This is a genomic window from Collinsella sp. TM10-22, assembly GCF_003466125.1.
In the GTDB taxonomy this organism is placed as follows: Bacteria; Actinomycetota; Coriobacteriia; order Coriobacteriales; family Coriobacteriaceae; genus Collinsella.
Genome location: NZ_QSOC01000001.1, coordinates 342034 through 399704 on the forward strand (window position 1 = coordinate 342034; position 57671 = coordinate 399704).

Sequence of the window (57671 nt, forward strand, 5' to 3'; positions counted from 1 at the left end):
ATCATCCTCGCCACCGGTGGCCCGGGCATGGTCAAGGCTGCCTACTCCTCGGGCAAGCCCGCCCTAGGCGTTGGCGCCGGTAACACCCCGGTCATCATCGACGACACCGCCGACGTGCTGCTCGCCGTCAACTCCATCATCCACTCCAAGACCTTCGACAACGGCATGATCTGCGCTTCCGAGCAGTCCGTGACCGTCATCGACAGCATCTATGACCAGGTTAAGGCCGAGTTCCAGAAGCGCGGCTGCTACTTCGTCAAGCAGGGTGCCGAGATGGAGGCCCTGCGTGGCGCCATGTTCAAGAACGGCGCTCTCGATCACCGCATCCCCGGCATGGCTGCCGCCAAGATCGCCGAGCTCGCCGGCATCGAGGTTCCCGCTAAGACCAAGATCCTGATCGCCGAGGTCACCTCCACCGATCCGGCCAAGGAGGAGTTCTCCCACGAGAAGCTCTCCCCGGTCCTGGCCATGTATCACGCCAAGGACTTCCAGGAGGCCGTCGACAAGGCCGAGCACCTGGTGCTCGCCGGTGGCCCGGGCCACACCGCCTCTCTGTACGTGCACCCCGCCCAGGCCGAGAAGATCAGCCTGTTCGAGCACGTCATGAAGGCCTGCCGTATCGTCATCAACACCCCGTCTTCGCATGGCGGCATCGGTGACCTGTACAACTTTGGCATGAAGCCGTCTCTGACCCTGGGCTGCGGCTCCTGGGGCGGCAACTCCGTCTCCGAGAACGTTGGGGTGAAGCACTTGATCAACGTTAAGACTGTGGCCGAGCGCCGTGAGAACATGCTGTGGTTCCGCGCTCCCGAGAAGGTCTACTTCAAGAAGGGTTCCACGCCCGTCGCTCTCGACGAGCTCGGCACCGTCATGGGCAAGAAGCGCGCCTTCATCGTCACCGACCAGTTCCTCTTCAAGAATGGCAACACCCGCGCCATCGAGGCCAAGCTCGACGAGATGGGCATCGCCCACGACTGCTTCTACGACGTCGAGCCCGATCCGTCGCTGCAGTGCGCACGTCGCGGCGCCAAGCAGATGGCTCTCTTTGAGCCGGACGTCATCATCGCCGTCGGCGGTGGCTCCGCTATGGACGCCGGCAAGATCATGTGGATGATGTACGAGCACCCCGAGTGCAAGTTTGAGGACATGGCCATGGACTTCATGGACATCCGCAAGCGTATCTTCACCTTCCCCGAGATGGGCAAGAAGGCCTACTTCGTCGCCGTCCCGACCTCTTCGGGTACCGGCTCCGAGTGCACGCCGTTCGCCATCATCACCGACAAGGAGACCGGCATCAAGTGGCCGCTTGCCGACTACGCGCTGCTCCCCAACATGGCTATCGTCGACGCCGACAACTGCATGACCGCCCCGCGCGGCCTGACCGCTGCCTCCGGCATCGACGTCATGACCCACGCCATCGAGTCCTATGTCTCCATCATGGCTTCCGACTACACCAAGGGCCTCTCCGAGCGCGCTGCCAAGCTCGTTTTCGAGAACCTGCCCTCCAGCTTCGAGAACGGCGCCAAGGACCCGCACGCCCGCGAGGAGATGCACAACGCCTCATGCATGGCCGGTATGGCCTTCGCCAACGCCTTCCTGGGCCTCAACCACTCCATGGCCCACAAGCTCGGCGCCTTCCATCACCTGCCCCACGGCATCGCCAACGCCATCATCCTGACGCGCGTCATGCGCTACAACGCCGCCGAGGCTCCCGTCAAGATGGGCACGTTCTCCCAGTATCCTTACCCCAACGCGCTGCACAACTACGCCGAGATGGCCAAGTACTGCGGCATCGAGGGCAAGGACGACAAGGAGGTCTTCGAGAACTTCATCACGAAGCTCGAGGAGCTCAAGGACTTCATCGGCGTCAAGAAGACCATCGCCGACTACGGTGTTGACGAGCAGTACTTCCTCGACACCCTCGACGAGATGACCGAGCAGGCATTCAACGACCAGTGCACCGGCGCTAACCCGCGCTACCCGCTCATGAGCGAGATCAAGGAGCTCTACCTGGACGCCTACTATGGCCGCGAGCCCCAGGACTACGCCGTCTGCTAGTCTTTAGCACGGTTATTTGCGGCGGGGGTGCACGGGTGTACGCACGCCCCCGCCGTTGCTTCTATCGCATCGTTGAAAGGATGCAATCATGCTGCTTCCCGATTCCAAGACCGAGCTCGTCCGTCGTGGCAACAAGGTCGTTTACGACCTGGGCGACAAGATTGTCAAGGTCTTTAACGAGACCAAGCCCGTCTCCGACGTGTTCAACGAGGCTTTGAATCTTGCCCGCATCAATGAGTGCGGCATCCGCAGCCCCAAGGCGCTCGAGGTTTCTCAGCTCGAGAACGCCAACGGCTGGGCGCTTGTGACCGAGAAGGTTACTGGCACCACCCTCGCCGACAAGATGGCTGCCGAGCCCCAGCGCTTTGGTGAGTACCTCGAGATGTTCGTCGACCTCCAGATCGAGATCCATGGCTACACCTCCCCGCTGCTCAACCGTCAGCGCGATAAGTTCGCCCGCATGATCGACAGCCTTGATCAGCTCAATGCCACCACGCGCTACAACCTTCAGGAGCGTCTGGACGGCATGACCAAGGAGTTCAAGGTCTGCCACGGCGACTTCAACCCCTCCAACGTCATCGTTGGCGACGACGGTCAGCTGTACGTCTGCGACTGGGCACATGCCACCCAGGGCTCCCCTGCTGCCGACGTTGCCACCACCTACCTGCTCTTTGCCCTCAGCAGCAAGGACCAGGCCGAGGCCTACCTGGAGCTCTACTGCGACCGCGCCGACATGCCTATGCAGGTCGTGCGTCAGTGGACGAGCATCGTCGCCGCTTCCGAGCTCGCTCGTAAGCGCAACGTGAACGATGAGTTCCTTAAGAACTGGATCGACGTCGTCGATTATCAGTAATATCTGAGCGATTTATTTCGCATCGGAGGCACAAAAGGGAAACCCCGCAGCTCGCATGGGCCGTGGGGTTTTCCTTTTAGATATCGAGGATGCCACAAGATAATAGGATGGCCCCACATCTCCCCAATCTGGAGAAATGCGGGGCCGCCCCGTATATCGAACTACAAGCGAATTCGCCGATTAACGGCGGGCAGCCTTAACAAGCTCGGCAACCTTGGCGACGATCTCGTCAATCGCCACGTCCTCGCGCTCGCCCGTGGCACGGTCCTTGAGCTCGACGGTGCCATTCTTAAGGCCGCGTTTACCAAGCACGACCTGATACGGGAAGCCCATGAGGTCGTTGTCGGCAAACTTAAAGCCGGGACGCTCATCGCGATCGTCGACGACGACCTCGATACCCTCGGCGCACAGACCGTCGACGATCTGCTCACAAACGGTAGCGCACTCCTCCTTCTTGGGATCGAGCGGAATCACCGCGACCTCGTACGGGGCAACGGAGACCGGCCAGACGATACCGTGCTCGTCGTTATGCTGTTCCACGACGGCAGCGAGCGAGCGGGACACACCAACGCCGTAGCAGCCCATGATGAGCGGCTTCTCCTTGCCATCCTCGTCCATAAAGGTGGCACCCATGGCCTCGGAATACTTGGTGCCCAGCTGAAACACCTGGGAGACCTCGATACCGCGAGCAGCAGAGAGCGGCTTGCCGCAGTGCGGGCAGGGATCGCCGGCAACGACGGTAACCAGGTCGGCCCACTCGTCAACGGTAAAGTCACGCTCGGGGCAAGCGCCGGTAAAGTGATAGTCAACCTCGTTGGCGCCGCAGGCCCACTGCTTAGACTCACGCAAGCTCTCGTCGCACACCAGACGGATGCCCTCGGGCAGGTTAACCGGTCCGATAAAGCCCTTATGCAGTCCGTAGGTCTGAAGCTCCTCGTCGGTCATCATGCAATAGCCCTTGCCAAAGACGTGCTCGGCCTTGCAGTCGTTGAGCTCATGATCGCCCGGGACAATGGCCACGACAGGCTTGCCCTCAGCGTCGATGAGTGCCAGCGACTTGCGCGTGCCGTTCTCGGGGAAGCCGAAGAACTTTGCAACGGCCTCGATGGTGCCCATGCCCGGGGTCTCGACCTTGGTGAGCGTACCGTCGCCGGGGCCCTCGGTCACGACGACCTTGGTGCTTGCCGCCTCGTCGTCGGCAGCAAAGCCACAATCGTCGCAGTAGACCAGCGAAGCCTCGCCGGCGTCAGCAAGAGCCATGTACTCGACGGAGGTGTCGCCACCGATCTCACCGGAATCGGCGACAACGGGCAGAGCCTTGATGTAGCAGCGCTCGCAGATATTGGCGTACGCCTGCTTCATCTTGTCGTACTCCTCCTGCAGGCTCTCCTGCGTAGCGGAGAAGCTGTAGGCGTCCTTCATGATGAACTCGCGACCGCGCATCAGGCCAAAGCGGGGACGGAACTCGTCGCGGAACTTATCCTGGATGTGATAGAGATTCACCGGCAGCTGCTTGTAGGAACGCAGTTCATTGCGTACCAGGGCGGTCACGGTCTCCTCGTGCGTGGGGCCCAGCACAAACTCACGACCGTGACGGTCATCAAAGCGCACGAGCTCCTTGCCATAGGCATCGATGCGGCCGGACTCACGCCATAGCTCAGCATCGACCATAATGGGCATCATGAGCTCCTGGGCACCGGCAGCGTCCATCTCGTCACGCACGATATTCTCGATCTTGCGGATCGAGCGCCATGCGAGCGGCAGATAGGAATAGAGACCGGCGGCCTCCTTGCGGATCATGCCGGCACGGAGCAGCAGGCGGTGGCTGGCGAGCTCAGCGTCCGCCGGATCTTCTTTAAGAGTCGGAGCATACAGCTTAGACATATACATTGCTCGAGTCATTTATTTCTCCTCAATTAGTTTGTCGACCTCGGCCATCAGAGCGTCGACAATTTGATCCTCAGCTACTTTACCAATGATCTGGCCGTGCGAAAAGAGCAGGCCCTGACCTCGTCCACAGGCAACCCCCAAGTCGGCATCAGAAGCCTCGCCGGGGCCATTGACCGCACAGCCCATCACAGCGATCGAAAGCGGCGCGGAGTAGTTCTTAAGCCGCTCGGTAACCTCCTCGGCGATTGCGATGAGATTGACCTGGCAGCGCGCGCATGTGGGGCACGAGACAATCTCGGGGCCACGACGACGCAGGCCCAGCGACTGCAGAATACCCCAAGCGACCGGCGGCTCCTCAACCGGATCGGCCGTAAGCGAGACGCGCATGGTGTCGCCAATGCCCTCGGAGAGCAGGATGCCCAGTCCCACCGAGCTCTTGATGGTGCCCTGCAGCTTGGTACCGGCCTCAGTCACACCCAGATGAAGTGGAACATGGGGAATCTCGCGCGACAGGGCACGATAGGTATCAAGCGTCGTCTGTACACTATGGGCCTTGGCGGAAAGCACGATGTTGGTAAAGCCGCGGTCCTCAAAGTGCCGCACAAAGCGCTCACTCGACATCACGAGCTTCTCGGGCTGCGTAAGCTCGCCGCGCTCGGCGATATCCTGCTCGAGCGAGCCGGCGTTGACACCGATGCGAATCGCACAGCCCGCAGCGCCGGCGGCGTCGATGACGGCATCGACCTTAGCCCAATCGCCGATATTACCGGGATTGATGCGCAGCTTGGCGGCACCAGCCTCGACGGCGCCGATGGCGAGCTTATGGTTAAAGTGAATATCGACAACGATTGGCACCGGAGACTCGGCACAGATGGTACGGAAGCCCTCGAGCGCGGCTTCGGTGGGTACACTCACGCGCACGATATCGCAGCCCGCCTGTGCCAAAGCGCGGACCTGCCCAAGCGTTGCCTGAGCATCGGCGGTATCGGTGCAGGTCATAGACTGGACCACGACCGGCGCGCCGCCGCCGATCTGCACCCCGCCCACATGCACGGGGCGCGTCAGCTCGCGCGGCAAAGAATGGGATAGAGACAATCCAAGCACTCCCCTACAGAATAAATCGAAGGATGTCGGAACGAAGCATATAGACAAACAGCAATGCGAAGAGCGCGACGCCCACATAGCTCACAATCGTCTGGACCTTGAGCGGCAGCTCGCGGCCAGCAATCTTTTGAATGATCTCAATTAGCAGCTTGCCGCCGTCGAGCGGCGGGATGGGCAGCAAGTTCATAAAGCCCAGTGAGAACGAAATGAGCGCGGCAAACGACAAGAACGTGATGGGACCGGCAGCAGCTGCCTGCGAGGACATGACGCTAATACCCACGATCGAAGAGGACTGATCGAGGATCTCCATCGTGTGCTGCGGCTGGAGTAGGCGAATAACGCCATCCGCGGTCTGCACAACATAGGAGAATGACAGACGTGCCGAGGTGATGGGGTCCAAACGGACTACCTGCGTAGAGGCATAAACGCCCAGACGTTCGCCCTCTTTGAGTGCGACCGAGGTCGAGCACTGCTTGCCATCGCGCTCATACTCAATAGCAATATCGTCCTTACCGGCGGCCTTACCGATGGCATCGTAGACGTCCATCCAAGTGGAACATGAGACACCGTCAACCGAAAGGATCGCATCACCGGACTCGATACCCGCCCTGGCGGCAATAGACCCCTCGTCAACCTGACCGATCACGTTGGTATCGATCGGCACGGTGACACCCGCAATGGAATAGATACTCATAAGGAGCAAAAAGCCCGTCAAAATATTGACAATAATGCCCGCGAGCAGCATAAAGGCACGCTTGAGAAAGCCTTGGCCAAGATAGGTGTGCGAACGTTCTTGCGCAAGGAACTCGGCCTCGCCGCACGGCAGCTCCCACACATCGCCCTCGGCAGTTGAATGTTCGCGATCGAAACGGCGACCGTCAAAGGTGGTATAGCCTGCCGTGTCTCGCGGCAGCGTCTGATACTTGGTGGGATAGTAGCTCGGCGAGGGCTTCTCCCCTTCCTCATACCAGGGTGCGATGGAGCCCCAGCCCAGCAATAGGGCGCATGCCTCGAGCACATCCTCCTCGGAAAGCTCGAGCTCGACAGCAAGATCGGCCACGGTCACGCGACCATGACGATAGATAGCCGCAAGCACGCGATCGGCGCACGAGACGTCGGTCGGGTCCATACCGCAGATGGCAGCGTAGCCACCCAGCAGCAGCGGGGTCACGCCAAACTTGGTTCCAATGCGACGCGACGTGTAATGGATGTCAAAGCGGCACGGCAGGCCCAAAAAGAACTCGGTCACACGGACGCCGCAGGCACGCGCCGCCAAAAAGTGGCCGCCCTCGTGCAAAAACACGAGGACGGAAAGCATCAGCAGGCCCCAAAAGACCGATGAGAGAACGCTCAGAACAGTATCCATAAAACGAAATAGCAATCCTTATGGGTTAGGAACGGGTTGCGACGAGCACCTGCACAGCCTTTTCACGCGCCCACGCATCGATGTCGCGAAGTTGCTCAAACGAATCGACCGCCTGCATATCGTGAGCATCCATGCAGGATTCCACAATGCGATCGATATCGGTAAAGCTGCAGCCATCGTGCAGGAAGGCATCGACGGCGACCTCGTTGGCGGCATTGAGCACGCACGGCATGGTGCCACCCGTCTTGCCGGCACGCTCGGCCAGCGCCAGACAGCGGAAGGTATCCATGTCGGCAGCATCAAACGTGAGCTGCCCCAACTCGCGAAAATCGATACGAGGCGCCGGGGTATCCCAACGCTCGGGATACGAGAACGCGAACTGGATGGGAATACGCATGTCGGAAGCACCGAGATGCGCCATCACGGAGCCGTCGGCGAACTCGACCATAGAGTGAATCTTGGACTGACGCTGCACGACCACGTTAATGAAATCGAGGTCGCAGTTAAACAGATGCATGGCCTCAATGCGCTCCAGGCCCTTGTTCATGAGGGTGGCGGAGTCGATGGTGATCTTGGCACCCATGGCCCACGTGGGATGTGCGAGGGCATCGACACGCGTCACGCAATCGAGCTCGTCGCGCGTGCGGCCAAAGAACGGACCGCCCGAGCAGGTGAGCCAAATACAATGAGCCTCGCGCGGGTTCTCCCCCAGATAGCACTGGTAAATGGCTGAGTGCTCAGAGTCGACCGGAATAAGCTGGCCCGGTTGCGCCAACGGCATAAGCAAGTCGCCACCGACGACGAGGGACTCCTTGTTGGCAAGAGCAAGGCGCTTATTCGAGGTCAAGGCCGCATGGCTCGCCTCGAGACCGGCAGCGCCCACAATAGCGACGAGCACGCAGTCGACATCGTCGCGACGCGCGAGCTCGCAAACCGCCTGCGCGCCAACGCCGAGCTTCGTTCCCTCGGGCAACTCCTGCAGCACGGCGTCATCGCCATGAGCGACATCGGCCACGGCAACCGCCGGAACCGAAAACTCGCGGGCAGCGGCAACGAGCTCCGAGGTGCTGGAATTAACGGACAGCGCCGTCACCTGTAGTCGATCGGCATGCTGACGGCACACATCGAGTGCCTGGGTGCCGATAGACCCCGTACAACCCAGGATGGCAACACGGAGGCGTCCATCGGGGCCATACGTCGTCTGGAATGACATTACAGCACGCCTCCGATCATCAAAAGCAGCTGCGCGGTAATGCAGCCGAAGATAAGCGAATCGCTACGATCGAGCATGCCGCCATGGCCCGGGATAAGATTGCCGGAATCCTTGACGCCCACGCCACGCTTGATGCGTGACTCGATGAGGTCGCCGATAACGCCCAGGACGGACACGACCACGCCGCACAGTAGCGCATAGGGCAGGCTGAGCTTGTAGAAGTGCGTCGCCCACAGGATGAGCCAAATCAAAACCGAGCCCAGGATGCCACCAACAAACCCCTCCCAGCTCTTTTTTGGAGAGATCTTGGGAACCATCTTGTGCTTGCCGATACGGCTGCCCACGATGTAGGCAAACGAATCGGAGACCCAAAGGGACGCGCAAACGCCCACCGAAAGCAGAGCGCCGGCAAAACCGGGCACGGAATCGCGCAGCAGCACGATAGCCGACAGCATAAAGCCAGTGTAGATGGGACCCATGAGCGTCACGGCCACATCAGAGATGCGGGTACGCGGCGACCAGACATACCAAATGCCCACCGCGAGCATCAGGGCAAAAAGCAGGGCATTCAACAACATCGAATCGCCCAACGCCGACAGCGGAAAGAGCACGGCGGCAGCGATACCCATACGCTCGTTCGCCATCTTGCCATCGAGCCTTGTCATACGGAAAAATTCATAGCAGCATAGACCGCTCATGACGGAAACAAAGATGGCCGTGGGCACGATACCCAAAACCAGGCACAGGATAAAGACGACGGCGTAGACGATACCGGCGGCGGCACGGGTAATAAAGCCCGCCAGCCACGAACCGGTGCCACTCTTCGCTGCAGGCGCTCCCGCAGTGCCAGCTTTGCGCGCAGGCGTCTTGGGAGCAGATCCCTTGGGACGATCGGACACGATTAAGCCTCCTCGGTCTTGCTCAGTCCACCAAACCTACGGTCACGGCCCTGATAGGCCAAAATGGCGTCGACGAGGCCCCAGCGATCAAAGTCGGGCCAATAGGTATCGGTGACGTAGAACTCGGAATAAGCCACCTGCCACAGCAGATAGTTCGAAAGGCGCAGCTCACCAGAAGTGCGAATCACAAGCTCAGGATCGGGAAGACCGGCGGTATAGAGGTGGGAAGCCACCATGTCGTCATCAATTGCGGCAGGATCGATCTTACCGGCGGCAGCGTCGAGCGCAATCTGACGGACAGCGCGGGTAATCTCGGCACGCGCGCCGTAGTTGACGGCAAGCGCCAGCGTCATACCGGTGCGATCGGCGCACTCGGCAAGACCGCGTTCAAAAACGTCGCGGGTCTTCTTGGGCAGCGCGGAAATGTCACCCAAAAAGACGACGCGCACGTTTTCGCGCTTCAGAAGCGGCAGCTCGTCGATAAACGTCTTGGCAAACAGATGCATCAAGACGTTGACCTCATGCTGCGGACGGTTCCAGTTTTCGGTAGAAAACGCATAGGCAGAAAGCACGTCGACGCCCAGACGCACACAGGCAGTAATGATCTCGCGAAGGGAGACGATACCCGCCTTGTGGCCCTCAGTGCGTGCAAGACCGCGCGACGTGGCCCAACGACCGTTGCCGTCCATGATGCACGAGATATGGTGCGGAATGTTATTGAGGTCAAGGTCGGAAAAACCGACGCCCGCAGGGGCGTCGGCAAAGTACTCGACCAGTTTATGCTCGTCGTATTGCACCTTAGATCTCCATGACCTCGGCTTCTTTTTCCTTCAGAAGCTCCTCGACCTTAGCGACATACTCATCGGTGTGCTTCTGGACCTTAGCCTGCTCGCGACGGACATCGTCCTCGGTGAGCTCCTCATCGCGCTCGAGCTTGTTGTTGAAGTCGCGACGGATGTTACGGATAGACACCTTGGCCTGCTCAGCGTACTCGCGGCACTCCTTGACGAGCTCGCGACGGCGCTCTTCGGTGGGAGCCGGGAACGGCAGACGAACGACGGTGCCATCGGAGTTGGGGGTAATACCCAGATCGGAAGCGCCGATGGCCTTGACGATAGCGTTGATGAGCGCCTTGTCCCACGGCTCGATGAGCAGCATGTGGGCCTCGGGGGTCTTTACGGCGGCAACCTGCGTGACCGGCGTGGGAACACCGTAATAATCGACGGTGATGTCGGACAGAATGTTAGCGTTGGCGCGGCCGGTACGGACCTTGGAGAAGTTATGCTTGAGGGACTCGAGCGACTTGTCCATGTGGGCGGTGATGTTCTCTGCCATGCTTAATCCTCCTGATAGACGAGCGTGCCGACGGGCTCACCCGAAAGCGCGCGCTTGACGGTGTCCTCGCCATCGATGTTGAGGACCAAAATCGGCATACGGTTATCCTGGCACAGTGCCGTAGCCGTGGAATCCATAACCTGCAGACCGCGGACGAGCACCTCATGGTAGGTGATCTTGTCAAACCGGACGGCGTCAGCACACTTGACGGGATCCTTGTCGTAGATGCCGTCAACCTTGGTGGCTTTAATCAGAATCTCGGCGCCGATCTCGCACGCACGAAGAGCCGCAGCGGTGTCGGTCGTAAAGTACGGATTGCCCGAACCGGCGGCAAAAATAACGACGTTGCCCTTGGAAAGGTGATTGATGGCGCGACGGCGAATATAGGGCTCGCAGATCTCGTTCATCTGGATAGCGCTCATCACGCGGCAGGGAACATCGTTATGCTCGAAGGCATCCTGCAGGGCAAGCGCGTTCATAACGGTTGCCAGCATGCCCATGTAGTCGGCCTGAGCACGCTCCATGCCACCGGCAGCGCCGGCCATGCCGCGGAAAATATTGCCACCGCCGACAACGACGCCGACCTCATGACCAACGGCGAGCAGCTCCTTGACCTGCTTGGCAAGATGGTCGGTAACCTTGGGGTCAATGCCATATTGGCCGTCGCCCATCAGTGCTTCGCCGGAAAGCTTCAGAAGCACGCGTTTATATCGGATGTCGGACAAAGCGATCCTCCTTTAATTAGACTTTTAATATGATAACAAAGGCTTAACGGGGAGCCATGAAAAAGCAGGCTGTGAGTAAAACCCACAGCCTGCTCATTACCAGCTACAAGAGCTTATTTACTCGCCACGGACCAGACGGTCAAAGGCAACGACGGTAATGGTGTCGCCGAGCTCCTTGGAGACCTGCTCAGCGTACTTCTTGATGGTGAGGGAGCTGTCCTTGATGAACTCCTGCTCGGTGAGCACGGACTGCTTGTAGAACTTCTCCAGACGGCCGACAGCCATCTTCTCCTGGATAGCCTCGGGCTTGCCGGACTCGGCAGCCTGAGCCATGTAGATCTGCTTCTCGTGCTCGACGGTCTCGGCCGGAACCTGATCGCGGGTGGCGCAGATCGGCGCGACGGCGGCAACCTGAAGGGCAACGTCGTGAGCGAAGGTCTTGAAGGACTCAGCCTGAGCGGTCTCGGCCTTCTCGAAAGCGAACTCGACGAGGACGCCAATCTTACCACCCATGTGGATGTAAGAAGCGAGCGCGCCGTTCTCGGCCTTGCGGGCGGCGAAACGGGAGATCTTCATGTTCTCGCCCATGATGTGAATCATCTCGGTGAGCTCGGAGGAAACGGTCTCCTCGCCCATCGGCTTCTCGAGCAGAGCGTCGACGTCAGCAGGCTCGGTGGTAGCGACAACCTCAGCGACCTTGGAAGCAAAGCCGGTGAACTTGGCGTTGGAGCCAACGAAGTCGGTCTCGCAGGAGAGCTCGAGCAGAGCGCCGGTCTTGCCATCCTCGGAGACGAACGCGGCGACAGCGCCCTCGTTGGTCTCACGGCCAGCCTTCTTGGCGGCCTTGGCAAGGCCGTTCTTACGCAGAACGTCGACAGCGGCGTCCATGTCGCCGTCAGCCTCGACGAGAGCCTTCTTGCACTCCATCATCGGGGAGTCGGTCATCTCGCGGAGCTGCTTGACCATAGCGGCGGTAATCTGGGCCATTGTGGTTCCTTTCAAAGAGATGAAAAAGAATTAACTAAGACTGATTTACTCGGCCTTGGGCTCAGCGGCCATCTCGGCCTCGGAGACCTGCTCCTTGCCGGAGCCAGCGAGGCAGGCGTCAGCCATGAGCTCGCACATAAGGGTGACAGCGGAGATAGCGTCATCGTTGCAGGGGATGCCGTACTCGACCTCGTCGGGATCGGAGTTGGTGTCGATCAGAGCGACGACGGGGATGTTCAGGCGCTGGGCCTCCTTGATGGCGTTCTCCTCGCGCTTGGTGTCGATGACGAAGAGAGCCTGGGGCAGACCCTTCATGTCGCGGGCGCCACCGAGGTTGGTCTGGAGCTTGGTGAGCTCCTTGCCGAGCACAGCCTGCTCCTTCTTGGGGAGCACTGCCATGCGGCCGTCATCGACCATGGCCTCGAGCTCCTCCATGCGGTTGATGCGGGAGCGGATGGTGACGAAGTTGGTCAGCATGCCGCCGAGCCAACGCTGGTTGATGTAGGGCATGTTGGCGCGCTCAGCAGCGTTCTTGACGGCCTCCTGAGCCTGCTTCTTGGTGCCGACGAACAGCACGTTGCCACCCTTGGCGACGTTCTTGACGAAGGTGTAGGCCTGGTCGGCGTCGAGGATGGTCTGCTTGAGGTCGAGGATGTAGATGCCGTTGCGCTCACCGAAGATGAACGGCTTCATCTTGGGGTTCCAGCGACGGGTCTGGTGACCGAAGTGGCAGCCGGCCTCGAGCAGGGTGCGGATATTAATCTTGGTAGCCATGTTAAACCTCCTGTGGTTTGCCTCCGCGCGGGGTCATCCTCCAAAACCAACCCGGACATGTGCTACCAAAGCCCGGGCACCACGGTATGAAGTAGCCGCGCGTGTGTGATAAAAACCTGTTGCCGTGAAGCAACCCGATGAATGATAGCAGGAATGCATCTTCCTGCCAACCCGCAATCAAAACCACACACCTGAGTGCGGCGCAGGACGTCCCAGCCACTATTCGCCGCGGGGATGGGCTTGAGCCACGGCCCGCTTAAGCCGATCGGGCGTGAGATGCGTGTAGATCTGCGTCGTGGACAGGCTCGCATGACCCAGCAGCTCTTGAACCGAGCGCAGGTCCGCACCGCCCTCGAGCAAGTCGGTCGCAAAGGTATGGCGCATCGCATGCGGGGCGATGTCGGCCGGAATTCCGGCGAGCGTCGCCAGCGTATGGAACCGCCGCCTGAGCATGGCGGCGCTCATGCGATTGCCGCGCGCCGATATAAGCAGCGGATGCACGCCGTTTGCGCCGTCGCTTCGCCTTGCCTGCGCAAGGAGCTCCGGCCTCCCCTCCTCTATATAGAGACGGGCCGCCTCGAGAGCACGCCGATAGAGCGGCACGATACGCTCCTTGCTCCCCTTACCCCAAAGTCGCAACGTTCGCTCGGACCAAGCGATGGACTCCACATTGAGCGCCGCGAGCTCAGAGATGCGGGCGCCGGAGGCATAGAGCAGCTCGAGCATCGCCGCATCGCGCAATCCCGCGGGAGTTGAGGTATCGGGGGCTTTGAGGAGCGCCTCCACCTGTTGGTTCGTCAGCACACCGGGCAGATCACGCGGGAGCTTGGGCGAGGATATCGCCGAGACCGCATCGCCCTCAACGATCCCCTCGGCAGCCATCCATCGATAAAGTGAGCGAATGGCAGACAAGTGCGCCGCAAGGGTCCGAGCCGCCACCTGGTCACGCGACAGCTCGGCCAAATAGGAGCGAACCGTCCGTACGTCGGCGGCACGCGCATCGACGCCTTCGCGCTCGCACCATGAAGCGAAACGCTCCAGCCGCGAAGCGTAGGCGGTCACCGTGTTGGGAGCGAGCCCTTCGACGCGAGCAATATAGGCGATGAACGAGTCGATGGTGTCGTACAGGTCAAAGGCTATGACCGGTCGCCTCCAAACAGATCGGGGCGAGTGGCCAGATAGGCATCAAGAGCTTCGAGCGCACGGTCCGCATAGGCCTGGTAGCGGTCGCGCTTACTGCGGCGCTTGCCGTCCTCGAGCGGTGGCACGAGGCCAAAGTTGACGTGCATGGGCTGATAGCCCACGGTGGCAGGATCGGTCGCATAGCCCACGAGCGCACCCAGGGCGCCCACGCGCGGCAGCTCAACAGGCTCCGCCTCGATTGCCTCGGCATAGGTGTTGAGCGCGGCGAGCAGACCGGTCGCCACGGCCTCCATATAGCCTTCGGTGCCGGTGATCTGGCCGGCAAGGCGCACGCTCGTACCGGGCACGGCAAAGGTGCCATCGAGCACGTGCGGGGCGTCGACAAAGGTATTGCGGTGCATGACACCGTAGCGGAAGAACTCGGCGTTCTCCAGGCCCGGCACCATATGGAAGACGCGCTTCTGCTCGCCAAAGGTCAGGTTGGTCTGGAAGCCCACCAGGTTATAGGCAGTCTTCTCCTTGTTCTCGGCACGCAGCTGAATCGCTGCCCAGGGGCGACGTCCGGTACGCGGGTCGGTGAGGCCGACGGGCTTCATGGCGCCAAAGCGAATGGCGTCCTTGCCGGTGCGCGCAACCTCCTCGGCAGGCTGGCATGCCTGGAACAGATCGCCGCCCTCAAAGTCCTTGAGCACCACGCGGTCGGCCGTGGTGAGCGCCTCGATAAAGGCCTCGTACTCTTCCTTGTTGAGCGGGGCATTGAGGTAGTCGCCACTCCCCTGTTCCTCGTAGCGCGACTGCGAGAACAGCACGTCCATATCAAGCGTGGAGGCATCGACGATCGGTGCCGCGGCATCGAAGAACGCAAGGGCGTCGCCACCGACGAGCTTCATGACCTCTTCGCTCAGCGCCGGCGAGCACAAGGGGCCGGCGGCAATGACCACGTGACCCTCGGGAATCCGCGTGACCTCGCCGTGAATGATCTCGATATTGGGACGGGCGGCAACCTCGGCCTCGACAAGCTCGGAAAACTTGACACGGTCGACCGCCAGGGCACCACCGGCGGGAACAGCCGCGCGACGGGCGCAATCGAGCAGGACCGAGCCCATGCGCTCAAGCTCGGCCTTCAGCAAACCAGCCGCAGAGTCCGGACGGGTCGACTTAAACGAATTGGAGCAGACGAGCTCTGCCAGGTGATCGGTATGGTGGGCCGGGGAGCTCACCTGGGGGCGCATCTCGCACAGCTTTACGGCGAATCCGCGGTCTGCCAGCTGGATCGCGCATTCCGAACCCGCCAAACCGCCACCGATAACCGTCACCTGATCAAACAGCATCTGCAAACACCTTTCTAATTGACACGTTTTCCATTGTGACCGAAGGGGGTCTGGGCGTGAAGGGCAAACTTGGAGGGCGCATACCTTCCATCCATCATGCGCTCGATAAGACCCTCGAGCTCAAGCGAACCTAGGAGTTTGAGTACGCCGACGGCATCGAGCGAGACGAGCGCCGCGATGTCATCGACCTTGAGCGGAGAGGCGATGAGCGCATGCATCACGGTCTGCCGTGTTGGATCCAAGTCGGCAATACCGGGAGCATCGGGGCGCGAGTAGCGCAGGGTGCCGTAGATGCGTGAAATAGCCATCTCAATAGATTCCTCGTCGATGATGCAGCAGGCACCGTTCGCAATGAGGTAATTCGTGCCACGCGACTCGGGCGATAGGATCGACCCCGGCACGGCAAGAAGTTCGCGCCCCAAATCCATAGCAGCCTCGGCTGTAGAAAACGTCCCGGAAGGCATACCCGCCTCGGATACAAAGAGGGCTTGCGACAGGGCCGCGATCACACGATTGCGGCGCGGAAAGGCAAACCTGCGCGGACCCATGCCCCACGGAGAGATCGACACGATCGCGCCACCCGTATCGAGCGTGCGAGTAATAAGCCCCGCGCTCGAACGCGGGTAAACCACGTCGGCGCCCGTCCCCAGCACCACGACGTGTTTGCCGCCGGCGTTGACCGCAGCCCAACCCGAGGCCTGGTCACAACCGACCGCGCCGCCCGAAACAACCGTCACTCCCGCCTCGACCGCCACCTTTGCCGCAAGCTCTGCCACGGCAAGACCATACGGAGAGGCCTTGCGCGCGCCGATGATGGAGAGCGCAGGCGTCGAAAGCACCTCGGGGTTGCCGCGCACAAAGAGCGTCTGGGGTACATCAGAAAGCTCCAAAACGGTCTCGGGATACAACGCGTCACCTGGATGCAGCTCGAAGGTCCCCTCGGCCATCATTGGTCCCTCCTTCCCTGGTACATCGCCGCCTCGAGCACGTGATCCTGCGTCACCTGCTCGCTCTCGGCGACGTCGGCGATGGTACGTGCGATACGCACCAGGCGCACGATGCCGCGGCCCGTGAGATGCGTGCGCTTTGACAGGCCGAGCACACACTTCTCCGCCGCATCATCGAGCTCAAAGGTCGAAACGACGCCGTCAATGGACCGCGTCTCATCATCCTCGGCCTCGGCGTCCGCATCGTCCATACGGGATTCGCGCCAAGCGCGAAAAGCACGACCGCGCACAACGAAGTCACGCAACTCGGCCGACGACATACCCTCCGCACCCTCGATAATCACTTGGGGGTCGGGACGGGTCACATCGATCATCATGTCGATACGGTCGGCCAAAGGACCGCGCAGCTTTGCCCGATAGCGCTCCACCATCGATGCCGAGCAGCGGCATGGCACCTCGCGATCGCCCAAAAAGCCGCAGGGACAGGGATTGCTCGCGGCCAGCAGCTGAAAGCGCGACGGGAAGGTAAAGGCCCCGTCGACGCGTACGATCCTCACATAGCCGCGTTCGATGGGCTGACGCAGCGTCTGCAGCACACCCGTGGGAAACTCGGCAAGCTCGTCCAAAAAGAGCACGCCGCCATGAGCAAGGCTGATCTCACCCGGATGCACCGGGCGTCCTCCGCCGATAAGGCCTGCGGTCGAAATACTGTGGTGGGGACTGCGGAAGGGCCGGTGCCCCGCCAACAAGCCATCAATGTTCTCACCCAAAACCGAATGGATGCACAGCGCCTCCTGTTGATCTTCAACGGAAAGCTCGGGCAGGATGCCGGTCATACGGCGCGCAAGCATCGTCTTGCCCGATCCCGGGGACCCAATCATGAGCAGTCCGAGTTCTCCTGCCGCCGCAAGCGCCATGCCGCGTTTAGCGACTTCCTGCCCCAGTACGTCGGCATAGTCGAGCTCGGGCTCAAAGGTCGCCTCGAGCACTTCAGAATCCAGATAATGCCGCGCGGCGTCCCCCATGCCATGGGCAAGCTGAGATAGATGGTCGATAAACCCGCAGTCAACGCCCGCAAGCGGCACATGCTGATCGGACCTGCCGGCGATAAAGGACAGCCCCATATCACGTGCCAATAGCTGAAACGCCACCTCGCCCTTGACAGGAAGCACCGTACCGTCCAAGCCAAGCTCACCTGCGATAAGACAACGATCGAGGTTGTCGCGGGGAATCTGGCCATCGGCCGCCAATACCGCAATGGCGATGGGCAAATCAAAGCCGCTACCGGTCTTGCGAATATCGCCGGGCGCCAGATTGACCGTAATGCCCGAGCGCGGAATCTCGAACCCGGCGGAGCGCATCGCGCAGCGAATACGACCGCGTGACTCCATCACCTCCATACTCGGAATGCCGAGCATCTGGATGCCCGGAACGCCACCGGCAAGCGAGACCTCGACCGTGACGTGAATCGCCTCGACGCCGCGGATGCAGGCCGCGTGAACGGCAAACGTCTCGAACGCCATCACGACACCTGCCAATCGAATGCGTTGTACTGATGCTCGATCTCGGCGATATGCCCGCCGCGGATGGTGACGCCCACGGCATCGAAGCGAATCGCCTTGAGCGGATAATGCTCCATGAGATAGCAACTTGCGATGCGGCGGTAGCGGCGTTGTTTTTGGGCGTCCACGGCCTCCTCGGGAAAGACCCGCGTGCTGCAATCCAGTGCAACGCGTCTGGTCTTGACCTCGGCCATCACCACGACATCGTCGAGCTCATCGAGCAGCACCAGATCGGCCTCACCCTCGGTGCAACGATAGCCCTGCTCCAGCAAGGTGTAGCCGCGCTCGTTATAGTAGTCGATGGTGATCAGCTCGCCCAGCATGCCCAGCTCGCGGGGACTGAGCCCCTTGATAAACTCGGGCGTCATCGCCCCGCAGTCGAGCTCGCCGTTTTCCCAACGCTCCTTGAGCTGCTGCGTCTTGCTCTTTTTGCATGCGGCACTCATGGGGTCTCCTTTCCCGCACACTGCATTGCCCCGATGATGAGGGCACCTTTCATGCGGGTAAGTACCGGATGCAAACCAAAAGCTGACCAAATACCGACAAAAAATGGGCCGTACGCAACAATCACGTTGAACACGGCCCGCTACCAGCAGGTTTATAAAACGCCAGGGGTCCCTTTCTCCACAATTGATCTAGAAAAGGCGCTCAGTCTGCAAAAAGTTTCCGCAAAAGCTCACGCGGTGCAGTGGACAAAGTCCATGTTTGCGAATGGCCTCGATATGCTCGGGGCTTGCATAGCCCTTCGACTCTGCCAGATGGTACTCGGGGTACTCGGCGTCGTACTCGACCATCATCTCGTCACGCGTGACCTTGGCCATGATGGACGCCGCAGCGATGCAGGCGATTTTGGCATCGCCCTTCACCACATCGCGCTCGTTAGGAACGGCGCCCAAGGGGTTGCCATCCATGAGGACGCAGTCGGGCTCGAGGCCCGTATCGGCCACGGCGCCCGCGACGGCAGCGCGGATGGCGCGGGCCATGCCCATATCATCGATATCCTTCGGCGCGATATGGCAAAAACCGATCGCCGTCGCCACCTCGGCAATCATCACCGAGAGCAGCTCGCGGCGCGCCGGCGTGAGCTTTTTGGAATCGTTGATACCCCAGACGCGCGGCTCCATAGGAAGACAGACGGCGCACACCGTCAGAGGACCGGCCACCGATCCGCGACCCACCTCATCGACACCAACGACCACCCCATCGCCGCCAAGCTCATGCATAAGCTCGTACATGTCATTGACGCGCTCACGCTCGGCAAGCTCTTTGGCATGGCGTTTGAGGGCGCGTTCACAAGCCTTGATCACCTGCTGGCGCGGGTCCTCGCGATAATGCTCCACGAGGGCGGGAATCTCCTCAAACGTAGCGCTCGCCAGCTCACCGGCAACCTGCGATGCCGAAACCGAGCTCGTCATGTTGGCCATACCAGGCCCTCCTTGCATGCAAATCAGATAAAAAGAAGGGCCACCCGAAGGTGACCCTTGTGTCCAAACGAGTGGACAGACGCTGCGATCTTCTTAGCGCTTCTCGGGGATGCGAGCAGCCTTGCCCACCTTGTCGCGGAGGTAGTACAGCTTGGCGCGACGGACGCGACCATGACGAACGACCTCGAGCTTGGCGATCTTGGGGCTGTGAAGCGGGAAGGTACGCTCAACACCGACACCGAAGGACATCTTGCGGACGGTGAAGGTCTCGCGGGCACCGGCGCCGGCCATGCGGATGACGTCGCCCTGGAAGACCTGGATGCGCTCGCGGTCGCCTTCCTTAATGCGGTAGTGAACCTTGACGTTGTCGGCGACGCGAACCTGAGGAATGTCCTCGCGGATCTGCTGACGCTCGATTGCGCGGATGTAATCCATGTGCAATTCCTTACTCTTCTAGAGGTGCCGTACCATCTTGGCCGGCACGTAGTTGAACAAACGTATTTGAGTATACACGCGCGGGTTTCTGCTGCAAGAACAATTTTTTACGCAGACAAAAAGACAAAACCCGCACATGATAACCGCCCGCCTCACGAATGAGACGGGCGGCATGAAGGGGGGCTACACTAGGCGTCTACACCCAAAACGTTAGGCAGAACGCTTGGCCTCGAGCTTGGCCTGAGCGGCCGCCAGACGCGCGAGGGGCACGCGATAGGGCGAGCAGGACACGTAGTCCACGTCGGCCGCGTTAAACAGGGCCTTGATGGACTTGGGGTCGCCGCCGTGCTCACCGCACACGCCAAAGTGCATGCCGGGGTTGGTGGCACGACCCTTCTCGACGGCCATGCGCACGAGCTCCAGCACCGCCGAGTCGATAGTCTCGAAGGGGTTGTCCTTCAAGATCTTCTTGTGCATGTACAGCGGAATGAACTTGGCCTCGGCATCGTCGCGGGAGAAGCCGAAGGTCGTCTGGGTGAGATCGTTGGTGCCAAAGCAGAAGAAGTCGGCGTGATGGGCGATCTCGTCAGCGACCATGCAGGCGCGCGGCAGCTCGAGCATCGTGCCCACGGGAATGTTGAGCTCGACGCCCTCCTCGGCGGAAACCTCGGCGATCACGCGCTCGATGACCTCGCGGGTCTGGACATGCTCGGCCGTGATGGAAACGAGCGGAACCATGATCTCGGGGCGCGGGTCGACGCCTTCCTTGATAAGGCGAGCGGCAGCCGTTGCCACGGCACGGACCTGCATGAGCGGCAGGTCACCGAAGACGACTGACAGGCGCACACCGCGCAGGCCGAGCATCGGGTTGGACTCGACCATGCCGTCGATACGGCGCAGGCGGGCACGCAGGGCGGCAAGCTCTACCTCGCCGGCGCCAGCGGCCTCCTTCCTGGTGATGGCGACCTCGAGCTCGCGAGGATTATCCAGGAACTCATGAAGCGGCGGATCGAGCAGGCGAACGACCACATCGCGACCGGACATGGTCTTGAACATCGCCAAGAAGTCCTCAGTCTGAACCTTGAGCAGATCGGCCAGGGCCTGCTGCTTCACAGCCTCGTCGTCGGACAGGATGAAGCTCTGGATAATGTTCTTGCGATCGCCCAGGAACATGTGCTCGGTACGGCACAGACCGATGGCCTCGGCGCCAAACTCGAGCGCGAGCTCGGCATCCTCGGGATTGTCGGCGTTGACGCGCACGTGGTTGGCGTGACCGTCGGTCTCGTCCAGGCGGATCTCGTCTGCCCAGGACAGAATGGTGTCCAGGTCGCCGGTGAGCTCAGCGGAGACCAAATCGACAGCGCCGTCGACGACGATACCCTGGGTGCCGTCGATGGAGATGATATCACCCTCGTGCAGCACGCGATCGCTGCCCTCGATGCGCACGACCTTCTCGGCCGCGTCAATGTGGAAGCGCTCGACGCCGCAGACGCAGGGCGTACCCATACCGCGAGCGATAACGGCGGCATGGCTCGTCTTGCCGCCATGGCTCGTCAAGATACCCTCGGCGGCGACCATTCCCTTAAGGTCGTCGGGGTTGGTCTCCCAGCGGACCAGAATGACCTTATGGCCCTCGGCAGAACGCGCGACGGCGTCATCGCTCGAGAACACGACCTCGCCCACGGCGGCACCGGGGCTGGCGTTAAGGCCGCATGCGAGCGCCTCGTACTTCTTGGAGGAGTCGAACTGCGGGTGCAGGAGCTGGTCGAGCTGCGTGGGATCGATGCGGCTCACGGCCTCCTCACGGGTGATGAGGCCCTCCTCGACCATCTCGATAGCGATGCGCAGAGCGGCGGTTGCGGTACGCTTGCCCACACGGGTCTGGAGCATCCAGAGCTTACCCTGCTCGATGGTGAACTCGATGTCGCACATGTCGCGGTAGTGATCCTCAAGCGTCAGGAAGACACGCTCAAGCTCTTCACCTGCGGACTCGAGGCCCGGGGTGGTCTTGAGGTCGGCAATGGACTCGGTGTTGCGGATGCCGGCGACGACGTCCTCGCCCTGGGCGTTGACCAGAAAGTCACCGTAGAACTCCTTGGTGCCGTCGGCCGGGTTGCGCGTAAAGGCGACACCGGTCGCCGAGGTCTCGCCCTTATTGCCAAAGGCCATAGCCTGAACGTTGACGGCGGTGCCAAGGTCGTCGGAAATGCCGTGCTGCTTGCGGTAGATGCAGGCGCGCTCGTTCATCCAGCTGCCGAAGACGGCCTGGATAGCAAGGCGCAGCTGGAGCTCCGGATCGTGCGGGAAGACGGGCTTGCCGTCGGCGACCTCGAGCTCGGGATACAGGGCGGCCTCGACGTTCTCGGAGAAGATGCCCTTGAACGTCTCGACGAGCTCCTGCAGGTCCTCGGCCGAAAGCTCGGAATCGACGCGAACGCCGGCGACCAGGCGGGCCTGGGTCAGGGCATTCTCGAACAAGTCAGCATCGACACCCATGACGACGTTGGAGAACATCTGGATAAAGCGGCGGTAGCTATCCCAGGCAAAACGCGGGTTTTGCGTCTGGGCGATAAGGCCCTGAACGGAATCGTCATTGAGGCCCAGGTTGAGGACTGTGTCCATCATACCGGGCATGGAGAACGGAGCGCCCGAGCGAACCGATACGAGCAGCGGATCGGAGGCATCGCCGAGCTTTTTGCCGCAGCGGGCCTCGAGGTCTGCCTCGGCGGCAACGATCTCATCGAGTGCGCCCTCGGGCCAGACGTTACCGGCACCGGAGTACGCAACACAGGTCTGGCAGGTAATGGTAAAGCCACCGGGGACCGGCAGGCCGATGCGGCTCATCTCGGCAAGGTTTGCGCCTTTGCCGCCAAGCACGAAGTTCATGGACTTGTCACCCTCGGTGACACAGGTGCCCTGGGCGTCGGTTCCAAAACGGTAAACCCTCTTGCAATCGCTCACGATACTTCCCCTTCCATGCGCTCTCGCGCACGACCGTGGTAACGAATTGGCCCGCCGGATGCGAGCCGTGAGGGAACTATACGGCGGGTTTTGGACAGGCTTGAGCAGAGGATTCGCGGTTTGGTAAACGTGGTAAATATGACGGTAAACGGTAGGTAAAGGTGGTTGCCTTATGAAGATACCAATGCAAGTAACTTGCAGGTCAAAAGCGGTAATAACTGCTAAATCGCTTTACCATAATCATGCATTATTTTGAGGTAGTCTCTTTGGGTAGCTAATTTGGGACGGGGCTATTTTAGCTACCCAGACAAACCCGTCCCACATAAGCTAGCTTTGTTGAGCGCGACGGACGGCACGGCGGGCCCTGGCTTCCTGAATCTCTTCGAGGTGGGCAATGATCTCGGAGGCGCTCTCCTCGATCGCCTTACCGTCAGTGCGCACGACAAAGCAGCCCAAACGCTTCATGAGGGCACGGGCTTCCTGGAGCTCGCTGCGCACGCTCTCGGGCTCGGCATAGGAACCGGCGACAGCGCGGGCATAGTCATTGCCCAGACGGCTATCACGAATCTCGGAAATCACATCGACGGTAGAAATCAAGCCAAACAACCTCATCGGATCAACCTGATAAATCGACTTTGGCGGCTCCATACCATGAGCCAGCGGAACATTGGCAACCTTGTAGCCCTGATAGGCCAAATACATCGACAGCGGCGTCTTGGACGTACGCGACACACCCAGCAGCACGATATCGGCACCCGACAGATCATCGCACCCGCGCCCGTCATCGTGCTCAACAAAATACTCCATGGCCTCGATGCGATGGAAATAACGGTCGTCGGTCTTATGAATCACACCCGCGACACGCTTGGGCGACGCACCGATAAGCGAGGACAGGACGGCAAGCGTCGGGCCGATCAGGTCGACCGAACGGATATGCAGCATGCCCAGGTAATCGAGGACGCGGGCGCGAAGCGCCGGATCGACAATGGTGTGGAACACGGCAATATCGCGATGGTCCGCATCGACACGCGGACCCACAAACGACTTGACCTGCTCCACCGAGGTCACCTTGGGCAGGCGCAAAAGACGAAAAGCCCCTTCATCAAATTGCCCGGACGCCGCAAGCACCACCTCACAAGCGGTATCACCGAGCGAGTCGGAGATAACGATAACGGTGGGACGAGCGGTGACCGGGCAATCCATGCGGGGCTCCTTTTGCGCTTACGCGCAGGCTAGCTTACTTTTTGCGGGCAAGCTCACCGATGTTGGCGATGCCGGAGAAAACGGCCTCAAAGCGGTTGAGCAGCTTAAGGCGATTATCGCGAAGCTGCTCGTCCTTGTCCATGACCATAACCTCGTCGAAGAAACGATCGATGGGGGCGCGAAGGGCGGCGAGGGCGGCAAATGCGGCCGGGTAATCCTCGGCAGCGAGGGCGGCATCGACAGCGGTCTGGGCAGCCTCGGAGGCGTCGGCGAGAGCAAGCTCGGCATCGCCCATCAGGCTACGGTCGTACTCCGCACCCAGCTCGGGCTTGGAGATATGCGCGGCGCGGGCATAGGCGGTGGCCAGGTTGTCGAAGGTCTCGGCGTCGTTCTTGCGAGCCTCGTCGAGGGCGGCGCAGCGGGCGAAGAAGACGGACGGGGCAATGATGTGCACCGCGGAGACGGCGGCGACGGTATCGGCCGGAATCTTCTCGTCGCGGGCCATGCTCACCAGGCGGCCATGGAAGAAGTCGCGAACCTGCTGGGCGACCTCGGCGGCGTCGAACTCAATGTCCTGCTCGCTATAGAGCTGAAGGGCGAAGTCGATCAGCGACGTGGGGTCGATCGGCAGACGGTCGCGCAGGATGTTGATGATGCCGATAGCGGCACGACGCAGCGCGTAGGGGTCGGAGGAGCCGGTCGGGGGCTCGCCGATGGCAAAGATACCGGCGATGGTATCGAGCTTGTCGGCGCAGGCCACGATGCAGCCAGCGGTGCCCTCGGGCAGCTCGTCACCGGCAAAGCGGGGACGGTAGTGATCGCGAATGGCGCGGGCGACCTCGTCGTTCTCCCCCATCGCGCATGCGTAGTAACCACCCATCACGCCCTGCTGGCTCGTGAACTCGACGACGGCGTTGGAAACCAGGTCGGCCTTGCACAGATGCGCGGCGCGAGCGGCATCGGCAGCCAGGTGGGCGCCCAGATGGGCCTCGCGTGCAATAGCGAGCGCGAGCTGCTCAATACGCTCGGACTTGGCGAGCACACTACCGAGCTTCTCCTGGAAGGCAACCTTAGCCAGACGCTCGCGGAACTCATCGAGGGAGATCTTCAGATCCTCCTCGTAGAAGAACTTGGCGTCGTCCAGACGGGCGCGCACGACGCGCTCGTTGCCGTCGATCACGCGCTCGGCGTTCTCGGGCTTGCTGTTCGAAACAACCACGAACTCACGAGTGAGCTTGCCCTCGCCGTCATAGATCGGGAAGTAGCGCTGGTTGGTGAGCATGGACTCGCAGATAATCTCGTGCGGGACCTTGAGGAACTCCTCATCGAAGGTGCCGACGAGCACCGTCGGCCATTCGCAGAGGTTGATGACCTCCTCAAAGACTTTCTTGGGCGTGTCGACATGGCAGCCGGGGCGAGCAGCCTCGACTTCGGCGATACCGGCAAGAATGGCCTCGCGACGACGCTCGGCAGAAAGCACGCCGGCATCCTCGAGCACCTGCTCATAGACGGCGGGGCTGGCGACAACGTGGTCACCGAGGCCAAGCACGCGATGACCGCGCGTGGTGTTGCCGCTCGTCACATCGGCAAAGGACACGGGCACAACATCCTCGCCCAAAAGACAGCAGATCCAACGGACCGGGCGCACGAACGTCGCGTGCTCGTGGCCCCAGCGCTGGCTGCGGTAGTTGGGCCACTGCAGGCCGGCGATGGTCTTCTCACACAGGGCCGTCAGAATCGGGGTAGCCGGTGCGGAGGGAATGTTCTTCTCAGCAAAGACATACTCGCGACCGTCGGTGTCCTCGCGACGGACCAGGTCCTCGGCAGCCACACCGCACTTGCGGGCGAAGCCCTGGGCGGCCTTGGTGGCGTTGCCGTCGGCGTCAAATGCAATGTTTGCCGCGGGGCCGCGCTTGACCTCGTGAACCTCATCGGTCGCGGTAGCGACATCGGCCACGAGTGCAGCCAGGCGACGCGGGCTCGAGATCACACGGACCTCGCCGTGGGCCAGACCGGCCTCATCGAGACCCTTGGCGATCATGGTGCCAAGCTGCTTGACGGCATTGTTCAGCGGTGCAGAGGGCATTTCCTCCGTACCGATCTCAAACAGGAAATCCTTAGCGTCTGCCATGGCTTACGCCACCTCGCCTTCCTGATCGGCATTCTCGTTGACTCCGGCGACCTCGGCCATGTAGGCCTCGCAGCACGCCTTGGCGACGGCGCGGACGCGCAGGATGTAGTTGGCACGCTCGACCGCGGACAGGGCGCCGCGGGCATCGAGCAGGTTGAAGGCATGACTGCACTTCATGACGCAGTCGTACGCCGGCAGCGGCAGCTTGCGCTCCAGGCAGGAATGGCATTCGGTCTCGTAGTCGTCAAACTTCTGACGCATCATCTCGACGTTGGCGACCTCAAAGTTGTAAGCGCTGAACTCGCGCTCGTTCTCGAGGAACACGTCGCCATAGGTCATGGGCGTGCCGTCGGGCAGATAGCTCCACACCAGGTCGTAAACGGAGTTGACACCCTGGGCGTACATGGCGATGCGCTCCAGGCCATAGGTGATCTCGACGGGCACGGGGTCGACCTCGATGCCGCCCACCTGCTGGAAGTACGTAAACTGCGTGACCTCCATGCCGTTGAGCCAGACCTCCCAGCCAAGGCCCCAGGCGCCCAGCGTCGGGCTCTCCCAGTCATCCTCGACAAAACGGACGTCATGGTCGTTGGGGTCCAGGCCAATGGCGGCCAGCGAACCCAGGTAGAGCTCCTGGGCATTGACCGGCGAGGGCTTGATGAGCACCTGGAACTGATAGTAGTGCTGCATGCGGTTGGGGTTCTCGCCGTAGCGGCCGTCGGCGGGACGGCGGCAGGGCTGCGCATAGCAGGTGCGCCACTCGGCGGGACCGAGCGAGCGCAGCGTGGTCGCGGTGTGGAAGGTACCGGCACCGACCTCGGAGTCATAGGGCTGCATAATGACGCAGCCCTGCTCGCCCCAGTACTGCTGGAGGCGCAGGATGATGTCTTGGAAGGAAAGCGATGAAGCGTTCATGCCTCTAATATCCCCTCGTCGAAACGATTACACGGTTAGGTACTGTACTATAGCGGTTTTTAGTCGATAGCGCCGATACGGTTGAGCGGCCAGTAGCGAACAAGCGCCACAGCGATCAAATCAGAGCGATCGACGGGACCAAAGTAGCGTGAGTCGGCAGAGTTTTCGCGGTTGTCGCCCATCACCCACACGCAGTCGTCGGGGACGGTGTAGGGATAGCTCACCTGGGCGCCGGGCGCCTGGACCGAAAGCGGCCAGCTCATGCCGGTCGTATAATCCTCGTCGAGCGTCTGGCCGTCAACGACCACGTGTCCGTCCTGCAGGTCGACCGTCTGGCCGGACGTGGCAATAACGCGCTTGACGAGAACATCGTGCTCGGAGGTGCCATCGGGGTTGTGGAATACCACAATATCGCCCTGTTTGACGGGCTGACCGAGCTCGAGGCTCACCTTTTGCGCCAGGATCTGGTCGCCAATCTCGATCGTGTCCTCCATGGAGCCGGTGGGCACCACAAAGGGCTCGATCACAAAGGTGCGGATCAAGAAGGTGGCGGCGAGCGCGATAAGAATGACTAAAACCCACTCCAGAGCACCACGTAAAGTGAAAACGGACCTTTCGCCAAAATCATGTTCGAGGTGAACCCGCTGACGCCCTTTATCATCCACCATTCTATTCACCCCTTCCGGAAAGCAAATCTTGCGCGTAAGCGCGCTCTTCGGGCGTGAGCCGCGCCGTCTCGATCAGATCGGGTCGCCAGCGGCAGGTACGCTCAATGGCATTCTTACGGCGCCAGGCGTCAACCTTGGCATGATCGCCACTCACGAGCACCGGGGGCACACCCTCGCCGTTGAACTCGGCGGGACGGGTGTACTGCGCATATTCGAGCAGACCACCGTCCTCGGCGGTCGAGAACGACTCATCGACGTTGCTCATCTCGTCGCCCAGGGCGCCGGGAATCAGACGCACGACGGCATCGGACACGACCATGGCGGGGAGTTCGCCGCCCGTGAGCACATAGTCGCCGATCGACAGGCGCTCGTCGGCATACGCATAGGCACGCTCGTCGACACCTTCGTAACGGCTGCACACAAACAGCAGGCGCTCGCTTTTGAGCAGGCGCTCGGCCACATGCTGCGTAAAGGGCTCGCCGCACGGGGTGAAGAACACCACGGTGGGCTTGGGACCCTCGGAGCTAATAGCCTCGATGGCCTCGGCAATGGGCTCGACCTTCATGAGCATGCCCTGCCCGCCGCCATACGGCTCGTCATCGACGGTACGATGGCGATCGTGCGTCCAGTCGCGCAGGTTATAGGCCTTAAAATCAAAAAGGCCGGCCTTACGGGCGCGGCCCAAGATCGATGTGGACATGACGGGCTCAAACATCTCGGGAAAGACCGAAAGGGTCTCGATCAGCATGTTTACCTCCCTACTTGTCCATATCAATCAAACCGTCCATAACGTGGACGGAAATTGTGCCCTGATCGGGAAGATCGAGCACAACCTGCTCGATCACGGGAATCAGTACCTCGCCGTACCGATCGCCCTCGACAACCCAAACATCGTTAGCGGGCGTCGACATGATCTCGACGATCGTGCCGAGCGAACCGAAGCGCTCGTCGACCACCTCACGACCCATCAGGTCGGTATAGGCAGCGTCGAGCGAATCGAGCTCAAAGTCGTCACGATTTGCCAGCACGTAGCATCCCGTGATGCCCTCGGCGGCCGTCAAGTCGTCAATGCCCTCAAACGAGACCAGATCGCCATCGCCCGCATCGGTGACGGACACGACCGTGCAAAAGCGGTCGCGCTTGAGCGCGGGCGGCGTCAGGGCGACGCGCATACCCGGCTCTAATACAGAAGGAAGCCCCCGCAGCGGCTGCGCGAGGACCTCCCCCTTCCTTCCGTGCGGCTTGACCACACGGGCGATGTTTTTGTACTGGGACCTCAAGGTCCTAGCCCAGAACCTCTACCTCGACAGCAGTGTCGAGGCGAGCGGCCAGTGCACGGGCGAGCGTGCGAATGGCCTTGATGGTACGGCCACGACGGCCGATGACCTTAGCGACGTCATCCTCGGCGACCGAAACCTCAATCGTAGAGGCTCCGTCACCATCGATGACCTCAAGGCTCACGGAATCCGGGTCGTCGACGATCTGAACAACGAGATATTCGACGAGATCGGCGATGCGATCTGAGAGCATTGCCTCACCCTCGAGCTGTGCAGCGTCAACCTCAGGCACGATTTACTCCTCGGCGCCCTCAGCGGCCTCAGCGGCAGCCTTAGCGGCCTCGGCCTCTTTGGCGAGCTGCTTCTTGGACTTCTTGACGACGGTCTCGGTCTTCTCGCCCTCGTTGGCGGCCTTGACCAGAGCGGCGACGGCGTCGGTGAGCTGAGCGCCCTTGGACTGCCAGTCGGCGATCTTCTCGAGGTCGAGGTTGATGGTCTTGGGGGCGGTCATCGGGTTGTAGCGGCCAACCTCCTCGATGATACGACCGTCACGCGGGGCGCGGGAATCGGCGACGACGACACGGTAGTACGGACGCTTCTTAGCGCCGTGACGAGCAAGGCGAATCTTGACTGCCAAAGGAAACTCCTCCAACCAAGCAGCTTTAGGCTGCAACTACAAACAAACAGTTGAACATAATACGCCATCGACGCGGGCAGGTGAAGTCCGTGAGACCAACTTCTTCGGTGTAGTCGAAGGCAAATCCATATCTTAGACAAGAATTCGCGATTTGCAAGCACATCCACGCACCCCACATGAGCTGCGCGGTATACTCATGCCATGAAAAGACGCGAACATACATACGGTTATGAGGATGCTGCGGGTGTCACGCCGCCGCCCTGGACGGGACCGGCGGTGGGCCTCATGGACCTCGACGCGTTTTTTGCTGGCGTGGAGATGCTCGACCACCCCGAGTGGCGCGGCAAGCCGCTCATCGTGGGCGGTGACGCCGATTCTCGCGGTGTTGTATCGACCTGCTCCTACGAGGCGCGTCGCTTTGGCGTGCATTCCGCCATGCCCTCGGCCGAGGCACGGCGCCTGTGTCCGCAGGCCATTTGGACGCATGGGCATTTTGATCGCTACCGCGAGGTCAGCGCGCAGGTCATGGCGATTCTCGCCGACGAGACCCCGCGCGTTGAGCGCGTATCCATCGACGAAGCTTTTATCGATATCACACCGGGTCGCTTTGCGCCCGAAGACCCGCTACTGGTTGCACGGCGCATCAGCGATCGCGTGGCAGCGCTGGGAGTGACCTGCTCTATTGGCGTGGGCTGCAACAAGACGGTCGCAAAGATCGCAAGCGAGCGGGACAAGCCGTTCGGGCTGACCATCGTGCGCCCCGGAACCGAGCAGCGTTTTTTGGCCTCGCTGCCGGTATCTGCCATGAGCGGCATCGGGCGCTCGGCCGAGGAGCGACTGCGCCGCATGCGCATCTACACGCTCGGCGAGCTGTCACGTGCACCGGAACTCACCTTGGCCTCTATTTTTGGTGTCAACGGCGAACGCATGCGCCAGCGTGCGCTGGGATTCGAGGTTTCCGAAGTCACGAGTCTTGATGAGGAACGCGAGGTTAAATCGGTGAGCAATGAGCGCACCTTTGCGAAAGATTTGACTGAGCGTGGGGACATCGAAGCGGCGATTGCGCTGTTGGGAGAGTCAGTGGGACGCCGCCTGCGCCGTCAGGGACTAACGGGCGCCACGGTGACGCTCAAGCTCAAGTATTCGTATGGAAGCGGGCGAACGGCGCAGCGGCGGCTTCCCCACCCCACCGACGACGAGAATATCTTTGTTGCCGTGGCGCTCGAGCTGCTCGATAATATCTGGCAAGAAGGCATGCACGTACGTCTGGCAGGTATCGGAATGAGCGACTTCAACCACCAAGGCGGTATCCAAACCGACCTGTTCTGCGAAGTCGATGACCGCGGGGCCCAATCGAGCGACCGTCGCGACCTCTCAGTCGCCATCGACGCCGTCCGAGACAAATTCGGCGACACCGCCCTATCCTTCGGCCGCCAATCCCGCTTCAACGATTAACCGCCTTTAGGCAAAAAGAAAGCCGGGCAGGTGCGGAAAACCGCAACTGACCGGCGATATGCGTGAGGGTAGCTAAACCCCGTCTCAAATGAGCTACTAGAGGAGGTTGAGGGGGAGCTGGGGGGCGTCGCCCCAGAGCTTTTCTAGGCGGTAGAAGTCGCGGGCTTCGGGAGTGAAGACGTGGACGACAACCGAACCGTAGTCCATGAGCATCCAGGTCTTCTGCTCACGGCCCTCGATGGAGAACGGATGCTCGCCGCAAGCCTCGGCGACCTTCTCCTCGATCTCGTCGACGATCGAATCGACTTGGCGGTTGTTGGTACCGGTGGCGAGCACAAAGTAGTCGCACACATCGGAAAGCTCGGTCAGGTCGAGCACCTGCACGTCCTCGCCCTTCTTGTCGTAGGCGGCCTGCGCGGCGGCGCGGGCGACATCCTCGGCGGCGACACCGCTCGCGGACAGCGAGGCGGCGGTGCGGTCGGACGTGGCGGCGAAGCTCTTGTGCTCCACACCCTCAAGAATCTGCTCGTCGGTCATGGTCTCGTCGGCCATGGAATACCTCTTTCTAGACGCACCCGAGCTAGCGCAGCTGGGCGTAATGGTTGTAAATCGTAATAGCCGTGGGATAAAGATAACGCCCGGTCTGAATCACATAGACCAGACCCTGCGCAAAACAGGAGAAGAACAACTCGTCGAGCGAGGACTTCCCCACCATCTTGCGCAGCGCATGGGCATAATCGCCGTGGCGGTTGGGTTCGATGGCATCGGCAACAAAGACCACCATATCGAGCGGCGTCATGTCGCAAGCGCCCACGGTGTGACGGTCGACAGCCTGAAAGACCGCTGGCGACAGCTCGGGAAAAAGCTGCGGAAGCTCATAGGCGGCAACCAGGCCATGCAAAAGCGGCGTCGCGGCAGACGGAGAGCCGGCAATCTTAATGCCATAATGCAAAGCGCGCGTGACCAGCTCGTCGTCGGAGAGCACCTTGTCCCAGTCATGGATCAGGCCGGCGGCGGCGGCATCAAAGCGGTCGACACCGTACACCTCGGCTAGGTGCAACGCAGTCTCGGCAACACCAAGCGAATGGACATAGCGATTGCGCTTATCCTTCATGCGAACATCGAGCAGCCCATGAATACGCGCCAGCAGCGCGCGCTCATCGCCCTCAAACTGATCCTCTACCGGCAACGTAGACCCCCATCACTCAAAATCTTTTTGACCCAGATCGGCATACAGCCCGCGTTTACGAATATAGCCGAGCACGGACTCGCTCGTAAGATAGCGCACGCTCATGCCGCGGGCAACTCGCTTACGAATGTTGGTCGAGCTGATCGCCAGCGCCGGAATCTGGATATAGCGCACGTCGAACGGCAGACCCGACTCTTTGATTCGGGCACGCGCCGTATCGATATCAAAGCCCGGTCGCGTCGCCGCAATAAAGGTAGCAAGCTCAGCGATTCGTTTGGCATCATGCCAGGTCACAATATCGATAATTGCGTCGGCGCCCGTAATAAAGTAGAGCTTTACCTGCGGCGGGTAAAAGTCGCGAAGGGCATGAAGCGTATCGGCCGTATAGGTTACGCCCGGACGGTCGATCTCGAACCGGCTCGCCAAAAAGGCCGGGTTCGCGGCGGTGGCGAGAACCGTCATGGCATAACGGTCCTCGGCGGGCGTCACCGGCTTGTCAAGCTTAAAGGCAGGCGTGCCCGCCGGCATAAAGAGCACGGCGTCCAAGTCGAGGGACTCGCGCGCCTGCTCAGCGGTCACCAGGTGTCCGTAATGGATGGGATCAAAGGTGCCACCCATAATGCCAAGCTTAAACTCCTGCCCGTCCTCTAGAGGAAGCTCGGGCAGACCGATTCCACCGCGCAGCGACATGGCTTACTCGCCTTCCGGGGTCTCGACATCGTCCGCGGCATCCGCCACATCGACAACCTCGACGCCCTCATCCGCAGCATCGGCCACGTCAATGGCCTCAACGGCAACGTCCTCGCCAGCATCATCGAGCTCCTCGTACTCCGAGAAGTCCTCAGCGCCCTCAAAGTCAAAGGCGCGCTGGCAAATGCGGACTTCATCGCCCGCGCGGCAACCGGCCTTCTCGAGCGCGTCGTCGACACCCATGCGCGCAAACTTATGCTGCAGGTAGATGACGGCTTCCTCGTTTTCCCAGTCGGTCTGGATGACCATGCGCTCAATCGCGCGACCAACCACACGGAAGGCACCGGGCTCTTCCTGGACAATGCGGAACCGCTTCTCACGCTGCAGGCGGCGACGCTCCCACTCATCGTCGCGCAGAACGACCGGCTCATCGGAGACCGCCAGCTCGGCGCGCAGCTTAGCCACCTGCTCGCCCACGGCAAGCATCAGCGTGTTGAGGCCGGCGCCAGTCACGGCGGACACGGCAAAGAACATATGGCCATCGTCGAGCGCCGCACGCTTAAGGTCGGCAATCTTGTCGGCCGTGCCCGGCGCATCGCACTTGTTGGCAACGACGATCTGCGGACGCTCCGAAAGCTCGGCGCCATACTGCTCGAGCTCGCGGTTAATAATGCGATAATCCTCAACCGGATCGCGATCCTCAAAACCGCCCGTCATGTCGACGACGTGCATGATCAGGGCCGTACGCTCAATGTGGCGCAAGAACTGGTGACCCAGGCCCTTGCCCTCGCTCGCGCCTTCGATAAGACCGGGGACGTCGGCAACGACGTAAGAATATTCGCCGGCACGCACCATGCCCAGATTGGGCACGAGCGTGGTAAACGGGTAGTCAGCAATCTTGGGGCGGGCGGCACTCATGCGCGCAATGAGCGATGACTTACCCACCGAGGGAAAGCCCACGAGTGCGGCATCGGCCATAAGCTTCATCTCGAGCTCAATCCAGTGCTCCTCGGCCGGCTCGCCTAGCTGGGCAAAGGCCGGAGCGCGGCGCACCGACGTCACAAAGTGGGTATTGCCCAGACCGCCGGCACCACCGGGCGCCACGACGACGCGCTCGCCGTCGTGCACCAGGTCGGCAATCTCGAACATCGGGGTCTGCGTCTCGGGGTCGAGCTCGCGCACCACGGTGCCCATAGGGACCTTGAGAATCAGGTCCTCGCCGCTCTTACCGTTACGACGGGCACCCTGCCCGTGCGTGCCGCGCTCGGCGCGAAAGTGATGCTTAAAGCGGTAATCGATCAGCGAAGAAAGCTGGGCATCGGCCTGGATGACGACATTGCCGCCACGACCGCCGTCGCCGCCATCGGGGCCGCCCTTGGGGACAAATGCCTCGCGCCTAAACGACATGCATCCGGCTCCGCCGTCGCCGCCGCAAACGTTAATGCGGCTGATATCGGTGAACTGTGACAACAGAATCGCCTCCTACAAAAAAGAGGGAGACCCTTGAATCCTAAAACTCAAGTGCCTCCCACATATGTGCTCTATGAAGGGTGAATTACGCGTTCGCGAGCGGGCGTACGCTGACCCTGTGCTTGATACCCTTGTGGAACTCAACGGTACCGTCGACCAGCGCGAACAGCGTGTCGTCCTTGCCACGGCCAACGTTCTCACCCGGGTGGATGTGCGTGCCGTGCTGACGGACGAGAATCGTGCCCGTGGTTACCGTCTGGCCGGCGAAGCGCTTCGTGCCAAGGCGCTGACCGCGGGAGTCACGGCCATTACGGGAGGAACCGAGTCCTTTTTTGTGTGCCATTGTGTATACCTACTCTTTCGTTACGAGTGTAATCTACTCGGCGACGGGAGCCTCGGCAACAGCCTCGGCCTCTGCCTTGACAGCCTTCTTGGCGCGGGACGTAGCCTGGACCTTCACGATCTTCAGCTTGGTGAGCTGCTGACGATGACCCTTCAGACGACGATAGCGCTTACGCTTGTGGAACTTGAAGACCAGCTGCTTCTCGCCCTTGAACTGCTCAACGATCTGAGCGGTAACCTTGGCCTTGGCCAGCTTGTCGGGATCGGTGACGATCTTCTTACCATCGTTGAGGAAGATGACCGGCAGGGTGACCTTGTCGCCCTCATTGCCCTCGATCTTCTCGACGGTGATGACATCGTCGGTGGCGACCTTGTACTGCTTGCCGCCCGTGTTAACGATTGCGTACATGTTTACTTGCCCTTCATGCATCAGTTAGTGCAACAGCCGAATATAGTAGCAGGCGATAATACCCCCGTCAACGAGTATGTGGAGCAAATCCACAAGTTCGCACAGGTATGGGGCTGACGAGTCGGCCCTCGTCGTCCTCGCATGCTTGATTCTGACGCTCGACATCGTAGGAGCAGATGGTCACGAGGTCTTGCATACCGGTGGAAACAATAGGTGCATCCACGCCCGGGGTCAAGCCCTGCAACAAAACATCAGCAGCGGAAAGCAAAATTTCCGGACGCATGGAGCCCTCGTTGTCGGCATGGGTGTCGAGCATGAGCACCAAATGGTCCGGGCGATCCCCCGCCGTGAGCTCATAGCCCACGAGCGTGTGATCCAAATCCAAGCGCTTGCTTTTTTTGCCGCGCGCGTAGTCGATGCCATGGTCCGCACGCAGTGCGTCGATCGCGCGACGCACCTCGTCGGCGCTTACGGGCGCCTCGGGATCCAAGTGCAGGTCAATGCGATACGACAGGCGCGTGAGCTGCGCCGTCAACGCCGGCGTGCGCACGTCGATGTACGCCGCCTCAATGGGCGCCAGATCGGCCGGAGACGCCGCAGCCAGGCGCCCAAACGCCTCGTCGAGCGCCACGAACTCGGTCATAAACAGGTCATACCACTCGCAGGTCGACGACGTACCCACCGGTAGCGCCGAAGAGAAGCCCACGCGCATGTGCGGAGAGAAGCCCTGCGTGACGGCATAGGGAAGTCCCGCACGGCGCACGATGCGCTCAATGGTATGGATTACTTCGAGATGGCCCAGGTACTTAAGGCGATCGCGCTTGCCATAGCGAACACGAAGCCTAAAGAGCGTGGGGTTGTCGGTCAGGCGCTCACTCATGCGCGATCACCCATCAATACATTCTTGGCATGGAGCGTGGGACAGATTCCGCAGCCGGTGCACGACGTGCGGGTGCAGTCGGGAGTCGTGACACCCTCGAGCGAGCGACGGTACTCGCGCTCGAGGAAGCCGCGCGTGCAACCGGGGCTCACATGCTCCCACGGCAGGCGCCAGTCCAACTCGTAGGGCAGGTGCACGAGTTCATTGAGGTCGATGCCGTTTTTGGCAGCAGCCTCCTTCCAGTTATCGAGCGAGAAATGCTCCACCCAGGCGTCAAAGCGAGAGCCCGCGCGCCAAGCATCGATGATGACGGGCGTCATGTCACGACCGGCGCGGGACAGCGCGGCCTCGATGAGCGAGGTCTCAGCATCGTGGTAATGCACGCGGACGGCACGGTTACGAACGCTCGTGATAAGCAGCTTTTGGCGACGCTTGACGTCGTCGTAATCGAGCTGCGGGCACCACTGGAACGGCGTGGCAGCCTTGGGGATAAAGACCGAAACCGAGATGGACACCGAAATCGAGCCGCGACGAGCCTTGGGCACCACGGAGCGACCGAGCTCCAGCACGTGATCGGCCAGATTGGCGATGGCCACGATGTCCTCGTCGCGCTCGCCGGGAAGGCCCATCATAAAGTAGAGCTTCATGCGGTTCCAGCCGGCCTCGAAGGCCGCCTTGGCCGCACGGTCCAGGTCCTCCTCGGTCACGTTCTTGTTAATTATGTCGCGCATGCGCTGACTGCCGGCCTCGGGCGCGAACGTCAGGCCGCCCTTCTTTTCGCCGGCGACCGACTCGGCCATATCCACGCCAAACGAATCCAAGCGCTGCGACGGAATGGACACGCGAATACCCGTATCCTCCAGGCAACGGTTGAGCCTGCCGAGCACGTCGCGAATGCAGGAGTGGTCAGTCGTGGAGAGCGAGGTCAGCGACACCTCGTCATAGCCGGTCTTTTCCAGACCCTGAATCACCGACGAGACGATCTGGTCGGCCGAGCGCTCGCGCACCGGGCGATACGTCATGCCTGCCTGGCAAAAACGACACCCGCGGGCGCAGCCGCGCAGGATCTCGATAGACAGGCGGTCGTGGACCAGCTGTGCATAGGGTACGCACGACTGCGACAGCGGATTGGTGGCACCAAAGTCCTCGACGACGCGCTTGTAGACCACAGTCGGCGCATCCTTGCCCTCACGCGGCGCGGTGTAGCCATGCGGCGAGCAGGGCTCGTCGTGACGAACCTCATAGAGCGACGGCACGTAGTTGCCGGCAATGGATGCAAGCTGCTCAACAATCTGCGCGCGCGGGACTCCTTCGTCACGCAGGCGGCGATGCAGCTGGCAGGTCTCGAGCAGCGATTCCTCGCCCTCACCGATGAGGATGGCATCGAAGAAGGCCGCGTACGGCTCGGGGTTGTACACCGAAGGACCACCGGCGATGACAATGGGGTCGTCCTCGGTGCGGTCAGCCGCCAACAGCGGAATGCCAGCGAGGTCGAGAGCCTCGAGGAAGTTCGTCACCGCCATCTCGTGCGGCACATGCAGGCCGACCATATCAAACGAAGCGACGGGGGCGGCACCTTCGAGCGACAGCAGCGGAATACCCGCCTCGCGCATGGCGTCACCCATATCAGGCCACGGCACATAGCCGCGCTCGCAGGAGATGCCCTCGGCCTGGTTAAGAATGTTGTAGAGGATGGCGATACCTTGGTTGGGCAGACCGACCTCGTATACGTCCGGATAGATCAGGCAACAACGGTAATCGGCATCGGCCTTGGAAAGCGTGCCCCACTCGTGATCGATATAGCGGCTCGGTTTCTCGACCTTGGCGAGCAGCGGCTCAATTAAATGAAAACAATCTTGGTATGCAACGCGCAACGGAAAACCCCTAAGCAGCGAGATCGGATGCGTCCTGGTAGGACGCCATAGGACGGGTAGCGCCCGCGACCGTGGTCACCAGATCGCGAACGCGGGAGAACGTGGCAGTGACCACCTCGTTGGCACGGCTGTAGTCGACATCGCGCTCGTAAAGCGAAACGAGCGCACGGCCCATGCCATAGGTGCCCGCGGCAGCAGTGAGCGCCTTGACGGCAAACCCAATATGCGGCGTCTGCTTGACGAGCACGCGGGTGACCGCGCGGATCACAAGACCGCCGGCAAGCACGCCCGCGACCTCGTAGCCGCGCTCAGGCTTAATGCCGCGCCCAAAGACGGCAGCGAGCTCAAAGAGCATGCCCACCTGCGCCAGCGCCATAACGGGATAATCGGCGCCCGGCAAAAACACCAGCGCACCGGTCGCCATATTGGTGAGCGCGCACGAGGTGATGATACGATTGGCCGCCGCGATGCGCATGAAGGCAAAGTTCGCCGCAAAAGCCGTTTCCTTGTCGGTGCGATCGAGAATCCAGCGGGCAAGCGTCTCGAGCAGATACGTCTTATCGGTTGCCGCTACCACGCCGAGCATGGGCGTGGACTCCTCGATAAACGGCGCCTCCACAGCAGACTCGGCAAGCACGCATACGGGCGCGCCGGCGATCACGAGCTCCTGCACGGCACTCTCCAAGCGGTCGGAACCACACGAGAGCACCAGCACCACATCGGTATCGGTCTTTGGAGCAATTCGCTCCTCCCCCAGACGCTCGACGCGCACAATGCCCGAGGTCGTCTGCGGCACAAAGGCGTCACGCACCGTCTCGGCCAGAAAGCGCGAGGCGGACGAATCCAGATAGACCGAGACGCGCACCGGCGTATCGGAATCCTTCTTAACGGACGCGCCCATCTTAAAAGCGCGGGTCAGCTTATCTACGGGAATTTTCATAGCAAACCCCTCCAGCGGTTACGCGGCGCCCGAACGATGCCGCCATATGGATTGTACGATACCCACCGTCAGCAGCTGAATCATCATCGAAGACGAGCCAAAGCTAATAAACGGTAGCGGAATACCGGTAATCGGCATCATGCCGATGCACATGCCGATATTTTCGAAGGTCTGGAACGCCCACATGCCAACGATGCCCACACACGAAAGACGCAAAAACAGCGACTCACACTTAAAGGCGACGCGAATCGTCGAAAAGATCAACAGCACGTAGAGGCACAGGAGCAAAAAGGAACCACAAAAGCCAAAGGTCTCGGACAGGAAGGCGAAGACGAAGTCGGTGTGGAACTCAGGCAGAAAGCCGCCGGCCGACTGCGTCGCATGGCCCAAGCCCTTACCAAAGAAGCCGCCAGAGCCAACGGCGATAAGCGACTGCTGCAGGTTGTAGGCATCGTCCGAATCGGCATTATCGGGGTCGATAAAGACCGTCAGACGGTTCATCTGATACTGCTTGATGAGCACATCGTGGCCGAGCAACGAATCAAAGACCGAATCGAGCGCCAGGACGAGGGCCACCAGGCCCACGAGCAGGGCTAGGGTCGACAGCACCCATTCGCGGCGTGAACCGCTCATACAAATGACGATGGCCCCAGAAACAAGCACGACCAGGCCCGAGCCCAGGTCGCCCATGGCAACGACGGCCAAAAACGGAATGGACAGCATGCCGCAGAGCTTGACGTAGTCGCGAGCGGTATCGATGCGACCGTTATACTGCGAGCCAAGCGTAGCAATAAAGAAGATGGTGATGAGCTTGGCAAGCTCAACCGGCTGGAATGTCAAGCCGATACCGGGAATCTTGATCCAGCCCGTCATGCCCAGACCGCCCGTATAGGACAGACCCGGAATCTTGGGCGAGAAGATCACGATCAGGTCGATGACGAGCAACGCCGTCGAGAAATTGGATATACCGCGCAGGTCGATACGCCAGACCAGCACCGCCAGCACCGCACCGATGCCAATTCCCAGCAGATGGCGTGAGAACGAGGCATCGGCCTTAAACTGCGAAGCCGACCAGATAATGATGGCACCGTAGGCGACAAGCGCCACAGTAGCCACGAGCACACCGATATGCACCTTTTGGCGAAACGTGCCGCGCGAGGCCGAAAGTTGCTTGTTGACGCGGTCCAGGCTGCTGCGAGAGCCGGTCTTGGTTGAACGGAACAGATCCGCCGGAGAAAAATCCATCGCAACCTCCTATCGAACCGAAGAATCGCCCGAGGCCGAAGAGGTATCGGGCTCGTCATAAATCACGCCGAGCACGTCGCGCACGACATGCATCGCGGTATCTGAGCCACCGCCGCCCTGCTCCAGGACAGTAGCGATGACATACTTGGGATCATCGGCCGGTGCATAGGCGCAGAACCACGCGTATTCGTCCTCGCCGCTTTTCTCGCCCGTGCCCGACTTGCCGTATACCTGCGGCGTCAGGGTGCCAAAGTGAGCCGCCAGGGACGTCGATGCCGTGTAAATCACGTCGTGCATGCCGTTGCGAACAAGAGCCAAATCCGAATCGCTGTTGATCTTGGCCTCCAGACGCTTCTTCTTGCCCTTGCCGTTGTACTTATAGGCATCGCCGTCGCCATCGCGCGACACGGCAGACAAAAACACGTGAGGCACGTACTGTTTGCCGCCGTTGGCAAGACCCATATAGGCGCACGCCATCTGCAGGGGCGTCACCAGGATGTCGCCCTGGCCGATGGCAATGTTGGTCATATCGCCGGCATTCCACTTACGATCCTCGGCAGAGGCATCGGTGAAGTACGACTCTTTCCACTCGGCATCGGGAATACGGCCCGCGCCCTCACTCGGCAGATCGATACCACAGGTCTTGCCTAGGCCCCAGCGACGAAAGACCTCCTGCAGGCCCTCGGGATGTTGCTCGTCATAGAAGAACGCCTTGCCCATGTCGTAGAAGACGGGGTCGCACGAGTTGGCGATACCCGACTGCAGCGTCATGGTGCCGTGGCCGGAATGCAGCCAGCAGCGCTTGCCCCAAGCCTTACCCAGGCCCGTCCAATAGCCCGTGCAGTTGGTTGTCTGCGTTGAGGTGTAGGTTCCAAACTCAAGACCGGCCAGTGCCGAGAGTGGCTTGATGGTCGAGGCCGACATGTACTGTCCGCTAATGGCGCGGTTGAGCAGCGGGTGTGAACCCTCGTCATCATTGAGCTCGGTCCACACGTCATTTGAGACGCCGCCGATAAAGACGGAGGGATCGAACTTGGGCTCGCTGGCCATGCCCAGGATCTCGCCATTGTTGGGATCGAGACACACCACGGCGCCGTTGCCGGCATTGCTGTAGCCAGTGGTCTTGGCAAGCTCGATAGCGCTCGCCAGCGCCGTCTCACAGGCCTGTTGGATCTTAAGGTCGAGCGTGAGCTTAATGTCGGAGCCGGCCTTCGCGGGCACGGCGCCGGCCTGACCGGTCACATTGCCCGAGGCATCGACCTTGACGGTCTGCTCGCCACGAATACCCTGCAGCAGGTTTTCGTAGTAGCTCTCAACGCCCGCTTGGCCCACGATATCGCCCGACTGGTACGTAATCCGGCCAGCAGAAGCATCATCAACGCCAGAGGTTTTCTTATTCTGGGCCTCGAGCTGCTCTGAGGTAATGGTGCCTGTATAGCCCAAAATGTGACAGGCCGTCTCGCCGTACGGGTACTGGCGCTCGGTACGCTCGGCAATCTTGACGCCCGGGAACTCGCCGGCATGCTCCTGAATATAGGCAACCGTGGAGCGACGGACATCCGTCGCGATGGTATGCAGGCTCTGGGCGCCCTCGGAATTGTCCTGGATATTGCGCAGAACCGCCACGTAGGGCATACCGAGCACGTTGGCAAGATGGCGAACCAGAACCTCATCCTCGGCAAGATCGCGGTAGGCCACGACAGCAAGTGAGGGACGGTTCTGGACAAGCGCCACGCCATTGCGGTCGAGGATGCGGCCGCGCACAGCGGGTGTGGTAACGGTGCGAGTCTGATTGCTATTAGCCTGCTTCTCGTAATAGTCCGACGAGACCATCTGCATGCCCCACAGCTTGACGGCAAGCGCCGCAAACATCGCGCCCACACCCGCGGTGAGGATGGAAAAGCGGCCCTTAAAGGCGGTCGCCGCGGTATTGCCCTCGCCCTCGGTGGCGCGCGGGGCCGTTCCATGCTGCGTATCGTAGGTAAAACGGGAATCGCCACGACGCATGATGACCAGCGCGACCACGATGGCCACAACCAGCACGATACCGGCGATAATAACCGTCAACTGGGAAGACATCTACGGGCCTCCCCTATTTGAGCTTGCGGGTCTTGGGCTTAAAGCGCATACCCGTCTGGCGTCCGCCACGTGCGGAGAATCCATAGCCGGACTGTGGCACGACGCCGGACATCAAAAACGGAATGGCAACCAGACCCGTCAGGATCGAGGACGGCAGCGCATGGCCGAAGATCGCCACGACAAAGCTCGTCTCCAAACCCATAAACAGCAAGATGATGCTGTAGATCACATTAATGACGAGCGCGAAGGCGCCCACAGTGACGCCGCGCGCACTCGAGGTACCGCCCGTCTGACCGACGGCGCTGTGCACCAGGGCAAAAGAACCCACGGTCAGCAGGAGCGACATAACGCCCACCGGCACGGCAGCGGACAGGTCATAGAACAAGCCGCTGCAAAAACCGCACACGACGGCACGGGTCGGGTCGCCCGAGAACACGCTTAGGCACACCAGGATAATCATGAAGTTGACGCGACCGCCCGCAATGGAGATCTGCGGTGCCAGGCCTGCCTGCAGCAGCACGCACACGATGGCGGCGATTACAAACGTGCGGGAGCTCATCCCCTGCTCGTGTAGATCCATGGACATGCCCCCTATTCGCTCGAGCCGGAATCGGTCGTCTCGGACGTGTCGGAACTGTCATCCGAGCTCTCGTCCTTCGTCTTGGTCGCAGCATCGCGCGACGTTCCCTGCGGCGTGCTGTTGGCCGTGCTCACGTCCTCATCCGAGGCCGACTGTTCGTCGGTCAGCGAGGTGATGACCAGCACTTCCTCGTTGTTCTCGGCCGTGGTCTGAGCGCGCACCACAATGGTGTAGTACACGTCGTTTGCCGATTTCTCAACCGACGAGACGGTGCCGAGCGGTAGACCCTTGGGGAACACGCCACCGATGCCCGAGGTCACGATGATGTCGCCAACCTTAACATCGGAGTCGACGCTCACGTACTCAAGACGCAGCGTGCCGTCAGCCTGACCCTGCAGCATGCCCTGGGCGCGCGTGTCCTGCACCATGGCGGATACGCCGGAGTTCTCGTCGCCAATCAGGCGCACGGTGGACGTTTTGGCCGAGACTTCGATGATCTGGCCGATAACACCGGCCGAACTCGTCACAGGCATGTTGATGGTAAGCCCGTCGGCAGAACCCTTATCAATCGTGACGGTCGAGGTCCAGGCATCGCCCGAGGCACCAACGATACGAGCTGCGGTCGATTTGAGGTTGTAGGTCGACTGCAGGCCGACCAGCCCCTCCAGACGCTCAGCAGTCTTTTGGGCCTCGGAGAGCTCGGCGACCTTAGAGGTCAGCTCCTCATTTTGCTTCTTAAGCTCGTCAAGCGTGTCCTGCGACGCCGTAAGGTTAGAGAACACGTTGCCGATCGCATTGAAGGGAGCCGCCACAGCCGAGCCCACAAAGCGTATCGGCGAGGTAATCGTCGTCACGCCCGAACGCACGGCATGAATCGGCCCTGCCTCGCCCTCGCGGATGTAAAACGTGAGCAGCAACACCGAAATCAGGCTGAAAACAATCAACGGGCGCATACCCGTTGATTGTCGCTTGGTATTCAGATTTGTGGAGAAACCCGAAGATCGTGCCAAATGGAATCCACCTTTTGGAAATTAAGCATTGGTCTGGACGAAGCCGCCATCAAACGCATTGGCCTCGAGCACGCGGGCACAGCCATTAACGACGTTATCGAGCGCCGTGGGGCTAACGTTGACCGAAACGCCGGTCTCATCGCGCAGGCGCACGTCGAGACCGCGCAGCAGCGCGCCGCCGCCGGTCAGCAAAATGCCGTAGTACATAAGGTCCGAGGCAAGATCGGGAGGCGTAGCGTCGAGTGCGTCCTTGACGGCCTTGGCCATCTCGTCGAGCGGCTTGTTGAGTGCGCGACGAATCTCCTCGCTCTCGATGCGCACGGTCTTGGGCAGACCGGTGATCACGTCGCGGCCGTTGACCTCGACGTCGAGCTCGTCCTTGAGCGGCACGGCGGAGCCGACCTTGATCTTGATGTCCTCTGCCGTACGCTCGCCGATGGCAAGGTTGTAGGCATCGCGAACGTGCGTGAGGATAGCCTGGTCGAACTCGTCGCCGGCAATACGGATGGACTGCGAAACGACGATGCCGCCCATAGCGATAACGGCAACCTCGGTAGTACCGCCACCGATGTCGATAACCATGGAGCCGGTGGGCTCCTCGACGGGCAGGTCGGCGCCGATGGCGGCAGCCATAGGCTCTTCGATCAGATAGGCCTGGCGGGCACCGGCCTGGATCGTGGCCTCAAAGACAGCGCGCTTCTCGACCGACGTGACGCCGGAGGGAACGCAGACGACAACACGCGGACGCGGAGTCCACGGATAGCGCTTCTCGGACGCCTTGTCGATAAAGTAGCGAAGCATGGCCTCGGTAACGTCGAAGTCGGCGATGACGCCGTCCTTCAGGGGACGAACGGCCACGATGTTGCCGGGCGTACGGCCGAGCATGCGCTTTGCCTCGATACCGACCGCCAGGATGCGCTCGTCGTTCTTGTCGATGGCGACTACAGAGGGCTCGCGAATGACGATGCCCTTGCCGCGCACTGAGACAAGCGTATTGGCGGTGCCGAGGTCGATGGCAAGATCGCCCGCATAGCTACCGAAGAACATATCCATCAAAGAAAACAACGCAACTCCTGATGTGTTGGATGATTGCTGGAAAACTACTAGCTCATCATACTAGCGCAAGCCCGGCACCTCACTTGCGGTGAAGCGCCGGGCAAAGCTAAATCCCATAAGGTCACTACTGGTTGTCAGCAGCCGAGAAATCCATATCGAGCGAGGAAACGGCCCAGCCGATATGGTTGTCGGAGCGCACGAATTTGACGGTGTACTCCTGCTCGCCTCCCTTGGACAGCGATGCCTTCACCTTGGCGGTCGTCTCGGTCATGGACTGATCCATGCCCTCGACGGACACGGTGGCACCCTGCGGAATCGAGGAGATGATCATCGACTTGGCGTCCTCGGACAGGCCCGGGGCCAGGCAAGACTCGGCCTTCGCGGTGTCACCGTCGCCGGCAGCCTGGAACAGATCGGTAACGACAGACTCCTGAGACGGGAAGCCAAAGCCGCGCGTGTAGGCAAAGCCCAGACCGCCCGCGGCGATCAAAATGAGCAGAAGCAGCACGATGAAGACTTTGAGACCCGTGTGGCGATGGCGGCGACGAACCTTGGCCTGCTTACGATCCTGACGGTCCTGCTGGACCATCTCGGACTCGGACAGCGTAAAGAAGCCGGTGTCCGAGGGATCGGGCATAAACTGACCGGTCGCACCCGTAGGATCGAGCGGATCGACGGCAGGAGCGTCCATCGCGGGCGCCGGAGCCGTGGCCATAGCCGTCTGGGCAGACAGCGCGGCAAGCGAATCGTGCACGCGGGCAAGCTCGTCGGCCTGCTCGGAGGTGAGCTGGTAGATGCCATCGGCAGTAGCGGCGTTAAAGGCGTCGAGTGCGTCGGAGGGACGGCCGGCGGCAGAAAGCGCCTGACCCATGCCGGCGTTGAGCGCACGTGTGTCGTCGCGGGGGCCGGCAAAGTCGATAGCCGTGCGGTAGGTCTCCACGGCATCCGCCGGACGGCCGAGTTTAATGAAGCAACGGCCGAGCTCGCCGAGTGCGGCGGCAGGAGCCGGATTGGCGCCGTCGATGGCGGCCTGACGGAAGGCAGTACCCGCGTTGGCATAGTCGCCCGACTGGAACAGCGCATTGCCCAGGCCCAGATAGGCCTTAAACGGCGTGGCATAGGAAGCATCCTGAGTAGCAGCAGAGAACGCCTGAGCGGCCGTCGTGTAGTCGCCCACGGCGGCGAGCGCCTTGCCGCGGTTGGTGAGCAGCGCACCGCGCTTGCCGTAGGTGCCGTCGTTGAGGGCGGCGGCATAGGCCTCGGCGGCCTCGGCATACATGCCCAGGTGCATCAGGGCGTTGCCACGAAGGTGATCGGCCTCGCCCATAATCTCATCGGGAGTCTTTGCCGCCCCAAGCATCTGGGCTGCAGCGGAAAAATCACCCGCGCGGTAAGCGGCGCGGCCCTGTTGGATCAGCTGGCTATTCAAGGAAGTCCCCTTTACTCGTGAACGATCTCGACATGGACGATCTCGTCGCCGGCACGCAGCTGCGAAATCACATCGAGACCCTCGACCGTGGCACCAAAGACGGTGTAACCGGAATCGAGGTTATGCTGGGCACCCAGGCAGAAGTAGAACTGCGAACCCGCGGAATCGGGGTCCATGGAGCGTGCCATGGCAAGGGCGCCATCGACATGGCTGTTGCGCGGATTGGTGGCAAACTCGCCCTTGATGCAGTAGCCGGGGCCACCGGTACCGGGCATGCCGTCGGGGCCCTCAAGACCGGCAGCGACGTCGGCGCCGGACATGTCACGGGTATTGGGGTCGCCGCCCTGGATGACAAAACCGGGCACATAGCGATGGAACTTAAGGCCATCATAGAAGCCCATCGTGGAAAGCTCGCAGAAGTTCGCGACATGAATGGGAGCGCCCTCGCCGTCAAACTTGACCTTGATGGTACCCTTCGACGTCTCGATTACAGCGCACTCGTCGCCGACAAGCTGATACTCGGGCGTGTAGAGCTCTTTCTTAAAACCAAACATGTGGTTCCTTCCTCGTGCGTTTAAAGCATATTTGTAGGAATTGTAGCAATAAGCACGGGCTTACATCAATTGCGCACGTAGGTTATGCCGACTATGGCGAACTAATTTTAGGAACGCTGCTGCGGCTTCCAGGAGCCCACGTTGGCGTCGTACTGGTTCAGCGCGCTGTTGCCGCCCTGCGCGATGGGCGCCAGGATCTCGCTTTGGTGGGAGCTCATCGACTCGCCATCGGGAATGGCCAGCGAAATGTCCCAGCTCTGGCAGATCACGTCGACACGCTCGTACATCCACTCGGCAAGCTGCTTTAGGTGGGCGATGTCGTCCGCATAGACCGTATCGTCCTGTACTTTCAGGTTGTTGAGCTCATCTTGCGTCTTTTTGATCTGGTCGCGCAGGGCGTAGGCACTCTGCGACAGCTCCTGACGGGTGGACAGCGGCGTTCGGAGATAGCCGTTGTTGAAGGAATCGATGACCTCGCCGATCTGATCCTCGTCACCGTAGGACACGATGGTCTGATACAGACCGTCGAGCCTGGTATAGAGCTGATCGTCGGTCAGCACGGTTTCTTCCTGGACCACCTCGGCAGAATCGTCCTGCTTGGTATCGTCCTCAGTCGCCTCGCCCTTTTGGCGCGTAGGGAAGGTCGTCTGCGCGGCCTGGCCAAACTGGTCATAGAAGCCGGGCATAACACCCATGGGATCGGCCGTCACGAACCAATAGGCCCCACCGCACACGACGGCAAGAACCGCGATGACGATAAGCGGCTTGGGAATATGACGCTTGTGCTTGTGATAAGCGTCCTCGTCGGGATGCACCTTGCGCTTGGACTTTTGAGCATCGTCATGCAGGGAAACGGGCGTGGGGATATCGACCTTGGGGATACCGAAATCCTTATCGAAAGCCGGCAGCACGCAAGTCTCATTGGGGTCGGCGGCGTCCGAAAGCACCGCAGCGGCAGAGGCCGGCGCATGCGGCACCTCGGTATCGATCTGCTCTCGCGTTAGGCGCGGAAAGCCCGCCGTGCGGCCCGCTGCCAGGTCGGATGCGGCCGCGTCCTCGGAGAGAATACCCGGAGCGGGGCGTCCGCATTTGGGGCACGTACGATCATGCGGAGAAAGACGGGCACCGCAGCCCTCACAGAACACGAACTCGGTATGCTCGGGACCATCGCCCGGACCCACATAGGCGTTGCAGTAGGGGCAGAACGAGGCGCCGTCCTCGATAGTCTTTAGGCAATGCGGGCAGATCACGGCATCCTCTTTTCGAAGCAATTCAAACAATCGAGGTTAGAGCATAACATCGCCACGGCCCCACAGGAGCAAGGCACCAATTCAACATCGGAGGGTAGCTAATTTGGGACGGGGCTTTTTTAGCTGCCCTGGCCGCCAATTGGCCAAATCGATCGCGCCATCAGCCTGGGGGCCATCAGCCGGGGTAGCTAAAAAAGCCCCGTCCCAAATTTAGCTACCCTGTAAGGTGCGGTTACAACTTCTTTTTCTTGGGCATCGAGACTTTGATGCCTTGGGCGGACTTGGTTACGCGGGAGCGCTTGGCGCCTGTGGGCTTCTTTTTCTTGGGCTGGGCCTGGGCCACGCCCTCGAGTGCGCGGGCCTCGGCCTCACGAACGGTGCGAGCTTCGCGGCGCTGCGCCATGTCGGCGGCGACGCGCTTGGCAAAACGCTCGGCCGTCGAACCCGTCGAGCTCACCTTGCCGCCACCCCGACCCAGGCGGACGCGCACACCGCGGCCAAAACCAGTTGCGGCATGACGACGACGCGGCTTGAGCGAATCCATCATCGTGGCGAGCTTAAAGAACACCGAGCAGGTAAAGACCACGATGACAGCCAAGATAACCATCTGGTCCATCGACAGGTTGGCAATAGACAGCAGCTCCGGGAATCCAATAACGCCCGCCAGGATACCGACAACGACAAACACAAAGAGCACCACACGTAAGGGCGTGAGAGGCTGCGAGATGCGCCAGATCAGGCTGACGCTCGCCGTGCACGACGTAAGCAGGCACATCGTAGACAGTGTGAGCTGGCTAAAGCCAAACACGCGCGCCACAAAGATATCGAGCACCGCAGCCAAAATGACCGCAATCGAAGCCGGCAGTGCACGCTTGAGTACGTTCGTCAAAAACGCACCCTTCACGCGAGCATTGTTGGGCTCCAGGCCCAACACAAAGCCCGGCGCGCCAATACAGAAGAAGTTAATGAGCGTCATCTGGATGGGCTCGAAGGGGTACGGCGGCAGCGCGATGCACAGCGCCGCCAGGCCCATCGAGAACAGCGTCTTGGTCAAGAACAGCGAGGCCGAACGCTGCAGGTTGTTGATGGAGCGACGGCCCTCGGCCACCACGGCGGGCATCGAGGCAAAGTCGTTGTCGACGAGTACGATCTCGGCCACGTTGCGCGCGGCGTCGGAGCCAGCCGCCATGGCGACGGAGCAGTCGGCCTCCTTGAGCGCCAGCACGTCGTTGACGCCGTCGCCCGTCATGGCCACGGTGTGCTCGCGGCGCTTGAGCGCCTGCACGAGCTCGCGCTTCTGCTGCGGGGTCACACGACCAAAGACATGGTAGCGGTCCACTGCGGCATCGAGCTTTGCCGGCGTATCGAGCGTCGTGGCGTCCACATAAGCGTCCGCTCCCGGCACGCCCACCACGCGCGCGATCGACGACACCGTACGAGGGTCGTCGCCACTGATCACGTTGAGGGTCACGCCCTGCTCGTTAAAGTAGCCGATGGTCTCGGCCGCCGAGGTACGAATCTCGTCGCGGATGGTCACAAAGCCCACGGGCTCGGCCTCGCCCACCATATCGCCATCGGGCGTAAAGCCGTCCACGCGCGCCACCACGAGCACGCGGCAGGTATCGGCAAGCTCGGCCACGCGGTTCTCGACCTGCGAAAAGGCGCGCTCTGAAAGCACAAATTGCGCCGCGCCCATCACATAGGAGCCCTGCGCAAACGACGCGCCACTCCATTTTTTAGACGAAGAGAATGGAATGACCGACAGCGGCTCAGACACCTCGACCGGCCGATCGGCGTAATAGTTGAGCAGTGCCTGGCAGGTCTCGTTGGCATCGGCCGAGGTCGCACGCGCCACGTTAGCCAGCGCAAAATCGAGCACCGTGGTATCGACGGGAACAGCCGCCTCCTCCGAGTCCACGCCAAAGCCAACACCCTCAACAGGCAGCGGGTAGGTGCCCTCGACCTCCATACGGCCCGACGTGATGGTGCCCGTCTTGTCCAGGCACAGCACGTCGACGCGCGCGAGCGTCTCGATGCAGTAGAGCTGCTGCGCCAGCACCTTGCGGCGGGCCAGGCGCACCGTGGCGATGGCGAGCACCGACGAGGTCAGCAGCACCAGGCCTTGCGGGATCATGCCCAGCAGGGCGCCCACCGTGGACAGCAGCGCCGACGAAGGCACATGACCAGCCAACAGCTCGGAGAAGCACCACGAAAGCGCGCTATCGCCCGGGGTTCCCGCGGCATCCCACAGCCCACTTACACTCGAGGCGAACAGAGCCAGGCCAAGCGGAATCATGATGATGCTCGCAAAGCGCACGATGGCGTTCAGCGCGTTCATGATCTCGGAATTGACCTTTTTGACGTACTTGGCCTCGTTATTAATTTTGGCCACGTAGTTGTCGGCGCCGACATGGATCACGCGGGCGCGCAGCAGGCCCGAGTCGATAAAGCTGCCGCTCATGAGCTCGGAACCGGGCTGTTTCTTAATAAGGTCGCTCTCGCCCGTCAGCAGGCTCTCGTTCACGAGCGCCTCGCCCGAAACCACCACGGCGTCAGCGGGAATCTGGTCGCCGCGCCCCAGGCGGATGATGTCGTCGAGCACGATCTGGTCCAGGTCGAGCTCCACCTCGGCGCCATCGCGCACCGCGATGGCCTTCTTGGAGGTCAGCAGCGTGAGCTTATCGACCATCTTCTTGGAACGCATGGACTGAATGACGCCAATAGCGGTATTGAGGAACACCACGAACAGGAACGTCAGATTCTTAAACGAACCGGTCAAAATGACCAGGAAAGCCAAGATCACGTTGATCAAATTGAACAGCGTGCAGAGGTTCTCGATGATGAGCTCTTTGACCGACTTGGTCTTGAGTTCCATGTTGCGGTTGATTTTACCGGCGGCGATACGCTCCTCGACCTCGGCGGTTGAGAGTCCGCGCTCGATATCCGTTGCTGCCATACCACGTCCCATCACGTCGCGTCGGTATAAGAAAACCGCCCGGACCATGCGAGGTTCGGACGGTCTTACGTTCGATGGTGCCCCATGTTGGATTCGAACCAACGGCCTTCTGCTCCGGAGGCAGACGCTCTAATCCCCTGAGCTAATAGGGCCAACGGTTGGCATTATACCCAAGTGCACCACGGGCTATCAAAATAAAAGAAAAAGCTTTGCAATTCCGAGGAAGACGAGCCGCAACGGCCCACTTTAGAAGGCAAAAGCGAGTCAGATAGTATAAACTCTCATGCACCATATATACACGGCTCGCGATGCGGGCCGTTTTTGCAAAAGTTATCCATCGAGGTGAGAGGCACACCATGATTGCAATTTTAAAGCAGAGCGCCAGCGACGAGGCCGTAAGCCATATCGTCAGCTGGATTGAGAAAAAGGGTCTGAAGACCGATGTCTCGCGCGGCGAGAACGAGACGATCATCGGCCTGGTGGGCGATACGACCAAGATCGACCCGTTCCTGCTCGAGTCCATGGATGTCGTCGAGCGCGTGCAGCGCGTCTCCGAGCCTTTTAAGCGTGCCAACCGCAAATTCCACCCCGAGGATTCCGTCATCGACTGCGGCCACGGCGTCAAGATCGGCGGCGACCAGTTCCAGGTCATCGCCGGTCCCTGCTCCGTCGAGGGCGAGAACCTCATCCGCATCGCACGCCGCGTGAAGGCCGCCGGCGCCACGATGCTGCGCGGTGGCGCCTACAAGCCCCGCACCTCCCCCTACGCCTACCAGGGCATGGGCCCCGCCGGCCTCGACCTGCTGTGCGAGGCGTCTGCCGAGCTCGACATGCCGATCGTCACCGAGATCATGGACCCACGCGACGTACAGGTCTTCTTGGACAAGAAGATTGACGTCATGCAGATCGGCGCCCGCAACGCCCAGAATTTCCCCCTGCTCAAGGAGGTCGGCAAGACCCAGACTCCGATCTTGCTTAAGCGCGGCATGTCCGGCACGATCGACGAGCTGCTCATGGCCGCCGAGTACATCATGAGCGAGGGCAACGACAACGTCATCCTGTGCGAGCGCGGTATCCGCACCTTCGAGACCCGCACCCGCAACACCTTCGACCTCAACGCCGTGCCGGTGCTGCACCACCTGTCGCACCTGCCCGTCGTCGCCGACCCCAGCCACGCCACCGGCTACACCCGCTACGTTGAGCCCATGGCGCTCGCTGCGACCGCCTGCGGTGCCAACGGCCTGGAGATCGAGGTCCACGACGAGCCGAGCCGCGCCTGGTCCGACGGCGCCCAGGCCCTCACCCCCGATCAGTTCGACGACACCATGCGCCGCATCCGAGCCATCCGCGAGGTTGTCTGCCAAGAGACCATGGAGTAGCCATGGGTACGGTGAGAAACGCGCGCGTTAACCAGGGCGGCCCCAAGTGCGCCGGCATTGTGGGCCTGGGCCTCATCGGCGGCAGCTTCGCACGCGGCTATGCGCAGGCGGGCGTCCGCGTGCTGGCCTGGGACCCCGATGACGATGTCATGACGGCCGCCAGCATGGGCACTGTCGCCGGAGAGCTCAACGACAAGACACTCGGCGAATGCGACATCATCGTCCTGGCCTGCTACCCCGAGGCCTGCATCGAGTGGCTCGAGGCGCATGCACAGGCACTCGCCGATGCCACCGACACCGAGGCCATCATGGGCCCCGTGGTGATCGACACGGTGGGCGTCAAGGGCATCGTGTGCGAGCGCGCCTTTGAGCTTGCCCGCGATCACGGCTTTTACTTTGTGGGCGCGCACCCCATGGCGGGCACGCAGTACTCGGGCTATGCGCACTCCCGCGCCGACCTGTTCCAGGGCGCGCCGCTCGTGCTCGTGCCGCCTGCGGTGGACGATGCACTCAAACTGGAGCTTTTGGGCCAGGTGCGCGAGATGGTGCGCCCCTTGGGCTTTGGCAAGTTCAGCGTGACCAGCGCCGCCGAGCACGACCGCGTCATCGCCTTCACGAGCCAGCTTGCGCACGTGGTATCCAACGCCTACGTCAAGAGCCCGACCGCTCAGGTCCACCACGGCTTTTCGGCCGGCAGCTACCGCGACCTCACCCGCGTGGCGCACCTCAATCCGCAGATGTGGTCCGAGCTCATGATCGACGACGCCGATGCTCTCGCCTTCGAGATCGACCACCTGATCGACTCGCTCGGCGCCTACAGCCGTGCGCTCAAGGACCGCGACCAGCGCTATCTGGAGAATCTCCTTGCCGAGGGCGACCGCATTAAGCGCGCACTCGACGACGAGGCCTCCCACTAGACCACCTATCACGCCAGGTCGAAAGGACCATAGCTTATGGCGATTACCATCGATATCGACACTGCACGCCCCTACCAGGTACATGTTGGCACGTTTTTGCTGGAGCAGGCGGGACCGCTCGTGCGCGCCACTGCCGGCGGCACCAAGGCTGTCATCGTGACGGATACCAACGTAGGCCCGCTCTACCAGATGCCCGTTAAGCAGAGCCTGGAGGCATCAGGCTACGAAGTGAGTATCTGCACCTTCGAGGCCGGCGAGGCACACAAGCGCGCCGAGACCTACGTTGCCATTTTGGAGTTTGTGGCCGAGCACGAGCTTTCGCGCTCCGACGTGATCGTGGCACTCGGCGGCGGCGTCGTGGGCGACGTGGCGGGCTTTGTGGCCGCCACCTACATGCGCGGCTGCAAGTTTGTGCAGATCCCGACGAGTCTGCTCGCCATGGTGGATTCGTCGGTGGGCGGCAAGACCGCCATCGACCTGGCTGCCGGCAAGAACTTGGCCGGCGCCTTTTGGCAGCCGAGCGTGGTTATCGCCGACGTGGGGTGCCTGGCCACCCTCACGCCCGAGCAGTTCGCCGACGGCTGCGGCGAGGTCGTCAAGCATGCCGTGATCGCCGACCCGGAGCTTTTCGCCGAGCTGGAGAAGACCCCGCTCACGCTGGAGCTGCTCAACCGCGATGTGACCCGCGTAGCGCTCATCATCGCCCGCAATATCGACATCAAGCGCGCCGTGGTCGTCGCCGACGAGCGCGAAACAAACCAGCGCAAGCTGCTCAACTTTGGACACAGCGCCGGACACGCCGTCGAGGCCTGCGAGCACTTTGAGCTCGGACACGGCAACTGCGTGTCGATCGGCATGGGCATCATCACGCGCGCCGCGGCCCTGCACGGCGTTTGCGATGCTGCACTGCCCGGTCGTATTGAGGAACTCTGCGCCCGCCATGGCCTCAAGACCCGCTGCGACCTAGATGCCGACGCCGTCTTTGCCGAGGCGCTGCACGACAAGAAGCGCGCGGGCGACACCATCGACCTGGTGATTCCGCACGGCATTGGCCGCTGCAGCATCGACTGCACGCCGCTTTCCACTTTCCACGAACTCATTGCCGAGGGCCTCGGCCAGAAGGGAGACGCATCCGCATGCTAGCCCGCATCACCCCGTCCCCGCTCAAGGGCACCGTTCCCGCCATCGCGTCCAAGTCGATGGCACATCGCCTGATCATCTGCGCTGCGCTTGCCAACGGCGAGACACACGTCACCTGCAACACCACCTGCGCCGACATCGAGGCCACGGTGCGTTGCCTTACGGCGCTGGGCGCCCGCATCGAGACCGTCGAGGACGGCTTCCAGGTCCACCCCACCATGAAGAGTGTTGAGTTTGGCCTGCTCAAAGCACTTGCGGGCGGCACGCTCGACTGCGGCGAAAGCGGCTCCACGCTCCGCTTTATGTTGCCCGTCGCCTGCGCGCTGGGCGCAGAAGCAACTTTTGTGGGTCAGGGACGCTTGGGCGCCCGCCCGCTGTCCCCGCTCTCGGACGAGATCATCGCCGCCGGATGCGACCTACAGGGTCTGGGCGGTTTTCCGCTCAAGACGAGCGGCCGCATGCGCCCGGGCACCTTTGTGCTTCCGGGCAACGTGAGCTCGCAGTATATCTCCGGCCTGCTGCTGGCGGCCCCGCTACTGGCCCAGCCCTCCTGTGTGCAGGTGACCGGCCTCATCGAGAGCCGCCCCTATATCAACCTGACCATCCAGGCCATGAAGGCCTTTGGCGTCGAGGTCAACGTCGAACGTATTCCGGCCAAGGACGGCCAGCCCGAGGTCACGAACTTCCGCGTGAGCAGCGGCTCGTACCGCACGCCCGGCAACGTGGCCGTCGAGGGCGACTGGTCCAACGCCGCCTTTTGGCTGTGCGCCGGTGCCATCGGATGCGACCCCATCACCGTCGAGGGCGTGTCGCTGAGCTCCGCACAGGGCGACCGCAACGTGCTTGCCGCGCTTTCGCGCTTTGGCGCCCGCATCGTGCGCTCCACCAACGCCGCCACCGTGCAGTCCGACAAGCTCGCCGGCTTTGAGATGAGTGCCCACGACATTCCGGACCTGGTGCCCGTTATCTCGGCCGTGGCCTCGCTGGCACAGGGCCGCACCTTTATCCGCGATTGCGCCCGCCTGCGCATCAAGGAATCCGACCGCCTAGTCACCACCACCCGCGAGCTCACCGCGCTGGGCGCGCAAGTGCGCATTGCCGGTGACGACCTCATCATCAAGGGCGTCGATGCCTTCACCGGCGGCGAGGTCGATTCGCACAACGACCACCGCATCGCCATGATGGCCGCGATCGCCGCGAGCCGCGCCACCGGCGAGGTCGTGATCCACGGCGCCGAGGCCGTCAACAAGTCCTATCCCGATTTCTTCGACCACTACCGCCTGCTGGGCGGCAAGGTCACACTCGAGGAGGAATAGCATGTCCTCGACCTTTGGCAACGTCTTGCACTTAAGCATCTTCGGCCAGTCGCACTCCCCCGCCATCGGCTGCTCGCTCGATGGCATTCCGGCGGGCATCGCTGTGGACCAGGAGCAGTTGCAGGCCTTCCTCGACCGTCGTGCCCCCGGTCGCGACGAGACCGCGACCAAACGCCGCGAGGCCGACGCCGCGCATATCATTGCCGGTGTGGTAGACGGGCACACCACCGGCGCACCTATCGCCGCGATTATCGAAAACACCAACACGCGCTCCAAGGACTATTCCGAGCTGCGCCGCAAACCCCGTCCGGGACATGCCGATTTTCCGGCGCGCGTAAAGTATCACAACATGCACGACGTCGCCGGCGGCGGGCACTTCTCCGGCCGCCTGACGGCCCCCTTGTGCATCGCCGGCGGCATCGCGCTGCAGGCACTCGAGGCCCGCGGCATTCAGGTCATGGCGCACGCGGCGCAGATCGGCGGCATCTCCGACCTGCCCATGGACGACATGGTCTATCGCGAGGCCGACCGCAAGGCGATCCTAACGAACGATCTGCCGTGCATTGACACCGCCGCAGCCGGCCGCATGCGCGAGGAGATCCTTGCCGCGCGCGACGAACTCGACAGCATCGGCGGCATCGTGGAGTGCGGCATTTACGGGCTTCCCGCGGGCATCGGCGACCCCATGTTCGACGGCATCGAGAACCGCATCGCGCAAATCGCGTTTGGCATTCCCGCCGTAAAGGGCGTGGAGTTTGGCATGGGCTTTGCGGTGGCCGCCATGCGCGGCAGCGAGAACAACGATCCGTATCGCATCGATGCAGAGTCGGGCGAGATCGAGGTTGAATCCAACAACGCTGGAGGCATCCTAGGCGGCATTTCGACCGGCGCGCCTGTCATGTGGCGCATGGCCGTAAAGCCGACGCCCTCCATCGGTCGCGAGCAGCAGACCGTAGACATGGACGCCATGGAAAACGCCGAGCTCTCTGTCCACGGCCGTCACGATCCCTGCATCGTCCCGCGCGCCGTCCCCGTAGCCGAAGCAGCAGCTGCCCTCGCGATTTGGGATGCCCTCCTCGAGGACGCCGCCCAGCGCTAATCCGCCCACCCCAAGGGTAGTTAATTTGGGACGGGGCTTTTTTAATTTGGGACGGGGCTTTTTTAGCTACCCCGGCAGTTAACGCGACGTTTTGGCCGATTTGCTGCCGGGGTAGCTAAAATAGCCCCGTCCCAAATTAACTACCCCAGGCAACGATTTACGAAAGGGGCCTCCATGGACCTTGCTGACATCCGCCAGGCCATCGATGGCATCGACACCACGCTCCTCAACAGCTTTGTCGAGCGTATGGACATTGCCACCGAGGTCGCCAAATCAAAGATCGAGATGGGCAAGGCCGTCTTTGACCCCGCCCGCGAGCGCTCCAAACTCAACAGCCTCGCCAGCCGCGCGCCCGAGCGCTACGAGGCGCAGACCATCACCCTGTTCCGTCTCCTCATGAGCATGAGCAAGGCCGAGCAGCAGCGCTACATCAACGAGCTCAAGGGCATCACGGTGTCGCAAAAGGCCCATGCCACAGCCGCAGCCTTTAACACGCCCTTCCCTCAAACGGCCACCGTTGCCTGCCAGGGCGTCGAAGGCGCCTATAGCCAGATAGCCGCGTGCAAACTCTTCG

The 57671-nt window shown here is 61.4% G+C and carries 53 protein-coding genes and 1 tRNA gene (2 of these 54 only partly in view); 9 read left to right on the forward strand and 45 right to left on the reverse strand.

What is annotated here, in order from left to right; translation table 11 throughout:
* Positions 1-2058, forward strand: the 3' portion of a protein-coding gene (gene adhE / locus DXD94_RS01610; protein WP_117742734.1) for a bifunctional acetaldehyde-CoA/alcohol dehydrogenase. It extends 591 nt beyond the left edge of the window; only the last 2058 of its 2649 coding nucleotides appear in the window; the start codon falls outside the window, past its left edge; the stop codon is at positions 2056-2058.
* A gap of 88 nt (positions 2059-2146) precedes the next feature.
* Positions 2147-2911 carry an aminoglycoside phosphotransferase family protein gene (locus tag DXD94_RS01615; protein WP_117742733.1) on the forward strand — a complete coding sequence of 255 codons (765 nt, stop codon included), beginning with the start codon at positions 2147-2149 and terminating at the stop codon, positions 2909-2911.
* A gap of 180 nt (positions 2912-3091) precedes the next feature.
* Here the strand turns inward: DXD94_RS01615 and DXD94_RS01620 are convergent, their stop codons facing one another.
* From DXD94_RS01620 to rpsP, 26 genes are all read right to left on the reverse strand, one after another.
* On the reverse strand, positions 3092-4813 hold the full coding sequence (locus tag DXD94_RS01620; RefSeq protein WP_233540291.1) for a proline--tRNA ligase: 1722 nt from the start codon (positions 4811-4813) through the stop codon (positions 3092-3094).
* On the reverse strand, positions 4814-5896 hold the full coding sequence (gene ispG / locus DXD94_RS01625) for a flavodoxin-dependent (E)-4-hydroxy-3-methylbut-2-enyl-diphosphate synthase (protein WP_117763011.1): 1083 nt from the start codon (positions 5894-5896) through the stop codon (positions 4814-4816).
* A gap of 13 nt (positions 5897-5909) precedes the next feature.
* Complete coding sequence (locus DXD94_RS01630) at positions 5910-7271, reverse strand: RIP metalloprotease (protein ID WP_117763012.1); 1362 nt, start codon at positions 7269-7271, stop codon at positions 5910-5912.
* A gap of 25 nt (positions 7272-7296) precedes the next feature.
* Positions 7297-8484 carry a 1-deoxy-D-xylulose-5-phosphate reductoisomerase gene (gene dxr, locus DXD94_RS01635; RefSeq protein WP_117763013.1) on the reverse strand — a complete coding sequence of 396 codons (1188 nt, stop codon included), beginning with the start codon at positions 8482-8484 and terminating at the stop codon, positions 7297-7299.
* A complete protein-coding gene (locus DXD94_RS01640) occupies positions 8484-9383 on the reverse strand; it encodes a phosphatidate cytidylyltransferase (protein ID WP_233540145.1) in 900 nt (299 codons plus the stop codon). The genes dxr and DXD94_RS01640 overlap by 1 nt, the downstream gene beginning before the upstream one ends.
* Positions 9384-9385: 2 nt before the next feature.
* Positions 9386-10180, reverse strand: a complete 795-nt coding sequence (locus DXD94_RS01645; RefSeq protein ID WP_117763014.1) for an isoprenyl transferase — start codon at positions 10178-10180, stop codon at positions 9386-9388.
* A gap of 1 nt (position 10181) precedes the next feature.
* Entirely contained in the window at positions 10182-10718 is a 537-nt protein-coding gene (gene frr, locus DXD94_RS01650) for a ribosome recycling factor (RefSeq protein WP_006236112.1), read from the reverse strand.
* Between the two features lie 2 nt (positions 10719-10720).
* A complete protein-coding gene (gene pyrH / locus DXD94_RS01655; protein WP_035138557.1) occupies positions 10721-11443 on the reverse strand; it encodes a UMP kinase in 723 nt (240 codons plus the stop codon).
* 117 nt (positions 11444-11560) lie between these two features.
* Positions 11561-12430: a translation elongation factor Ts gene (tsf, locus tag DXD94_RS01660; protein ID WP_022094736.1), complete on the reverse strand. Its 870-nt coding sequence runs from the start codon at positions 12428-12430 to the stop codon at positions 11561-11563.
* Positions 12431-12475: 45 nt separating this feature from the next.
* The gene (gene rpsB, locus DXD94_RS01665) at positions 12476-13204 is read right to left on the reverse strand and encodes a 30S ribosomal protein S2 (RefSeq protein ID WP_117735161.1); all 729 of its coding nucleotides are present in this window, start codon (positions 13202-13204) and stop codon (positions 12476-12478) included.
* Positions 13205-13423: 219 nt separating this feature from the next.
* The gene (locus DXD94_RS01670) at positions 13424-14344 is read right to left on the reverse strand and encodes a tyrosine recombinase (RefSeq protein WP_370448116.1); all 921 of its coding nucleotides are present in this window, start codon (positions 14342-14344) and stop codon (positions 13424-13426) included.
* Positions 14341-15678, reverse strand: coding sequence for a methylenetetrahydrofolate--tRNA-(uracil(54)-C(5))-methyltransferase (FADH(2)-oxidizing) TrmFO (gene trmFO, locus DXD94_RS01675; RefSeq protein WP_117735159.1), 1338 nt, complete (start codon positions 15676-15678; stop codon positions 14341-14343). The genes DXD94_RS01670 and trmFO overlap by 4 nt, the downstream gene beginning before the upstream one ends.
* Before the next feature lie 14 nt (positions 15679-15692).
* On the reverse strand, positions 15693-16628 hold the full coding sequence (locus tag DXD94_RS01680; protein ID WP_369831512.1) for a DNA-processing protein DprA: 936 nt from the start codon (positions 16626-16628) through the stop codon (positions 15693-15695).
* Positions 16625-18148 carry a YifB family Mg chelatase-like AAA ATPase gene (locus DXD94_RS01685; RefSeq protein WP_117735158.1) on the reverse strand — a complete coding sequence of 508 codons (1524 nt, stop codon included), beginning with the start codon at positions 18146-18148 and terminating at the stop codon, positions 16625-16627. Before DXD94_RS01685 ends, DXD94_RS01680 begins: the two co-directional genes overlap by 4 nt.
* A complete protein-coding gene (locus DXD94_RS01690) occupies positions 18148-18633 on the reverse strand; it encodes a YraN family protein (RefSeq protein WP_117763016.1) in 486 nt (161 codons plus the stop codon). The genes DXD94_RS01685 and DXD94_RS01690 overlap by 1 nt, the downstream gene beginning before the upstream one ends.
* Positions 18634-18822: 189 nt before the next feature.
* A complete protein-coding gene (locus tag DXD94_RS01695; protein ID WP_117763017.1) occupies positions 18823-19611 on the reverse strand; it encodes a ribonuclease HII in 789 nt (262 codons plus the stop codon).
* 93 nt (positions 19612-19704) lie between these two features.
* Complete coding sequence (rplS, locus tag DXD94_RS01700) at positions 19705-20046, reverse strand: 50S ribosomal protein L19 (RefSeq protein WP_006236098.1); 342 nt, start codon at positions 20044-20046, stop codon at positions 19705-19707.
* A 210-nt stretch (positions 20047-20256) separates the two neighbouring features.
* Positions 20257-23007: a pyruvate, phosphate dikinase gene (gene ppdK, locus DXD94_RS01705; protein ID WP_117763018.1), complete on the reverse strand. Its 2751-nt coding sequence runs from the start codon at positions 23005-23007 to the stop codon at positions 20257-20259.
* Positions 23008-23334: 327 nt separating this feature from the next.
* Complete coding sequence (locus DXD94_RS01710) at positions 23335-24210, reverse strand: pyruvate, water dikinase regulatory protein (RefSeq protein WP_117763019.1); 876 nt, start codon at positions 24208-24210, stop codon at positions 23335-23337.
* Positions 24211-24244: 34 nt separating this feature from the next.
* A complete protein-coding gene (gene glyS / locus DXD94_RS01715) occupies positions 24245-26341 on the reverse strand; it encodes a glycine--tRNA ligase subunit beta (RefSeq protein WP_117763020.1) in 2097 nt (698 codons plus the stop codon).
* 3 nt (positions 26342-26344) lie between these two features.
* A complete protein-coding gene (locus tag DXD94_RS01720) occupies positions 26345-27256 on the reverse strand; it encodes a glycine--tRNA ligase subunit alpha (protein WP_117763021.1) in 912 nt (303 codons plus the stop codon).
* A gap of 59 nt (positions 27257-27315) precedes the next feature.
* Complete coding sequence (gene lepB / locus DXD94_RS01725; protein ID WP_233540293.1) at positions 27316-27924, reverse strand: signal peptidase I; 609 nt, start codon at positions 27922-27924, stop codon at positions 27316-27318.
* Between the two features lies 1 nt (position 27925).
* The gene (trmD, locus tag DXD94_RS01730) at positions 27926-28672 is read right to left on the reverse strand and encodes a tRNA (guanosine(37)-N1)-methyltransferase TrmD (RefSeq protein ID WP_117763022.1); all 747 of its coding nucleotides are present in this window, start codon (positions 28670-28672) and stop codon (positions 27926-27928) included.
* Positions 28673-28682: 10 nt separating this feature from the next.
* Positions 28683-29174, reverse strand: coding sequence for a ribosome maturation factor RimM (gene rimM / locus DXD94_RS01735; protein WP_233540295.1), 492 nt, complete (start codon positions 29172-29174; stop codon positions 28683-28685).
* 34 nt (positions 29175-29208) lie between these two features.
* On the reverse strand, positions 29209-29454 hold the full coding sequence (locus DXD94_RS01740; protein ID WP_370448117.1) for a KH domain-containing protein: 246 nt from the start codon (positions 29452-29454) through the stop codon (positions 29209-29211).
* A gap of 42 nt (positions 29455-29496) precedes the next feature.
* Complete coding sequence (gene rpsP, locus DXD94_RS01745; RefSeq protein ID WP_022094749.1) at positions 29497-29838, reverse strand: 30S ribosomal protein S16; 342 nt, start codon at positions 29836-29838, stop codon at positions 29497-29499.
* A gap of 201 nt (positions 29839-30039) precedes the next feature.
* Between rpsP and dinB the strand changes: the two genes are divergently transcribed.
* Positions 30040-31293: a DNA polymerase IV gene (dinB, locus tag DXD94_RS01750; RefSeq protein WP_117763025.1), complete on the forward strand. Its 1254-nt coding sequence runs from the start codon at positions 30040-30042 to the stop codon at positions 31291-31293.
* Positions 31294-31389: 96 nt separating this feature from the next.
* On the opposite strand, the gene rsfS is transcribed toward dinB, so the two are convergent.
* The 19 genes from rsfS to DXD94_RS01845 all read right to left on the reverse strand — a co-directional run bounded on the left by rsfS (position 31390) and on the right by DXD94_RS01845 (position 51398).
* Entirely contained in the window at positions 31390-31845 is a 456-nt protein-coding gene (gene rsfS, locus DXD94_RS01755; RefSeq protein WP_022094751.1) for a ribosome silencing factor, read from the reverse strand.
* A 28-nt stretch (positions 31846-31873) separates the two neighbouring features.
* Positions 31874-32407: a bis(5'-nucleosyl)-tetraphosphatase (symmetrical) YqeK gene (gene yqeK, locus DXD94_RS01760; RefSeq protein WP_199568336.1), complete on the reverse strand. Its 534-nt coding sequence runs from the start codon at positions 32405-32407 to the stop codon at positions 31874-31876.
* An 87-nt stretch (positions 32408-32494) separates the two neighbouring features.
* Positions 32495-33172, reverse strand: a complete 678-nt coding sequence (nadD, locus tag DXD94_RS01765) for a nicotinate-nucleotide adenylyltransferase (protein ID WP_117763027.1) — start codon at positions 33170-33172, stop codon at positions 32495-32497.
* Between the two features lie 3 nt (positions 33173-33175).
* Entirely contained in the window at positions 33176-34642 is a 1467-nt protein-coding gene (obgE, locus tag DXD94_RS01770; protein WP_199568332.1) for a GTPase ObgE, read from the reverse strand.
* Between the two features lie 85 nt (positions 34643-34727).
* Entirely contained in the window at positions 34728-34985 is a 258-nt protein-coding gene (rpmA, locus tag DXD94_RS01775; RefSeq protein ID WP_089573443.1) for a 50S ribosomal protein L27, read from the reverse strand.
* A 33-nt stretch (positions 34986-35018) separates the two neighbouring features.
* On the reverse strand, positions 35019-35393 hold the full coding sequence (gene rplU, locus DXD94_RS01780; protein ID WP_035138585.1) for a 50S ribosomal protein L21: 375 nt from the start codon (positions 35391-35393) through the stop codon (positions 35019-35021).
* A gap of 67 nt (positions 35394-35460) precedes the next feature.
* On the reverse strand, positions 35461-36273 hold the full coding sequence (locus DXD94_RS01785; RefSeq protein ID WP_117735143.1) for a TIGR03936 family radical SAM-associated protein: 813 nt from the start codon (positions 36271-36273) through the stop codon (positions 35461-35463).
* Positions 36270-38147, reverse strand: a complete 1878-nt coding sequence (locus DXD94_RS01790; protein ID WP_117763029.1) for a TIGR03960 family B12-binding radical SAM protein — start codon at positions 38145-38147, stop codon at positions 36270-36272. The genes DXD94_RS01785 and DXD94_RS01790 overlap by 4 nt, the downstream gene beginning before the upstream one ends.
* Positions 38148-38157: 10 nt before the next feature.
* On the reverse strand, positions 38158-39087 hold the full coding sequence (locus DXD94_RS01795) for a YcjF family protein (RefSeq protein ID WP_117763030.1): 930 nt from the start codon (positions 39085-39087) through the stop codon (positions 38158-38160).
* A gap of 18 nt (positions 39088-39105) precedes the next feature.
* Complete coding sequence (locus tag DXD94_RS01800) at positions 39106-40332, reverse strand: FtsW/RodA/SpoVE family cell cycle protein (RefSeq protein ID WP_117763031.1); 1227 nt, start codon at positions 40330-40332, stop codon at positions 39106-39108.
* Between the two features lie 9 nt (positions 40333-40341).
* The gene (mrdA, locus tag DXD94_RS01805; RefSeq protein ID WP_117763032.1) at positions 40342-42411 is read right to left on the reverse strand and encodes a penicillin-binding protein 2; all 2070 of its coding nucleotides are present in this window, start codon (positions 42409-42411) and stop codon (positions 40342-40344) included.
* A 13-nt stretch (positions 42412-42424) separates the two neighbouring features.
* Entirely contained in the window at positions 42425-42991 is a 567-nt protein-coding gene (locus tag DXD94_RS01810) for a hypothetical protein (RefSeq protein WP_117763033.1), read from the reverse strand.
* 11 nt (positions 42992-43002) lie between these two features.
* Complete coding sequence (gene mreC / locus DXD94_RS01815) at positions 43003-43944, reverse strand: rod shape-determining protein MreC (protein ID WP_117763034.1); 942 nt, start codon at positions 43942-43944, stop codon at positions 43003-43005.
* Positions 43945-44022: 78 nt separating this feature from the next.
* Positions 44023-45054, reverse strand: coding sequence for a rod shape-determining protein (locus DXD94_RS01820; RefSeq protein ID WP_006236061.1), 1032 nt, complete (start codon positions 45052-45054; stop codon positions 44023-44025).
* 127 nt (positions 45055-45181) lie between these two features.
* The gene (locus DXD94_RS01825) at positions 45182-46486 is read right to left on the reverse strand and encodes a tetratricopeptide repeat protein (protein WP_233540294.1); all 1305 of its coding nucleotides are present in this window, start codon (positions 46484-46486) and stop codon (positions 45182-45184) included.
* Between the two features lie 11 nt (positions 46487-46497).
* On the reverse strand, positions 46498-47040 hold the full coding sequence (locus DXD94_RS01830) for a peptidylprolyl isomerase (RefSeq protein WP_117735136.1): 543 nt from the start codon (positions 47038-47040) through the stop codon (positions 46498-46500).
* Positions 47041-47147: 107 nt separating this feature from the next.
* Entirely contained in the window at positions 47148-48290 is a 1143-nt protein-coding gene (locus tag DXD94_RS01835; RefSeq protein ID WP_158564771.1) for a zinc ribbon domain-containing protein, read from the reverse strand.
* Between the two features lie 232 nt (positions 48291-48522).
* Positions 48523-51246 (reverse strand): HAD-IC family P-type ATPase, encoded by a 2724-nt coding sequence (locus DXD94_RS01840; RefSeq protein ID WP_117763036.1) that lies wholly within the window; start codon positions 51244-51246, stop codon positions 48523-48525.
* A gap of 75 nt (positions 51247-51321) precedes the next feature.
* A tRNA-Arg gene (locus DXD94_RS01845) sits at positions 51322-51398 on the reverse strand.
* 204 nt (positions 51399-51602) lie between these two features.
* Here DXD94_RS01845 and aroF point away from each other — a divergent pair.
* From aroF to pheA, 6 genes are all read left to right on the forward strand, one after another.
* Positions 51603-52625 (forward strand): 3-deoxy-7-phosphoheptulonate synthase, encoded by a 1023-nt coding sequence (aroF, locus tag DXD94_RS01850; RefSeq protein WP_022094767.1) that lies wholly within the window; start codon positions 51603-51605, stop codon positions 52623-52625.
* A gap of 2 nt (positions 52626-52627) precedes the next feature.
* Positions 52628-53542: a prephenate dehydrogenase/arogenate dehydrogenase family protein gene (locus DXD94_RS01855; RefSeq protein WP_117763037.1), complete on the forward strand. Its 915-nt coding sequence runs from the start codon at positions 52628-52630 to the stop codon at positions 53540-53542.
* A gap of 36 nt (positions 53543-53578) precedes the next feature.
* Positions 53579-54685: a 3-dehydroquinate synthase gene (gene aroB / locus DXD94_RS01860; protein WP_117763038.1), complete on the forward strand. Its 1107-nt coding sequence runs from the start codon at positions 53579-53581 to the stop codon at positions 54683-54685.
* Positions 54679-55998: a 3-phosphoshikimate 1-carboxyvinyltransferase gene (gene aroA / locus DXD94_RS01865; protein WP_117763039.1), complete on the forward strand. Its 1320-nt coding sequence runs from the start codon at positions 54679-54681 to the stop codon at positions 55996-55998. Before aroB ends, aroA begins: the two co-directional genes overlap by 7 nt.
* Before the next feature lies 1 nt (position 55999).
* On the forward strand, positions 56000-57097 hold the full coding sequence (aroC, locus tag DXD94_RS01870; protein WP_117763040.1) for a chorismate synthase: 1098 nt from the start codon (positions 56000-56002) through the stop codon (positions 57095-57097).
* Positions 57098-57271: 174 nt separating this feature from the next.
* A protein-coding gene (pheA, locus tag DXD94_RS01875) for a prephenate dehydratase (RefSeq protein ID WP_117763041.1) crosses the window boundary here: on the forward strand, positions 57272-57671 show its beginning. It continues 746 nt past the right edge of the window; only the first 400 of its 1146 coding nucleotides appear in the window; it begins with the start codon at positions 57272-57274; the stop codon falls past the right edge of the window.

Excerpts from the sequence above, each read along its gene's own strand:
- DXD94_RS01615 (WP_117742733.1), top strand. The coding sequence starts at position 2,147 with ATGCTGCTTCCCGATTCCAAGACCGAGCTCGTCCGTCGTGGCAACAAG.
- DXD94_RS01620 (WP_233540291.1), bottom strand. The coding sequence starts at position 4,813 with ATGACTCGAGCAATGTATATGTCTAAGCTGTATGCTCCGACTCTTAAA.
- DXD94_RS01630 (WP_117763012.1), bottom strand. The coding sequence starts at position 7,271 with ATGGATACTGTTCTGAGCGTTCTCTCATCGGTCTTTTGGGGCCTGCTG.
- dxr (WP_117763013.1), bottom strand. The coding sequence starts at position 8,484 with ATGTCATTCCAGACGACGTATGGCCCCGATGGACGCCTCCGTGTTGCC.
- frr (WP_006236112.1), bottom strand. The coding sequence starts at position 10,718 with ATGGCAGAGAACATCACCGCCCACATGGACAAGTCGCTCGAGTCCCTC.
- tsf (WP_022094736.1), bottom strand. The coding sequence starts at position 12,430 with ATGGCCCAGATTACCGCCGCTATGGTCAAGCAGCTCCGCGAGATGACC.
- rpsB (WP_117735161.1), bottom strand. The coding sequence starts at position 13,204 with ATGGCTACCAAGATTAATATCCGCACCCTGCTCGAGGCCGGCTGCCAC.
- trmFO (WP_117735159.1), bottom strand. The coding sequence starts at position 15,678 with ATGCTGTTTGATCAGGTGACGGTTATCGGTGGCGGTTTGGCGGGTTCG.
- DXD94_RS01680 (WP_369831512.1), bottom strand. The coding sequence starts at position 16,628 with ATGATGGCCGAGGGGACCTTCGAGCTGCATCCAGGTGACGCGTTGTAT.
- DXD94_RS01685 (WP_117735158.1), bottom strand. The coding sequence starts at position 18,148 with ATGGCGTTCGAGACGTTTGCCGTTCACGCGGCCTGCATCCGCGGCGTC.
- DXD94_RS01690 (WP_117763016.1), bottom strand. The coding sequence starts at position 18,633 with ATGAGTGCCGCATGCAAAAAGAGCAAGACGCAGCAGCTCAAGGAGCGT.
- DXD94_RS01695 (WP_117763017.1), bottom strand. The coding sequence starts at position 19,611 with ATGGCCAACATGACGAGCTCGGTTTCGGCATCGCAGGTTGCCGGTGAG.
- rplS (WP_006236098.1), bottom strand. The coding sequence starts at position 20,046 with ATGGATTACATCCGCGCAATCGAGCGTCAGCAGATCCGCGAGGACATT.
- DXD94_RS01710 (WP_117763019.1), bottom strand. The coding sequence starts at position 24,210 with ATGGATTGCCCGGTCACCGCTCGTCCCACCGTTATCGTTATCTCCGAC.
- glyS (WP_117763020.1), bottom strand. The coding sequence starts at position 26,341 with ATGGCAGACGCTAAGGATTTCCTGTTTGAGATCGGTACGGAGGAAATG.
- DXD94_RS01720 (WP_117763021.1), bottom strand. The coding sequence starts at position 27,256 with ATGAACGCTTCATCGCTTTCCTTCCAAGACATCATCCTGCGCCTCCAG.
- lepB (WP_233540293.1), bottom strand. The coding sequence starts at position 27,924 with ATGGTGGATGATAAAGGGCGTCAGCGGGTTCACCTCGAACATGATTTT.
- trmD (WP_117763022.1), bottom strand. The coding sequence starts at position 28,672 with ATGCTGATCGAGACCCTTTCGGTCTTTCCCGAGATGTTTGAGCCCGTC.
- DXD94_RS01740 (WP_370448117.1), bottom strand. The coding sequence starts at position 29,454 with ATGCTCTCAGATCGCATCGCCGATCTCGTCGAATATCTCGTTGTTCAG.
- dinB (WP_117763025.1), top strand. The coding sequence starts at position 30,040 with ATGAAAAGACGCGAACATACATACGGTTATGAGGATGCTGCGGGTGTC.
- rsfS (WP_022094751.1), bottom strand. The coding sequence starts at position 31,845 with ATGGCCGACGAGACCATGACCGACGAGCAGATTCTTGAGGGTGTGGAG.
- yqeK (WP_199568336.1), bottom strand. The coding sequence starts at position 32,407 with ATGAAGGATAAGCGCAATCGCTATGTCCATTCGCTTGGTGTTGCCGAG.
- nadD (WP_117763027.1), bottom strand. The coding sequence starts at position 33,172 with ATGTCGCTGCGCGGTGGAATCGGTCTGCCCGAGCTTCCTCTAGAGGAC.
- rpmA (WP_089573443.1), bottom strand. The coding sequence starts at position 34,985 with ATGGCACACAAAAAAGGACTCGGTTCCTCCCGTAATGGCCGTGACTCC.
- rplU (WP_035138585.1), bottom strand. The coding sequence starts at position 35,393 with ATGTACGCAATCGTTAACACGGGCGGCAAGCAGTACAAGGTCGCCACC.
- DXD94_RS01785 (WP_117735143.1), bottom strand. The coding sequence starts at position 36,273 with ATGAGTGAGCGCCTGACCGACAACCCCACGCTCTTTAGGCTTCGTGTT.
- DXD94_RS01795 (WP_117763030.1), bottom strand. The coding sequence starts at position 39,087 with ATGAAAATTCCCGTAGATAAGCTGACCCGCGCTTTTAAGATGGGCGCG.
- DXD94_RS01800 (WP_117763031.1), bottom strand. The coding sequence starts at position 40,332 with ATGGATTTTTCTCCGGCGGATCTGTTCCGTTCAACCAAGACCGGCTCT.
- mrdA (WP_117763032.1), bottom strand. The coding sequence starts at position 42,411 with ATGTCTTCCCAGTTGACGGTTATTATCGCCGGTATCGTGCTGGTTGTG.
- DXD94_RS01810 (WP_117763033.1), bottom strand. The coding sequence starts at position 42,991 with ATGGATCTACACGAGCAGGGGATGAGCTCCCGCACGTTTGTAATCGCC.
- mreC (WP_117763034.1), bottom strand. The coding sequence starts at position 43,944 with ATGCGCCCGTTGATTGTTTTCAGCCTGATTTCGGTGTTGCTGCTCACG.
- DXD94_RS01820 (WP_006236061.1), bottom strand. The coding sequence starts at position 45,054 with ATGGATATGTTCTTCGGTAGCTATGCGGGCGATCTTGCCATCGACCTC.
- DXD94_RS01830 (WP_117735136.1), bottom strand. The coding sequence starts at position 47,040 with ATGTTTGGTTTTAAGAAAGAGCTCTACACGCCCGAGTATCAGCTTGTC.
- DXD94_RS01840 (WP_117763036.1), bottom strand. The coding sequence starts at position 51,246 with ATGGCAGCAACGGATATCGAGCGCGGACTCTCAACCGCCGAGGTCGAG.
- aroF (WP_022094767.1), top strand. The coding sequence starts at position 51,603 with ATGATTGCAATTTTAAAGCAGAGCGCCAGCGACGAGGCCGTAAGCCAT.
- DXD94_RS01855 (WP_117763037.1), top strand. The coding sequence starts at position 52,628 with ATGGGTACGGTGAGAAACGCGCGCGTTAACCAGGGCGGCCCCAAGTGC.
- aroB (WP_117763038.1), top strand. The coding sequence starts at position 53,579 with ATGGCGATTACCATCGATATCGACACTGCACGCCCCTACCAGGTACAT.
- aroA (WP_117763039.1), top strand. The coding sequence starts at position 54,679 with ATGCTAGCCCGCATCACCCCGTCCCCGCTCAAGGGCACCGTTCCCGCC.
- aroC (WP_117763040.1), top strand. The coding sequence starts at position 56,000 with ATGTCCTCGACCTTTGGCAACGTCTTGCACTTAAGCATCTTCGGCCAG.